Raw genomic sequence first — 56,924 nt, 5'->3', positions numbered from 1 at the left:
TGACGCGCACCCGCACGCCGATCTGCGCCCACATGCCGGCCAGCGCGATGCAGATCTCCTCGTCGTTGACGTAGCGGTTGTTCGGGCAGTCGAGCGTGACCTCGAAGCCGTTCGCGTAGCCGGCCTCGGCCATCAGCCGGCGCGCCAGCGCGACGTCGTACGGCAGGCGCTTCTCGATGTCGGCGTCGTTGTAGCTGCCCAGCGGCGACGGCGTCAGCCCGCCGGTGGGGTGGCTCTGGCCGTTCATCAGCCGCGTGCGCATCGTCTCGATGTCGACCGCGTGGTACAGCGCGCGGCGCACGCGCACGTCCTTGAACGGGTTGCGGTCCTTGACGCTGCCGTGCAGCAGCTCGTCGCGGTGCTGGTCCATGCCGATGAAGACGATGCGGTTCTCGGGCCCGTCGATCACCTTCACGCCCGGCGTCGCGCGCAGCCGCGGCACGTCGCGAGGCGCCGGGTCGAGCACGAAGTCGATCTCGCCCGACACCAGCGCCGCCAGCCGCGTCGCGTCGTTGGCGATCGGCGTGAACACGATCTCCTGCACGTTGCCCTCGTGGCGGTCCCACCACGCGGGGTTGCGCCGGTAGGTGGTGCGGATGCCGGGCTGGCGGCTCACGAGCAGGTACGGGCCGGTGCCGTTGGCGTTCAGCGACGCGTGGCTCTCCTCCTTGTTCTTGAAGTCGAGCGGGCGCGTCACGCCGTGCTTCTCGGACCACGACTTGCTCATCATCCACAGCGCGTCGAGGTGCTGCAGGAAGATCGGGTTGACCTTGTCCAGGTGGAACTCGACGGTCAGGTCGTCGACCTTCACCGGGCGGCCGACGCCGTTGGCGTAGTTGGCGATCTGCGAGGTCGGCGCCTGCGCGCGCTGCACCGAATAGACCACGTCGTCGGCGCCGAAGGCGCTGCCGTCGTGGAACTTCACGCCGGGGCGCAGCTTGAAGCGCCACAGCAGCGGGCCGACCTGCTGCCACTCGGTGGCCAGGCCGGGCACGATGTTGAGCTGCCGGTCGCGGCGCACCAGCCGCTCGTAGACCTGGCCGTTCATCATGTTGGTCATGGACTCGTTCTGCGAGTGCGGGTCCATGGTCTGCGGGTCGCCCTGGCTGGCCCAGCGCAGCGTCTGCGCGGCGGCGGGCACCGCCCACAGGGCGGCGCACAGCGCGGCGAGCCCGAGGAGCGGGCGCAGGAACGTGAGCGTCTTCATCGCGGCCCTCGCGGGTGACATGGCAAGACGGCGAGTGTAGGCACGCGCCCGCGGCGTGCCCGCGGGGCAAACCCGACCGCGGGCGCCGGCGCGGCGCGCGCGGCCGCGACCGCTGCCGCAAGCCCCGATCACCCCGGCTCGTAGCCCTCTTCGGCCAGCGCCGCGCGGAACGGCTCGGCGGGCTGCGTGGTCTCGATGCGCACCCGGTGGGTCGGCAGGTCGATCGTCACCTGCGCCTGGGCATCGACGCGGCGGATCGTCTCGGTGACGGTCTTCACGCAGTGCCCGCAGGTCATCGTCGGCAGCGTCAGTTCGATCATCGTGGCCTCGTCGTCGCGGTTCGCGAGGCGCGATGTTGGCACAGCCGCGCCGGACAGAAACGACGAAGCCGCCCGGGGGGCGGCTTCGCGCGGATGCGGCGGGCGGTCAGCGGCGGAAGCGCGGCTGCGGCACCGTGCGCAGGTCGCCGGGCAGCGACGCCAGGTACTCGGCCATCGCCTTCAGCTCGGCGTTGCTGAACTGCTGCACCATGCCGGCCATGATCGGGTTGGCGCGCCCGACGTTGGCGTTGCCGGTGGTGCGGTACGCGCGCAGCGACGCCGCGAGGTAGTCGGCGTGCTGGCCGGCGATCTTCGGGTAGCTGCCGTCGACCGGCTTGTTGAAGTTCTCGCCGTGGCACGACACGCACGCGCCCTTGGCCAGCAGCTCGGCCACCTTCGCCGGTGCCGGCGCGGCGGTGTCGGGCACCTCGGGGTTGGCGGCACCGTGGTCGGCGTAGTACGCGGAGAGGTCGGCGATGTCCTTGTCGTTCAGCGACGCCGCGATGGCGCGCATCGTCGGGTGCCGGCGCTCGCCCTTCTTGTACGCCTGCAGCGCCGCCGCGAGGTACTTCTCGCCCTGGCCCGAGATCATCGGCACCTTGTGGATCTCGGGGAAACTCGCCTGGTAGCCGGGGATGCCGTGGCAGCCGATGCACATCGCGACCCTGCGTGCGCCGTCCTGGGCGTTGCCGGCCGCGTCCTGCGCCGTCGCGGCGGAAATCGACCCGAGCAGGGCCAGCGTCAAGAGCAGTGCGCGCTTCATCGTCTCTCGTGTGCGGGAAGGGATGGCGAACCGTGCGCAGCGGCACGGGGGCTGAAACGGCGGCGATTATAGGGGGCGCCTATATACTGGCCCGACCCATTCGTACCCTTGCCGCAGATCATGAAGTTCACCGGTTCCGAGCAGTACGTCGCCACGCCCGACCTGATGCTGGCGGTCAACGCGGCGATCACGCTCAAGCGCCCGCTGCTGGTCAAGGGCGAGCCGGGCACCGGCAAGACGATGCTCGCCGAGGAGGTGGCCACCGCGCTGGGGATGCCGCTGCTGCAGTGGCACATCAAGAGCACGACCAAGGCCCAGCAGGGGCTGTACGAGTACGACGCGGTCAGCCGCCTGCGCGACAGCCAGCTCGGCGACGAGCGGGTCAAGGACATCCACAACTACATCGTCAAGGGTGTGCTGTGGCAGGCCTTCACCGCCGAACAGCCGGTGGCGCTGCTGATCGACGAGATCGACAAGGCCGACATCGAGTTCCCGAACGACCTGCTGCGCGAGCTCGACCGGATGGAGTTCTTCGTCTACGAGACGCACCAGCTGATCCGGGCCCGCCACCGCCCGGTGGTGATCATCACGTCGAACAACGAGAAGGAGCTGCCCGACGCCTTCCTGCGCCGCTGCTTCTTCCACTACATCAAGTTCCCCGACGCCGAGACGATGCAGCGCATCGTCGACGTGCACTTCCCCGGACTGAAGCGCGAGCTGCTCGCCGCGGCGATGAAGAGCTTCTACGACGTGCGCGGCCTGCCCGGGCTGAAGAAGAAGCCCAGCACCTCGGAGCTGCTCGACTGGCTCAAGCTGCTGGTGGCCGAGGACATCCCCGCCGAGGCGCTGCACAGCAAGGACGAGAAGGTCGCGGTGCCGCCGCTGGTGGGCGCGCTGCTGAAGAACGAGCAGGACGTCTCGCTGTTCGAGAAGCTGGTGTTCATGCAGCGGCACAACCGGTGAGCACGCCGCCGACCGGGCGCTGAGCGCGGGACGCGTTCCCGATGACCTGGCCTGCACCCGTGATCCTGCAGGGGCGCCACGCGGCGTTGCTGCCGCTGGACGCGTCGCACCGCGACGCGCTGGCCGACGCGGTGCGCGACGGCGAGCTGTGGCGGCTGTGGTACACGTCGATCCCCTCGCCCGAGGGCATGGCCGCCGAGATCGAACGCCGTCTGGCGCAGCACGCCGCGGGCCGCATGCTGCCGTTCACGGTGCTCGACGCCGGCGGCACGCCGGTGGGCATGACCACCTACATGAACGTCGACGCGGTGCACCGCCGCGTCGAGATCGGCAGCACCTGGTACGCGCGCCGCGTGCAGCGCACGCCGCTGAACACCGAGTGCAAGCTGCTGCTGCTCGCGCACGCGTTCGACACGCTCGACTGCATTGCCGTCGAGTTCCGCACGCACCGCTTCAACACCGCCAGCCGGCGCGCGATCGAACGCCTGGGCGCGCAGCTCGACGGCATCCTGCGCAGCCACCAGCGCGCCGCCGACGGCACGCTGCGCGACACCGCGGTGTACAGCATCACCGCCGCCGAGTGGCCCACCGTGCGTTCGCACCTGCGCTGGCAGCTCGAACGCCCCCGCGATGCCTGAGGCTGCGCCGCGCTTCGACGACGACCCCGACGGCGACGCGGTCGCCGCCGTCGACCACGGGCTCGACGAGGCGAACCGCCGCGCCGCGCCGCAGCTGGCCGACGTGCGCGCGCTGGCCTGCGTGGCGCGCGACGCCGACGGCGCAGTGATCGGCGGCGCCGTCGGCCGCACCTGGGGCGAGTGCGCCGAGCTGCAGCAGCTGTGGGTCGACGCGCGGCATCGCGGCCGCGGGCTGGGCACCGCGCTGCTGCGCCGCTTCGAGGCGCGCGCCGCCGGGCGCGGCTGCACGCTGGTGTACTGCAGCACCTTCAGCTTCCAGGCGCCGGCGTTCTACCGCCGTCTGGGATACGAGGAGACGCACCGCATCGCGGGCTTCGCCTGCGGCATCGAGAAGTTCCACTGCCAGCGGCGCCTGCCGCCCGCCGGCGGCTGAAGCCGCCCCCCCTCCACCGCGAGGCCACCCGATGAGCGACAAACGCAAGCCCCCCGCGAAGCGCCGCACGATGGACGTCGAGCTGCTGTGGCGCGTCGAGCGCGTCGGCGCGCCGAGCCTGTCGCCCGACGGCGCGCAGGCCGTCGTCGCGGTGACGCGGCACTCGATGGACGACAACAAGGCGACGTCGAACCTGTGGCTGCTGTCGACGCTGGGCGGGCGGCCGCGCGCGCTGACGCAGTGCGGCGACAAGGACGGCGCGCCGCGCTTCGGCCCCGACGGCCACCGCATCGCGTTCGTCGCCCGGCGCGATCAGCAGGGGCGCAGCGACGACGAGAACCAGCTGTACGTGATCGACGCCGACGGCGGCGAGGCGCGCCGCGTGGCCGAGGTCGCCACCGGCGTCGAGGCCTTCAGGTGGCTGCCCGACGGCCGGCGCGTCGCCTTCGTCTCGTGGGTCTGGCCCGACACGAAGGGGCCCAGGGCGCAGGCGCGACGGCTGAAGGCATTCAAGCAGCGCAAGGAAAGCGGCTACGCCACCGGCGAGGCGCTGTACCGCTACTGGGACCACCACGTGCCGATGGGCCGCGTGCCGCGCCTGCACCTGATCGACGTCGACGCCAGGCAGCCGACGCCGCGCGACTTGTTCGAGGGCACGCCGTACGAGCTCAGCCGCGCCGAGCCCGACGCCGACGCGTTCGACGTCTCGCCCGACGGACGGCGCATCGCCTTCGCGTTCGACCCGGTGCCCGAGAAGCGGCTCGACAACCGCTTCGCGATCGGCGAGATCGACCTGTCCGGCGGCGCCGTGCGCGTGCTCGCGCAGCACGCCGACTGGGACTTCGCCGCGCCGCGCTACGCGCCCGACGGCGACCGCATCGCGTTCCTCGCCAGCCACCAGGGCCGCAAGCACACGATGCCGGCGCAGCTGGCGCTGTGGCAGCGAGACGGCGGCACGTGGGAGGTGGTCAGCGCCGAGTGGGACCACGCGGTGAACGCGCCGCTGCACTGGGAGGACGACGGCCAGGCGCTGCTGTTCACCGCCGAGCAGAAGGGCCGCCGCCACCTGTGGCGTTTCGACCTGCCCGACCGCCGTGCCGAGGTGCTGGTCGCCGGCGGCTGGGTGCAGCACTTCGACAAGGCCGCCGGCGTGCTCGTCACCGCCGCCGACGCGATGCTGCACCCGGTGCGCGTGCACGCGCACCTGCCCGGCCGGCCGGCGCGGCGCATCGAACGTTTCAACGACGCCCTGCTCGCCGGCGTGGACCTCGGCCGCGTCGAGGAGGTGTGGTTCGACGGCGCCAGCGCCGAAGGCCGCACGCCCGACCCGGTGCAGATGTGGCTGGTCCACCCGCCGGGACTCGGGCGCGGCGGCCGCGGCGCGCGCAAGCACCCGGTGCTGCACGTGATCCACGGCGGCCCGCACACCGCCGCCGGCGACACCTGGCACTACCGCTGGAGCAACCCGGTGTTTGCCGCGCAGGGCTACGTCGTCGCCGCGGTCAACTACCACGGCTCGTCGGGCTTCGGCTACGCCTTCCTCGACAGCATCACGCACCGCTGGGGCCAGCTCGAGCTGGCCGACCTCGAGGCCGCCACCGACTGGCTGCGGCACCAGCCCTGGGTCGACCGCGACCGGATCTACGCCAGCGGCGGCAGCTACGGCGGCTACCTGGTCGCGTGGATGAACGGCCACGTGCCGCCGGGGCGCTACGCCGCCTACGTGTGCCACGCCGGCTGCTTCGACTGGGTCGGCATGTTCGCCGAGGACGCGTACACCTGGTTCCCGCAGGAGCTGGGCGCGAACTACTGGGACGACATGGCGCGCGTGCACGCGCAGAGCCCGCACGCCTTCGCCGCGGCGATGGCCACGCCGACGCTGGTGATCCACGGCGCGCTCGACTACCGCGTGCCCGACGCGCAGGGGCTGGCGTACTACAACACGCTCAAGGCCAGGGGCGTCGACGCACGGCTGCTGTGGTTCCCCGACGAGAACCACTGGGTGCTCAAGCCGCGCAACAGCCGCATGTGGTACGGCGAGTTCTTCGCCTGGCTCGAGCGGCACGCGCGGTCGAGCGCGGCGCGGCGCTCAGGCCGCGAGCGGCTGCGGCGCTGAGGCGCCGGCCGCCGCCAGCACCGCGCGGTCGCGCCCGCCGTCCTTCGCGGCGTACAGCGCGCGGTCGACACGGCGCCACAGCGCGTCCGGCGACTCGTCGCGGTCGTCGGCGACGACCACGCCGAGGCTGACCGTCACGCGCAGGCTGCCGTCGGCGACGTCGAAGCGGCGCGCCCGCACCTCGCCGAGCAGCCGGCGCGCGGCGCGCTCGGCGGCGCCGAGGTCCGCCTCGGGCAGCAGCACGCAGAACTCCTCGCCGCCGGTGCGTGCGACGCGGTCCAGCTCGCGGCAGCTGCCGCGCAGCGTGTCGGCCAGACCCGCGAGCACCGCGTCGCCGGCCGCGTGGCCGTGCGTGTCGTTGATGCGCTTGAAGCTGTCGATGTCGACGGCCACCAGCGCGTAGGGCCGGCCGTAGCGGCGCAGCCGCTCGTGCTCGACCTGCAGCGCCAGCTCGAGCCCGCGGCGGTTCAGCACGCCGGTCAGCGCGTCGTGCCGCGACAGGTGCTGCAGGCGGCGCACCAGGCGCAGCACGACCATCGCGCACAGGCCGGCGTTGAGCATCATGCCCAGCGCGATGAAGGCGAACATCAGTGCGACGTTGACCCCGGTGTCGACGGTCAGCGGCAGCCCGGCCCGGTGACCGCTCCACAGCGGGCTGGCCCCGCGCAGCGCGAGCAGCGCGGCGATCAGCCACAGCGGCACCGAGCAGGCCCACGCGGCCAGCGCGCCGAACTCGCGCCGCAGCCCACGCACCAACTCGGCGCCGCCGCGCAGCAGGCTCCAGGCCATGCCCGCGGTGCCCGCGACCCGCGCGACGGCCGGGTCGACGACGCCGGCCACCGACGCGACGACCGCCGCCGCCGTGAGCGCGACCACACCGGCGTGCTCGGCATCGGTCACGCGCAGCCGGGCGAACCGCTGGATGCCGCGGCGGGCCACGGCGAACGCCAGCACGTTGACCACGTACGGCAGCGCGCGGCCGGCCCAGGGCCCGATGGCGTCGCGCTCGATCAGCAGCGCCATGCCCGCGGCCAGCAGCAGCGTCGTCGCGCCCCAGTGCAGCGCGGGCCGGCGCGCCAGCCGCAGCCAGGCCGCGCCCAGCCACACCAGGCCGAAAAAACCCTGCTGCAGCAGCACGATGGCGATCAGGACCTGGACGTTCGTCATGGGCGCACGCGGCGACCGGGAGGGTCGCGTGCCCTCGGCATATCGGCCAATCCGCGCCGAAGTGAAGCCCGCCGGCGCGCCGGGCCGCCTTGGTCCACAATCGCCCAGCGGGTCCGATGGACCCCGTTGCGGACCGAAGCGCCATGCTGATCGACTTCTTCTACACGCTGCGCGCGGCCAAGCTGCCGGTGTCGGTGAAGGAATACCTGACGCTGCTCGAGGCGCTGCGCGCGCAGGTCATCGGCCCGTCGGTCGACGACTTCTACTACCTCGCGCGCACCGCGCTGGTCAAGGACGAGGCGCACTACGACCGCTTCGACCGTGCGTTCGGCGCCTACTTCAAGGGCGTCGAGATGCTCGTCGACTTCAGCAAGGAGGTGCCGCTGGAGTGGCTGCGCAAGACGCTCGAGCTCGAGCTGTCGCCCGAGGAGAAGGCGGCCATCGAGAAGATGGGCTGGGACGAGCTGATGGAAGCGCTGAAGAAGCGCTTCGAGGAGCAGAAGGAGCGCCACGCCGGCGGCAGCAAGTGGATCGGCACCGGCGGCACCAGCCCGTTCGGTGCCTACGGCTACAACCCGCAGGGCATCCGCATCGGCCAGGACAAGGGGCGCAACCGAAGCGCGGTCAAGGTCTGGGACCAGCGCGCCTACAAGGACTACGACGACACCAAGGAACTGGGCACGCGCAACATCAAGGTCGCGCTGCGCCGGCTGCGCCGCTTCGCGCGCGAGGGCGCCGAGGAGGAACTCGACCTCGACGACACGATCCACTCCACCGCGGCGAACGCCGGCATGCTCGACATCAAGATGGTGCCCGAGCGCCACAACAAGGTGAAGGTGCTGCTGCTGATGGACGTCGGCGGCACGATGGACGAGCACATCCACCGCGTCGAGGAACTGTTCAGCGCCGCCAAGACCGAGTTCAAGCACCTCGAGTTCTACTACTTCCACAACTGCGTCTACGACTTCATGTGGAAGAACAACCGGCGCCGCTTCGCCGAGAAGTTCCCGACCTGGGACATCATCCGCAAGTACAACAAGGACTACAAGCTGGTCTTCGTCGGCGACGCGACGATGAGCCCGTACGAGATCCTGCAGGCCGGCGGCAGCGTCGAGTACAACAACGAGGAGCCGGGCGCCGAGTGGCTGCAGCGGCTGACGCACGCGTTCCCGAAGTTCGCCTGGATCAACCCCGAGCCGCAGGGCGTGTGGCAGTACCGGCAGAGCATCGCGATCGTGCAGCAGCTGATGAACCAGCGCATGTTCCCGCTGACGCTGGCCGGACTCGAACAGGCGATGCGGCTGCTGAGCAAATGACGCTCGCGCGCGCCGCGGCCGCGGCGCTGCTGGCGGCGCTGGCGCTGCTGGCCGCCGGTTGCGGCTCGACCGAGGCGCTGCGACTGCAGCCGCCACCCGAGCCCCCCCCGCCGCCGGCGGTGCGCCTGGAGGTGCGCGCCCCGGCACCGCTGCGCGAGCTGCTCGAGGCGCACCTCGACCTGGCGCGGCTGCACGTGCTCGCGCCCGGCGAGCCGGTCGGCGCCGACGAGCTCGACCGCCTGCTCGCGGCGACGCCGGCGCAGGCGCGCGCGCTGCTCGAGACCGAGGGCTACTTCGAGCCGACGATCGAGCTGTCGCGCGACGGCGGCGCGGCCGACGGCATCCCGAACGTCGCGCTGCGCATCGACCCCGGCGAGCGCGTGCGCGTCGGCACGGTCACGGTCGAGGTGCAGGGCGAGCTCGACGCGCTGGCGCGGGGCGGCGACGCGCGCGCGCGCGAGCTGACCCGCGCGCTCGTCGACGACTGGCGGCTGAGCGCCGGTGCGCCGTTTCGCAACGCCGAGTGGAGCGCCGCCAAGGCCGCGGTGCTGAACCGGCTGCGCGCCGAGGGCTACCTCACGGCGCAGTGGAGCGGCACCGCGGCGCAGGTCGACGTCGCCGACGGCCGCGCGCGGCTGTTCGTCGTCGCCGACAGCGGGCCGCTGTTTCGCACCGGCGAGCTGGTCATCGAGGGGCTCGAGCGCTACGTCGACGACCCGGTGCGCCACCTCGCCGGGTTCGCGCCGGGCACGCCGGCCGGCGAGAAGCTGCTGATCGACTACCAGGAGCGGCTGATCGCGTCGCGCCTGTTCGACGGCGCGACGGTGTCGGTCGACCCCGACGTGACCCGCGCCGCGGCCACGCCGGTGACGGTGCGCGTGCGCGAGAAGCCGCTGCAGGAGGTCACCGCCGGCGTCGGCTACAGCACCAACGTCGGGCCGCGCACGTCGCTGACGCACACGCACCGCAAGCCGTTCGGCTGGGCGGCGATCGTGCGCAACCGCGTCGAGCTCGGCCGCAAGCTGCAGTCGTGGGACGGCGAGCTCGCCGGCTACCCCGGCCCGGGCTACTGGCGCCGGCTGGTCGGCAGCGCGTACCAGCGCGAGGTGGCCGACGACGACGTCACCACGTCCTGGCGCGCGCGCGTCGGCCTGACGCAGGACACGGTGCGCATCGACCGCGCGCTGTTCGCCGAGGTCGAGCAGGCCACGGTGCGCGGACGCGACGCCGCGCTCACGCGCGACGAGCTGGTCAGCCGCACCGCCACCGCGTACTCGGGCAACTACCACTGGGTCTGGCGCGACCTCGACGACGTGATCCTGCCCACGCGCGGCGTGTCGGTGTCGCTGCAGGGCGCGCTCGGCTGGGCCACCAGCGACTACGCCGACAGTGGCGCGTTCTCGCGGCTGTACGGGCGCGTCACGGCGTACCGGCCGCTGGGCGGCTGGTACGCCCAGGCGCGCGTCGAGCTGGGCCAGGTGCTGCGCCCCGAGGGCGTGCAGGTGCCCGACACGCTGAAGTTCCGCGCCGGCGGTGACCACTCGGTGCGCGGCTACGACTACCGCTCGCTCGGCACCGTGATCGACGGTGTGGTCACCGCCGGCAACGTGCTGTTCACCGGCAGCGTCGAGGTCGCGCGGCCGCTGACGCGGCGCATGCCGTCGCTGTGGTGGGCGGCGTTCGTCGACGTCGGCCAGGCCGCCGACCGCTGGACCGACCTCGAGCCGGTGACCGGCGCCGGCCTGGGGCTGCGCTGGCGCAGCCCGGTGGGGCCGCTGTCGATCGACGTCGCGTACGGCGAAGCGATCCGCAGCTGGCGCACGCACCTCAGCGTGGGCGTGGTGTTCTGAACCGCACGGCGATGCGACGCTTCGCCAGGCCCGACGCGCGAGGCATGTCGCTGCCGCGCCTGCTGCTCGTGCTCGCGCTGGGGTTGCCGCTGGCGCTGGCGGTGCTGCTGGCCTGGGCGCTGGGCACCACCGCCGGCAGCGCCTGGCTGCTGGCGCAGGCGGGGTTGCAGGTCAGCGCGCCGCGCGGCGCGCTGGCCGGCGGCGCGTTCGAGGCGGCGCGCGTGCACTGGAGCGACGGCCGCTCGCGGCTGGTCGTCGACGACCTGCGATGGAGCGACCTCGTCTGGCGCTGGGCGCCGCCGGGCGCGTGGATCGGCGTCGACCTGGTCGACGCGCGCGCGCTGCGCGTCGAGTGGCAAGGCGGCGCGCCGTCGTCGAGCGACCGCGCCCCGGCGCCGACGCAACTGCGGCTGCCACTGCACGCGCGGCTGGTCGACCTGCGTGTCGAGCAGCTGCAGGTCGACGCGCTGCCGCCCGTCGAGGCGCTGCGGCTCGACGCCGAGGTCGGCGCCGACGGCGGGCGGGCGCACCGCGTGTCGCGGCTGGCGCTGCGCGTCGACGGCGTGGCGCTGCGCGCGCACGGCGAGATCGGCACCGCGGGCGACCTGCCGCTGCGGCTGCAGCTCGACGCGCAATCGGCGCCCGGGCGCGCGCCCTGGATCGGGCAGCTGCGCGTCGACGGCCCGCTGCAGCGGCTGCAGGCGAGCGCGCGCGTCGACAGCCGCGACCCGGCGGCGACGCTCGACGCCCGCGCGACGCTAGAGCCGTTCGCCGCCTGGCCGCTGCAGGCGCTGCAGCTCGAGGTGCGCGACTTCGACCTCGCGTCGCTGTCGGCACAGGCGCCCGCGACCCGGCTGAGCGGGCGCGCCGACGTGCGCAGCAGCGCGATCGACGCGCCGATCGAGGCTGACATCGACATCGTCAACGCGCTGCCCGGTCGCTGGGACCGCGCGCGGCTGCCGCTGCAGCGGCTGCAGCTGACGTTGCGCGGCCGCGCCGACGCGCGCGACACGCTCGAGCTGCTGCGGCTCGACGCCCGGCTGGGCCACGAGCGCGGCGTTGCCGGACGCGCCAGCGGCAGCGGGCGCTGGCAAGGCGACACGCTGCAGCTCGACCTGCGCGTCGAAGCGCTGCGCCCCGACGCGCTCGACGCCCGCGCGCCGGCGATGACCATCGACGGGCCGCTGACGCTGAACGCACGCGGCCTGCCCTCGCCCGATCCGGCCGCGGCGCGCGACGCTGCGGCGGCCGTCGTCGCCGAGCTGTCGGCACGGCTCGGCGGGCGCTTCGGCGCGCGGCCCGACGCGCCGCCGCTGCGCGTCGAACTCGCCGCGACGCTGCGCTCGGCCGGCCGCGCGCTCGACCTGACCGTGCCCCGGCTCGAGGCCGACGCCGGCGCCGCACGGCTGCGCCTCGACGCACGCGCGGCGCGCAGCGCCGCCGGCGCCTGGTCGCTGGCCACGCGCGGGCGCATCGAGCGCTTCGACCCGCAGCCGTGGCTCGCCGGTGTCGACGCGCCGGCGTGGCAGGGCCCGCACCGGCTCGACGCGCAGTGGGACGCCGACCTGCGCCTGCCCGCCGGCGCGGCGCCGGACGCGCTGCGCGGGCGCGCGCGCGTCGAGATCGGCGAGGCCAGCGTGGTCGCCGCGCTGCCGCTGGCCGGGCGCCTCGACTGGGCCCGCGCCGACGCCGCCGCGGCGCAGGGCAGCGCCGACCTGCGCCTGGCGGGCAATGTGCTGGCGCTGCGCGGCGACGCGGCCACCGGCGGGCGCTGGCAGGCGCAGCTCGACGCGCCGCAGCTGGCGCGGCTGGCGCCGCTGGCGCGCGCCTTTCCGGCCGCCGCGCGCTGGCTGCCTCGCGCCGGCACGCTGACCGGCAGCGCGCGCGCCGAGGGCCGCTGGCCGGCGCTGCGCACCGAAGGCGAACTGCGCGTCGCCGGGCTGCGCAGCGAGGCGCTGGGCGTCGACCGCGCGACGCTGCATTGGTCGCTGCCCGTCGACGCGCTGACGCGCCGCGACGCGCCGCTGCGCCTGGCCGTCGACGCCGAGGCGCTGGTGGTCGAGGCGCAGCGCGTGCAGCGGCTGCGCGCGCAGGTCGACGGCAGCGCCGCGGCCCACCGCTTCGAGGTCGACGCCGCGAGCCCGCTGCGACCGCCGGCGTGGACCGACGCGTGGCTGCCGCGCGGCGCCGCGGCCACCGGCACGCGGCTGCGCGTGGCGGGCGACGGAGGCGTCGAGCCGGTCGCCGACGGCCACCGCTGGCGCGCGCGCGTGGCCGACGCGCAGGCCGGCCCGCACGACGCACGCGGCGAGCCGATCGCTGTGGACTGGCTGCGCGCGCGATCGCTGGCACTCGCAGTGGAGCTCGGCGCCGGCGGCGTGCCGCGCGCCGCCCGTGCCGACCCCGGTCAGCTGCAGCTGCTCGACGCGACGCTGCGCTGGCGCGAACTGCAGTGGCGTGCCGCGCCGCAGGGCGGTCGGCCGACGCTGGAGGTCGACGCCGAGATCGAACCCACCGCGGTGGCCGCCTGGCTGCAACGCCTGCAACCCGATTTCGGCTGGGACGGCGACCTGCGCCTGGGCGCGACGCTGCGCCTGCGCGCCGCCGAACGCTTCGACGCCGACCTCGTCGTCGAACGCCGCGGCGGCGACCTGGCACTGGTCGAGGCCGGCAGCCGGCAGCCCTTCGGCCTGACCGACCTGCGCTTCGCGCTGGCGGCGCACGACGGCGTTTGGCACTTTACGCAGGCGCTGGCCGGCGCGCAGGTCGGGGTGCTGGCCGGTGCGCAGAGCCTGCGCCCGGGCGCCGCCGCGACCTGGCCGGCCGCCGACACGCCGCTGGAGGGCGTCGCCGAGCTGACGGTGGCCCACGTCGGCGTGTGGGCCCCGTGGCTGCCGCCGGGCTGGCGGCTGGGCGGCGCGCTGCACTCGAGCGCGACGCTGGGCGGGCGCTTCGGTGCGCCCGAGTACACCGGTGCGCTGACCGGCACCGGCCTGGCGGTGCGCCACGTGCTGCACGGTGTCGACGTGCGCGACGGCGAGCTGGCGCTGACGCTGGCCGGCGCGCAGGCGCGCATCGAACGATTCCGCTTCCGCGGCGGCGACGGCACGCTCGAGCTCAGCGGCGGCGCGACGTTCGGCGCCACGCCGCGCGCGCAACTGCGGCTGCTCGCGCAGCAGATGCAGGTGATCGGCCGCGTCGACCGCCGGCTGGTGGTCAGCGGCCACGCCGACGCGACGCTCGACGCGCAGGCGATCCGCGTCGAAGGCCGGCTCGCGGTCGACCGCGGGCTGTTCGACTTCAGCCGCGCCGACGCCCCCGCGCTCGACGCCGACGTCACCGTGGTGCGCCGCGGCGCATCGCCGCCCGGGCCGGCGCCCGTGCGCGAGCGTGCGGCGCAGCGCACGGTCGACGTGCGGATGGACATCGACCTGGGCCGCGCGCTGCGCCTGCGCGGGCGCGGGCTCGAGACCACGCTGCGCGGCCAGCTGGCGCTGACCACGCCGGGCGGGCGGCCGGCGCTGCACGGCACAGTGCGCGCCGAGGACGGCGGCTACAACGCCTACGGTCAGCGGCTGCAGATCGACCGTGGCGAAGTGGTATTCACCGGCGCCGTCGACAACCCGCGGCTCGACATCCTCGCCGTGCGGCCGAACCTGGACGTCGAGGTCGGCGTGGAGATCGGCGGCACCGCGCAGAGCCCGCGCGTGCGCCTGTACAGCGACCCGCCGATGCCCGACGTCGACAAGCTGTCGTGGCTGCTGCTCGGCCGCGAGCCCGACGGGCTCGGCCGTGCCGACGCGGCCCTGCTGCAAAGCGCCGCGCTGGCGCTGCTGGCCGGCGAGGACGGCGGCGTCAACGTGCTGCAGCGCCTGGGTATCGACGAGCTGTCGGTGGCGCAGACCGAAGACGGCGACTTGCGCGACACCGTGGTCACCGTCGGCAAGCAGCTCAGCCGCCGCTGGTACGTGGCCTACGAACGCGGCGTCAACGCCACCGCGGGCAGCTGGCAGCTGATCTACCGCGCCGCGCGGCGCCTGACGATCCGCGCACAGACCGGCGACGACACCGCGCTCGACGTGATCTGGACCTGGCGCTGGGACTGAGGGCCGCGGCTCCAAGGCCGCCTGCGCGGCCTTGGACAGCCCGAAGGCCGCGAGCTCCGTGAGCGGCAGGGCCGCGGCTCCAAGGCCGCCTGCGCGGCCTTGGACAGCCCGAAGGCGGCGAGCTCCGCGAGCGGCAGGGGCCGCGCGACTCCAAGGCCGCGCGCTCAGCGAGCGGCAGGAGCCGGCGGCTCCACGCCCGCCCGCGCGGGCGTGTGCACCGCGCCGCGCCCGCGCCACCCCCGGTATCGGCGCACCGGCGACGAGGGCATTCGCGGCCCGATCTGGACGCGCCTGCGCGCAGGCCGCACCATCGACGTTCCGCGTTCGCGCACCGCCAGAGGAGACCTCCATGGCCACCCGTTACAGGATCGGCTACTTCGTCGGCAGCCTGTCGTCCACGTCGATCAACCGCCTGCTGGCCAAGGCACTGGTGCGGCTGGCGCCGCCGGCACTGCAGATGGAGGAGATCGCGATCAAGGATCTGCCGCTGTACAGCCCCGACTACGACGCCGACTACCCCCCGGTGGCTCGTGCCTTCAAGCAGGCCATCGCCGAGTGCGACGGCGTGCTGTTCGTCTCGCCCGAGTACAACCGCTCGATCCCCGGCGGGCTGAAGAACGCCATCGACTGGGCCAGCCGCCCCTGGGGGCAGAACGCCTTCTCGCGCAAGCCGTCGGGCGTGATCGGCACCTCGCCCGGCGCGATCGGCACCGCGGTAGCGCAGCAGAGCCTGCGCAGCGTGCTGTGCTTCTGCAACTCGCCGCTGATGAACACCGTCGAGGCCTACATCCAGTTCAAGCCCGGACTGATCACCGCCGACGGCGAGGTCACCGACGAAGGCACCGAGAAGTTCCTGCGCAACTACATGGACGAACTGCACCTGTTCGTCCAGCGCGTGCTCACCGTGCTGCCGCGAGAAGCCTGAGTGCCTGCCTCCGGTCATCGGCGCTGACGCGGGTCGTCGATCCGGAGCCGTTCCCGTGAAATCCAGCAAGACCTCGTCGCCATGCTGCTGGCGGCCGGCTTGGGCGCCGCCCACGGTACCGACGGCGCACCGGACCTGCGCCAGCACGTGTTGCAGCCGCTCGAGCTCCAGCCGGTGCGCTTCGGCGCCGAGGTGAAGGACTCGATCGGCATGTTCACCGACATCGCCGACACCGTCTCCAAGCCGGCGGGCGACGGACCACTCCCGGCCACGGTGCTGATGCACACCTGCGGCGGGCTCGAGGGCGCGCCATGGGCGCACATGAAGCCGCACGCGCAGGCCTTGCTGGCGGGCGGCCACGTGGTGCTCATGGTCGACAGCTTCGGGCCGCGCGGCTCGGACAGCTGCGCCACCCGCCCGCTCAGCCACTCCGCCGGCATCGGGGACGCCTGCGCCGCGCTGGCCTTGCTCGCGGCCAAGCCTTTCGTCGACAAGTCGCGCATCTACCAGGCGGGCTTCAGCTGGGGCGCGTTCGTGTCGGCCCACCTCGCGTCGCCGCAAAGCGCCCGCCTGGTGGACTCGGGTCTGCGGTTCGCTGCCACGGTGGCCAACTACGGCAGCTGTGCGTTCGGTCAGTACCAGCTGGTGCTGCCGGACATCGACCGGCCGCTGCTGTTGCTGATGGGCGGCCGCGACGAGGAAGTGCCTGCAGCACCGTGTTTCCCGATGCTCGAGCAGATGAAGGTGGCGGGCAAGCCGGTCGACTGGCACGTCTATCCCGAAGCCTCCCATGCCTGGGACACACAGGGCCTGCGCGCCCGCGGCTACGTCTACAGCGCGCAGGTCACGCAGGACGCCACCGCGCGCATGCTGGCGTTCTTCGCGACCGCCCGCTGACTCCTGGACCGCGGTCGTCGCCGTGAGCGGCGGGGCACACCGTGGGCCGCCGGGGTCGGTCGCCGCGGGGACGACCGGGCGACCGTGCTCGGGATCACGCGGCCCGCGTTGCGAGGACGACGCTCACCGGGCCGCGGCGCGCGCCCGACGACCACAGCGTCGCCGCTGCCGCCGGACCCGCTGGCCCGTGCTGCCCACGGGTTCGCGCGGGTTCGGTCCCCGCCCCGCGACGTCAGGCGGCCGGGCCGAGCGGGCGCCGCGGCCCGCACGACGGCAGCCGCGCGACGGCAGGCACAATGCGCACCCTCTCGCCGTAGTTCAATGGATAGAACGGCCGCCTCCTAAGCGGCAGATACAGGTTCGATTCCTGTCGGCGGGACCACCCGTCGAGGGCTGGTGCAGCCCTTGGCGCAAAGAACACATCCGCCTGGATCGACGCCGACGGGCCGCACGAGGGATGGACGACGCGACCGACGCCGAGCAGTTCATCGACCGCTGGGCCGCCGCATCGGGCTGCGAGCGCGCCAACTGCCAGCTGTTCGTCGCCGACCGCTGCCGGCTGCGCGGCGTGCCCCCACCCGGCCCGGCGGCGACAGCCGCGCCGGCCGGCAAGCGTCCGTGGCCTGCCGGCCTGCCCGAGCAGATCAAGGTCGTGGCCGAAGTGCTGGCCACCAGCGCCCGGCCGCTGTCGACCGACGACCTCGCCGCGCGCTTCACCGCCCGCGGCCGCTGGCGCGACCGCGTGCCCACGATCGTCGCGACGCTCGAGGCCATCGGCCGCGCGCGACACACCGACACGGCCGGCGCGCCGGCCTGGGTCGCGATGTAGGGCCATGCCGCCCGAGCGCTCCGCCGGCGGCGCGCCCACCCCGCGGTCCGTGCCGTCCGCGGCCGGGCGACACGACAGCGGCCACGACGCAGCGGGTGCCGCGGGCGTGCCGGCGTGGCTGTCGCACCGCGGGTGGACCATCGCGCTGGCGCTGCTCGCGCTGGCCCCGTGCATCGCCGGGCTGTACCGGCTCGACGCCTTCGGCCGCGCGCGCGAGGCGGCGCTCGCCACCGAGTTCTGGGTGACGGCCTTCGCGCCGCCGACCTGGCTGGTGTTGCTGCTGATCGCCGCGCTGTCGGCGCTGGCGCTGGCGCTGGCGTGGCGCGTGTCGCACAACGTGGCGGCGCGCTGGCTGGCGCTGTTCAGCGCGCTGCTCGCCAGCGGCTACGGCGTGATGACGACCATCGAGCACAGCGCGCTGGTCGACGGCTTCGTGCGCGCCGTGCCGCTGCTGCGCGGCTGGGGCGTCGGCGCCGAGGCCCTGCGCGCCTTCGGGCACGCCGTCGCGGCGCTCGAACGCGTGCTGTGGATCGGCGCGTGGCCGCTGGCGGCCACGGTGTCGGTGTTCTTCGTTCGCGCGGTGCTCGGCATCGGCGCGTCGCCGCGCGGCGGGCGCAGCGCCGCCGCGCTGCTGGTGCTTTGGTCGTTCGCGCTGGTGTCGACGAGCCTGCCGCACACGCCGATGGTGCCGGTCACCGCCGGCGTGCTGGCGCTGCTGGGCCTGGTCGTGTGGTGGCGCGCGCGCGCCGACGGTCATGAACTGCCGCCGTGGCTGCTGGCTCCGGGCCTCGTGCTGGCGTTGGGCGTGGCGTTGCCGCAGCGCTACCCGGTCGTGCCGATGCACGTGGTGGCGGCCATGACGATCCTGCCGGCGCTGCTGCGCGTCGCCGAGGCGCGCCCCGCCCTGCTGCTGGTGTTCCCGATGCTGCTGGGCCTGGCGGCGGCTCTGCACGTCGCGGGCGCCGACCTGACCGTGGGGCTGATGATGCCGTGGGTGGGGCTGTGCATGGTGGTGCTGCTGCGCACGGTCGTCGCGCGCGCCGACAAGCTCGGCGGACGCGGACGCCGGCAGGCACTGTGGTTCCTCAGCGGCTGGGCCGGCGCGGCGCTCGCCGTGCTGACGTGGCAGGCCGCGGTGTGGGGCGGCCGGCTGGCGGCATGCACCGTGGCCGGCCCGTCGGCGACCTGCTGGCTGCACCGGCACCAGGACTGGTTCCTGGTGGCGCCGCTGCCGATCCTGCTGCTGTCGTTCGTCGTCGCGCTGCTCTACCGCGGCCCCATCGACGCGGCGCGGTTGTTCAGGCGCACGGTGGTGTACGGTTCGATGCTCATGCTCACGCTGTTCGTGCTCGGTGTCAGCGAGGCGCTGCTGGGCGAGTTCGTGAGCCGCGGCCTGCCCTGGGAGACGCCGCCGATGCTGGCCACCGGCATCCTGGCGATCGTGCTGTACCCGGCCAAGCGCGCCTGCGAGCGCGGCGCCGAGCGGCTGCTGGCGCGCATCCTGCGCTGGTCGGAACGCGACGCACCGGACGGCGACGCGGCAGCCTGACGGCGCCGGGCCGACGGGCGCTGACAGTCCTGGTGCCCGACACGCACGCGCCGCCGGGGCGGCTGGGCGCCGCGGATCGGCCCGGCCCGGCGGCGCGCAAGGCGCTGCGACGCGCCAGCGCGGAGCACCCGGTGCTGGCATCGACCGTCAGCGTGTTCGAGCGTTGCACGACGACCCGGGCGACCGGCTGATCCCGGCCGCGGCATGGCACCCGGCGTTGCCGCCGATCACCGCCGACGTCGCGTCGCGGGCGCGGCCCGGCCCGAAGACCCTCGGGTCGGCCCGCCGCAACGCCGGCCGGCCGGGGCCGCGCGTGCCTCAGCGCTGCCGCATCGCGCGCGACAGCAGCACCACCGGGATCAGCCCGACGGCGACGATCGCCAGCGACGGCAGCGCGGCCTCGCCGAGGCGTTCGTCGCGCGCGAAGTTGTAGGCCACCACCGCCAGCGTGTCGGCGCCGAACGGGCGCAGCACCAGCGTGGCGGGCAGTTCCTTCATCACGTCGACGAACACCAGCAGCGCGGCGGCCAGCGCCGAGCGTTTCAGCAGCGGCGCGTGCAGTTCGGCCAGCAGCCGCCAGCGGCCGGCGCCGAGCATGCGCGCGCTGTCGTCGATCGAGCGCGGCACGCGCGCGTAGCCCGCCTCGACCGACTGCAGCGCCACCGCCGAGAAGCGCACCAGGTACGCGTAGAGCAGCCCGAGCAGCGTGCCGGTGACCAGCGCCGGCAGCTGCGCCGCCGGCCAGTGCTGCTGCACCCAGCCCACCGGCAGCAGGATGCCCACCGCGATCACCGCGCCGGGCACCGCGTAACCCAGCGACACGGTGCGCGCGGCCACCGCCAGCGCCTGCCCGGCCACGCCGCTGCCCCGCTGGCGCACGCGCAGCACGAAGCCCAGCGCCAGCGCCAGCACCACCGCGGCAGCGGCCGCCAGCGCTGCCAGCTCGAAGCTGACCCACGCCCACTGCACGAAACGCGCGAGCGGCAGCCCGAACTCGGCGTGCCGCGCCTCGAGCCACAGCATGCGCAGCAGGATCGCCACCGGCAGCACGAAGCCCAGCGCCACCGGCAGCGCGCACAGCAGCCAGGCGGCCACCGCGCCGCGCCCGCGCAGCGCCACCGGGCGCGCCTCGCCGGCCTGCGCCGAGCCGGGGCGGCTGGTGGCGAAGCGCAGCCGCCCCTGCGCGCGCCGCTCGACCCACAGCAGCAGCGCCACCAGCGCCAGCAGCAGCGACGCCAGCTGCGCCGCGGCGATGCGGTCGTTCATCACCAGCCAGGCCTTGTAGATGCCGGTGGAGAACGTCGTCAGCCCGAAGTACGCGCCGACGCCGTAGTCGGCCAGCGTCTCCATCAGCGCCAGCGCGACGCCGGCGGCGATGGCCGGGCGCGCCAGCGGCAGCGCCACCTCGACGATGCGCCGGCGCAGCCCGGCGCCCAGCAGGCGCGCGGCCTCCATCATCTGCACGCCGCGCTCGCCCAGCGCGGTGCGCGTGAGCAGGTAGACGTAGGGGTACAGGCACAGCACGAACAGCACCACCGCACCGGGCAGGCTGCGCACGTCGGGCCACAGGGCGCCCTGTGCGCCTGTAGCGGCGCGCAGCGCGGTCTGCAGCGCGCCGCTGAACTGCAGAAAGTCGGTGTACGCGTAGGCCAGCACGTAGGCCGGCATCGCCAGCGGCAGCAGCAGCGCCCACTCGAACACGCGCCGGCCGGGGAAGTCGAACAGCGTCACAGCCGCCGCGGTGGCGCCGCCGAGCAGCGCGACGCCGACGCCGACGCTGGCGGCCAGCAGCAGCGACTGCCCGGCGTAGCCGGGCAGCACGGTGTCGAACTGGTGCGCCAGCGTGGCCAGCGCCTGCGCGTCGAGCGCAAACCACGCGCCGAGCACGCCCAGCACCGGCAGCGCGAGCAGCGCGGCCAGCGCGGTCAGCAGCGCGGCCATGCGAGTCGACGCAGCAAGCGCGACCGGTGAATAAGAACGATGCGCATTCGGCGCGCGAGGCTATCATAGGCAGATGTTCCTCGAGTTGCTCCAGGTCGGCGTGCGCTACGCCGGCGCGGCCGCTCGGCCGGCGGTCGAGGGGGTGTCGCTGGGGCTGACCGCCGGGCAGATCGGCGTGCTGATCGGTCCGTCGGGCTGCGGCAAGACCTCGCTGCTGCGTGCGGTGGCCGGGCTCGAGCCGGTGGCCGAGGGGCGCATCTCGATCGGCGGCGAGACGGTGGCCGACGCCGTGCGCGGCGTGCACGCAGCGCCCGAGGCGCGGCGCATCGGCATGGTGTTCCAGGACTACGCGCTGTTCCCGCACCTGAGCGTGGCCGAGAACATCGCGTTCGGCATCCGCCACCTGCCGCGCGGCGAGCAGCGCGAGCGCATCGCGCGCATGCTCGACCTGGTCGGGCTCGCGCACGCGGCCAGGCGCGCGCCGCACCAGCTGTCGGGCGGGCAGCAGCAGCGCATCGCGCTGGCGCGCGCGCTGGCCCCGGCGCCGCGGCTGCTGCTGCTCGACGAACCGTTCTCCAGCCTCGACGTCGACCTGCGCGAGCGGCTGGCGCACGACATCCGCGGCATCCTCAAGCACACCGGCACGACGGCGCTGTTCGTGACGCACGACCAGCTCGAGGCCTTCGCGGTGGGCGACGTGATCGGCGTGATGCACCACGGCCGGCTCGAGCAGTGGGACGAGGCGTACGCGCTGTACCACCGGCCGGCGACGCGCTTCGTCGCCGACTTCATCGGCCACGGCGTGTTCGCGCCGGCGCGCATCGTCGAGTGCGCGCACGGCCACTGCGTGATGACGCCGCTGGGCGAGCTGCACGACATGGCCGAGTGCCCGCTGCCCGACGCTTTCCCCGGCGGCGAGTGCGAGGTGCTGCTGCGCGCCGACGACGTCGTGCACGACGACGCCAGCCCGGTGAAGGCGCGCATCGAGCGCAAGGCGTTCCGCGGCTCGGAGTTCCTGTACACGCTGCGCCTGGCCAGCGGCGAGTGCGTGATGGCGCACGTGCCCAGCCACCACGACCACCAGGTCGGCGAGTGGATCGGCATCCGCGTCGAGGCCGACCACGTGGTGACCTTCGCGCGCGAGGGCGACGCGCCGGCCGCCGCCCGTGCCGCCGCCTGACGCGCCGGCAGCCGGCGACGCGCGGCGGATTCGACGCAGCTCCCCACCGCGTGACGCAACTTTCGCGCCCGCTCGCTGCTCGAAAACCAGCCGGGTCTTATACTGGGATCGCGGTCGGGCGGTGCGTGGCCGCGTCCTCTTTCGCCTGAAGGCTGTCTGAAGATGGGTGCGAAACTGAGAGTTGCCGGGCTGGTCGCCGTGGGCGCCATCGCGGGTGCGCTGACCACGATGCAGTTCCAGGCGATCGCACGCAGTTCGCTGGCACCGCTGCCGCTCGAGGAACTGCAGCAACTCGCCGCGGTGTTCGGCATGATCAAGACCGACTATGTCGAGCCGGTCGACGAGAAGAAGCTGATCACCGACGCGATTTCCGGCATGGTCTCGGGGCTCGACCCACACTCTCAGTATTTCGACCGCAAGACCTTCAAGGAATTCCGCGAGGGCACCAGCGGACGCTTCGTCGGCGTGGGCATCGAGATCGGCATGGAGGACGGGCTGGTCAAGGTGGTCTCGCCGATCGAGGGGTCGCCAGCGTTCAAGGCCGGCATCAAGACCGGTGACCTGATCACCCGCATCGACGACGCGCCGGTCAAGGGCATGACGATGGACCAGGCCGTCAAGCGCATGCGCGGCGAGCCGAACACCAAGGTCGTGCTGACGATCTTCCGCAAGGCGGAGAACCGCGCCTTTCCGGTGACGATCACGCGCGCCGAGATCCGCACGCAGAGCGTGCGCGCGAAGGTCGTCGAGCCCGGCTACGGCTGGATCCGGCTCAGCCAGTTCCAGGACAACTCGGTCGAGGACTTCGTCCGCAAGGTCGACGAACTGTACAAGCAGGACCCGAACCTCAAGGGCCTGGTGCTCGACCTGCGCAACAACGGCGGCGGCCTGCTCGACGGCGCGATCGCGATCTCGGCGGCGTTTCTGCCGCGCGAGGCGGTGGTTGTCAGCACCAACGGCCAGGTCGCCGACTCGAAGGCCGTGTACCGCGCCACCCCCGAGCACTACGTGCGCCGCAGCGCCGGCGACCCGCTTCGCCGCCTGCCGGCGCAGGTCAAGGACGTGCCGCTGGTGGTGCTGGTCAACGAAGGCTCGGCGTCGGGCAGCGAGATCGTCGCCGGCGCGCTGCAGGACCACAAGCGCGCCACCGTGATGGGCGGCCAGACCTTCGGCAAGGGCTCGGTGCAGACGGTGCGCCCGCTGTCGGCCGACACCGCGCTGAAGATCACCACGGCGCGCTACTACACGCCCTCGGGGCGCTCGATCCAGGCCAAGGGCATCGTGCCCGACCTGTGGATCGACGAGACCGCCGAGGGCAACGTGTTCTCGGCGCTGCGCCTGCGCGAGGCCGACTACGAACGCCACCTGGCCAACGGCGGCGACGAAAAGGACCCCGCGCGCGACAAGGCGCGCGAGGAGGCGCGCAAGAAGCTCGAGGAGCAGATGGCCAAGGGCAGCGAGGCGCCCAAGCCGCTGCCCGAGTTCGGCAGCGAGAACGACTTCCCGCTGCAGCAGGCGCTGAACCAGCTCAAGGGCCAGCCGGTGGTCACCAGCAAGACCATGGTCGAGCGCAAGGCCGAGGCGCCTGCCGAGAAGTGACGGCCATCGCACCCGACGAACGGCCGGTCGCTGCGCGTCGCGTGAACCCTGACGGGGCGCCTGCGGGCGCCCCGCTTCGCTTGTCGGCGCCTGCGGGCGCCCTGCTTGCCTTGTCGGCGCCCGGGCGCGGCGTACGGTCGCGCTCGCGGGCATGCCCGCGCACCCGGCGATGAACGACGACCAGTTGCTGCGCTACTCGCGCCACATCCTGCTCGACGAGATCGGCGTCGAGGGCCAGCAGCGCCTGCTCGGGGCGCACGCGCTGGTCATCGGCGCCGGCGGGCTCGGCTCGCCGGTCGCGCTGTACCTGGGCACCGCGGGCGTCGGGCGCATCACGCTGGTCGACGACGACCGCGTCGACCTGACCAACCTGCAGCGCCAGATCGCTCACGATCTGGCGCGCGTGGGCACGCCGAAGGCGCAGTCGGCGATGCGCAGCATCCATGCGATCAACCCCGAGGTGACCGTCGTGCCGCTGGTGCAGCGCGTCGACGCCGCGGCGCTCGCCTCGCTCGCGCGTGACGCCGACGTCGTGCTCGACTGCACCGACAACTTCGCCACCCGTCACGCGGTCAACGCAGCGTGCGTGGCGCACCGCCGACCGCTGGTGTCGGGCGCGGCGATCGGCTTCGACGGCCAGATCTCCGTGTACGACACGCGCGACGCCGCCGCACCGTGTTACGCCTGCCTGTTCCCGCCCGAGGCGACTTACGAGGAGGTGCGCTGCGCGACGATGGGCGTGTTCGCGCCGCTGGTGGGCATCGTCGGCACCGTGCAGGCCGCCGAGGCGCTGAAGCTGCTGGCCGGCGTCGGCCGCTCGCTGGCCGGGCGCCTGCAGATGATCGACGTGCGCACGATGGAATGGACCGAGATCCGCGTGCAGCGCAACCCGCACTGCCCGGTGTGCGCCGGGCGCGACCGCTGAGGACCCGCGCATGGACGACAAGCGCGCCGAGCTGACCGCCCGCAACTTCCCCAGCGCCGAGCAGGATGCGCAGTCGGTGCCGGCCGTCGAGCGCTACGCCGGCCCCGGCAGCGCGTACCGGCTGGCCTTCACCGACACCGAGTTCCTGCTGCGCGAGGAACTGCGCCCGGTGCGCATGCAGCTCGAGCTGCTCAAGCCCGAGCTGGTGCAGCAGGAACAGGGCATCGAGTCGACGATCGTGATCTTCGGCAGCGCGCGCATCCTGCCGCCCGAGCAGGCCCGCGAGCGGTTCGAAGAGGCGCGCGCCGGCGGCGACGCGCGTGCGCTGGCGCGCGCCGAGACCGCGCTCGCGATGAGCCGCTACTACGACGAGGCGCGTCGCTTCGCCGCGCTGGTCACGCTGCGCTCGCGCGACCTGGACACGCCGATCTACGTGTGCACGGGCGGCGGCCCCGGGATCATGGAGGCCGGCAACCGCGGCGCCTTCGAGGTCGACGGCAAGAGCATCGGCATGAACATCGTGCTGCCGCACGAGCAGGCGCCCAATGCCTACATCACGCCGCAGCTGTGCTTCCAGTTCCACTACTTCGCGATGCGCAAGATGCACCTGCTGATGCGCAGCATCGCGCTGGTGTGCTTCCCGGGCGGCTTCGGCACGCTCGACGAGATGTTCGAGGTGATGACGCTGCAGCAGACCGGCAAGATCCGCCGACGCCCGATCCTGCTGTTCGGGCGCGACTTCTGGGAACGGCTGATCGACTTCGACCACCTGATCGACACCGGCATGATCGACGCCGACGACAAGCATCTGTACCACTACGTCGAGACCGCCGAGCAGGCCTGGGAGGTGCTGGCCGCCGAGTACGGCTTCGACGCGAACCCCACGACCACCGGCGACTACGCCGTCGACATATGACCACCCCCGAAGCGCCTCGAGGGGGCGCCGCCGGCAGAACGGTGAAGCCGCATCCGCGGCGGCAGCTCGACAGTCGGCGCCACGTGCCGGCGTGGCGCCGACGGCACCGGGGTCGCGAGTGAATGCACGCCCGGTCAGCCTCATCGGCGCGCCGACCGATGTCGGCGCCGGCGCGCGCGGCGCCAGCATGGGGCCCGAGGCGCTGCGCGTGGCCGGCATCGCGCAGGCGCTGGCGGGCCACGGCGTCGACGTCGTCGACCGCGGCAACCTCGCCGGCCCGACGAACCCCTGGCTGCCAGCGCGCGACGGCTACCGCCACCTCGACGAGGTCGTCGCGTGGAACCGCGCGGTGCACGATGCGGTGCTCGCCGAGCTGCGCCTGGAGCGCCTGCCGCTGCTGCTCGGCGGCGACCACAGCCTGGCGGTGGGCAGCATCGGCGCGGTGGCACGGCACTGCCGCGAGCGCGGACGGCGGCTGCGCGTGCTGTGGCTCGATGCGCATGCCGACTTCAACACCAGCGCGCTGACGCCCAGCGGCAACCTGCACGGCATGCCGGTGGCGGTGCTGTGCGGTCACGGGCCGGCGCCGCTGCTGGCCATCGGCGACGTGGTCCCGGCGCTGCAGCCGCGGCAGGTGCGCCAGATCGGCATCCGCAGCGTCGACCCGCTCGAAAAGCGCTTCGTGCACGAGGCAGGGCTCGAGGTGTTCGACATGCGCTATATCGACGAGCACGGCATGCGCCACGCGATGGAGCTGGCGCTGGCCACGCTCGACGCGAACACGCACCTGCACGTGAGCTTCGACGTCGACTTCCTCGACCCCGAGATCGCGCCCGGCGTGGGCACCACGGTGCCCGGCGGCCCGACCTACCGCGAGGCGCAGCTGTGCATGGAGATGATCGCCGACAGCGGCCGGCTCGCCAGCCTCGACGTGATGGAGCTGAACCCGGCGCTGGACGTGCGCAACCGCACCGCGGCGCTGGCCGTCGACCTGATCGAGAGCCTGTTCGGCAAGAGCACGCTGATGCGCCGCGGCTGAGCTACAGTGGCGCGCAGGTTCAGGCCCGCCCCGCCCATGCCCGACTCGACTCCGCTGCTGATCGGCATCTCCGCCCGCATCTACTACCCCGCCGCGCCGGTGCTCGACATCGGCGGCGTGTTCACCAAGACGCTGCACTACCTCGAGCAGTCGGTCGCGCACTGGGTGATGTCGCGCCACGTGCTGGCGGTGATGATCCCGGCGGTCGACGCCGACAGCATCGTCAAGCGCAAGGACATCAGCCTGCGCCGCTACGCCGACATGCTCGACGGCCTGGTGCTGCAGGGCGGCAACGACATCGCCCCCGAGACCTACGGCGAGACGCCGATCGACCCGCGCTGGCACGGCGACCGCGTGCGCGACCGCTACGAGATGCAGCTGGTCGAGGCCTTCATCGACGCGGGCAAGCCGGTGCTCGGGATCTGCCGCGGCCACCAGCTGATCAACGTCGCGTTCGGCGGCACGCTGTACCAGGACATCCCGACCCAGCTGCCGCAGGCCATCACGCACCTCGACACCAGCCTGTACGACCGGCGCCTGCACGCGGTGAACATCGTGCAGGGCACGCACCTGGCGCGGCTGTACTCGGGCACCACGCAGGCGGCGATCAACTCGATCCACCACCAGGCGGTGAAGGACCTGGGCCGCGACCTCGTCGTCGAGGCCCTCGCGGTGCCCGACGGGCTGGTCGAGGCGATCCGCTGGCGCGGGCCGAGCTACGTGTTCGGCATGCAGTGGCACCCCGAGTTCATGGCGCTCGAGACGCTGGACGAGGAACAGCTCGACGGCAAGCCGATCCTCGCCGACTTCCTCGACGCGGTGCGCCGTCGCAAGGTCCAGGCCACCGCCGCGCCGAAGCTGGCCGTGGCATGACGACCGCGCGTCCGCTCGCGCCGCGCGACGCGCACCGGCCCGGCTCGCGTCGCTTCGGCGCACCGGCATGGCGCCGCCGGCTCGGTGCGCTGGTGTTCGGGCTGGCCGCGCTGCTGTGCGTCGGCGCGCAGGCGCAGACGCTGCGCATCGCCAGCGCGTTCGACCCGCAGACGATGGACCCGCACGCGCTCGCGCTGCTGTACCACACGCGCGTCGTCAACCAGGTCTACGACTCGCTGATCGGCCGCAACGCCGACTTCGACCTCGAGCCGGCGCTGGCCACGGGCTGGCAGATGACCGCACCGACGCGCTGGCGGCTGCGGCTGCGCGAGGGCGTCGTGTTCCACGACGGCGCACCGTTCGGCGCCGACGACGCGGTGTTCTCGCTCGAGCGCGCGCTGGCGCCGCCGTCGCAGCGTGCGTTCCAGCTCAAGGGCGTGAAGGCGGTGCGCAAGGTCGACGCACACACGATCGACATCGAGCTCGAGGCGCCCGACGCGGCGCTGCCGCACAAGCTCACCGGGCTGCCGATGATGAGCCGCGCCTGGGCCGAGCAGCACGGCGTGCAGCGCGCGCAGGACTTCAACGGCCGCCAGGAGACGCACGCGGTGCGCCACGCCAACGGCACCGGCCCGTTCATGCTCGAGCGCTACGAGCCCGACGTGCGCACGGTGCTGAAGGCGCACCCGCGCTGGTGGGGCCGCGGCGATGCGCGCAACGGCAACCTGCAGCAGGTGCAGTTCGTTGTCGTGAAGAGCGACGCGACGCGGCTGGCGGCGCTGGCCAGCGGCGAGGTCGACCTGGTGCTCGACCCCACCCCGCAGGACGTGCAGCGGCTGCAGCGCGAGGGCCGGCTCAAGCTGCTGCAGATGCCCGACATCGGCCAGCAGTACCTGGCCTTCGACCAGGCGCGCGACGAGCTCGAGTCGAGCGACGTCAAGGGGCGCAACCCGTTCAAGGACAAGCGCGTGCGCCAGGCGGTGTACCAGGCGATCAACGTCGAGCTGATCGTCGACAAGGTGCTGCGCGGCCAGGCCACGCCCACCGGCGCGTTCCTGTCGTCGCGCGTCGACGGCTCGCCGCGCGAACTCGACCGCCGGCTGCCACACGACCCGGCCGCGGCGCGCCGGCTGCTCGCCGAGGCGGGATACCCGCAGGGCTTCGCGGTGACGCTGGACTGCGTCAACGTCGCCTGGCGCGAGGCGGTGTGCCAGGCGGTCAGCGCGATGCTCACGCAGGTGGGCATCCGCACGACGCTGCGTGCGTCGCCGACGAACCAGTTCTTCCCCAAGCTCAGCCAGGGCAGCGCGAGCTTCATCGAGTACGGCTGGACGCCGATCCCCGACGCCTGGCCGTCGCTCAACGGCCTGTTCCGCACCTTCGACCGCAGCGGGATGGGCACCTTCAATGCCGGCCGCTACAGCAACCCGAAGCTCGACGCGCTGATCGACGCGATCCGCGTCGAGCCCGACCTCGCCCGCCGCCGCGCGATGGTCGGCGACGCGCTGCGCATCGTGCACGACGAACTGCCCTACGTGCCGCTGTACCGCCGCACGCTGACCTGGGCCATGGCGCGCGACGTGCACGCGGTGCAGTGGCCGAACGACACCATCGAGCTGCGCTGGGCCGCCCGACGCTGAGCCGGGCGCGGTGCGTTCAGCGGTCGCCGATGCCGCGCGTGCGCACGCTCCACGGCGCGTCGTCGACGTCGCCGGGGTCGTCGACCTCGGCCACGTCGAGTCCCTCGATCGCAACCTGACGTGGGTGCGTCGCCGAGTGCGCGCGCAGCGCCAGCAGTTCGTCGCGCGCCGCCGCGGGGAAACCGCGGCGGCGCCCGCGGCGGTCGACGAGCAGGCTGTCGAACACCTGGCGCGTCAGCGCCGGGTCGCGCCAGCACAGCGCGAGGCGGTTGACGATGCGCGGGTACTGCGCCGCCAGCGCCGCAGGCCGCACCCCGGCCGGCAGCGTGTCCATCCAGGCGTGCGCCAGCTCGGTCAGCGACAGGTCCTGCGGGCGCAACGGTGCGCGCATCGCGCCGTAGTCGCCGATGCGCGAGTCGGCCGCGCGCTGCCGCGCCCGGGCGCGTGCCTCGCGTGCCGATGTCGACTCGTTGATGCGGCGAAGAAAGCCCAGGATCATCGGTGCTACGGCGTGGTGCGTCGGCCGGCCGAGCCGCCGATGGCCCCGCGCGGAGCGCGTCGGCGGCACGGCCGTTGACGCATTGTCGCCACGAAGCCGGCGCCGGCCGGCGCGCGGGCGACCCTTCGGTCGCAGCGGCGCCGACTAGTTCACGCCGCGCCGACCCCGGGATCGCGGGGGTCGCGGCAGACGCCCGTGCCGCTCAGCGGCCGCACCACCGACGCTCGCAGGGCACGCCGTCGCCGTCGCCGTCCATCTGCGTGTCGGGGCAGTGGCGCAGGAAGAAGGTCGCCTCTTCGCACGAACGCATCTGCCAGCACTGCGTGCGCCCGTCGCAGCGACGATCGACCTGCGTCGCCGGCACCGGCGCGCTGGCGGCGCCCGACGGTGGCGCGCCCGCGCCGAAGTCGCAGGGGCCGTGACGGCGGCGGAACTCGCGCGGCATCAGCGCGGTGCCGTCGGCGTGCAGGCCGCGCTTGAGCGCGCGCGCCATGCGCTCCTGCGCGACGAACGGCCCGCGGTCGTGCTTGTAGCGGTGGCTCCATGCGTGGCCGTCGCGCACCAGGCGCTCGCCGAGGTCGACGCCGCCGTGGCGCAGGCGGCCGAGCGTGCGGCCGTGATCGTCGCGGCCGAGCACGCGCAGCGTCAGCGTGCGGTCGCGCACCAGCTCGTCGAGCGCGTCGCGCGCCTGCGCGCCCCAGGGCTGGCAGCTCTCGGGGGCGTCAATCCCCTCGAGGCGCACCGTCAGCGGACGGCCGCCGTCGACCGGTGCGAAGCTCAGCGTGTCGCCGTCGACCACCCGCGTGACCGTGCCGACGACCTCGACCGCACCGCGCGCCGCGGCCGCCGGCGCGGCGAGCAGCGCCCACGGCACCGTCGCGAGCAGCAGCCACGCCGCCGCGCGCCCAAGCCACCCGGTGCCCGGCGTGCGCGTCACCCGCGCTTGGCCACCAGCGTGAGGATGTCGTAGCTCGCCACCAGCTCGCCGTGCTGGTTGGTGACCTCGACGTCCCAGGCGACGACGCCCTGCCCGACGCCCTTCGCGTCGGCGCGGCCACGGTCGGTCTTGCGCCTGCAGGTCAGTCGCGCCCGGATCGTGTCGCCGATGCCCACCGGCTTGACGAAGCGCAGCGTGTCGAGCCCGTAGTTGGCCAGCACCGGCCCCGGCGCCGGCGAGACGAACAGCCCGGCGGCCGCCGACAGCACGAAGTAGCCGTGCGCGATGCGCTGGCCGAAGGCGCTGTCCTTCGCCGCGATCTCGTCGAAGTGCATGTAGAAGTAGTCGCCGGAGATGCCGCCGAAGGCGACGATGTCGGCTTCGGTGACGGTGCGCCGGTGCGTCAGCAGCGAGTCGCCGATGCGCAGGTCCTCGAAGTGCTTGCGAAACGGGTGCACGTCGCTGTCGAGGACCTGCGCGCCGCGCACGTGCTCGCCGGTGACGGCGCGCAGCATCGAGGGCGACCCCTGCACCGCCGCACGCTGCAGGTAGTGCTTGACCGCACGCAGCCCGCCGAGCTCCTCGCCGCCGCCGGCGCGCCCGGGTCCGCCGTGCTTGAGCGGCGGCAGCGGCGAGCCGTGGCCGGTCGACTCGGCGGCGGCCTCGCGGTCGAGCACCAGCAACCGCCCGTGCGTGGCGGCGGCGCGCGGGATCGCGTGCGCGGCGACGGCCGCATCGCGCGTGACCAGCGTGCCGACCAGGCTGCCCTGCCCGCGCGCGGCCAGCACCAGCGCCTCGTCGAGGTCGTCGTAGGGCATCAGCGTGCTCACCGGGCCGAAGGCCTCGACCTCGTGCACCGCGTCGACCTCCAGCGGCCTCGCGCACGCCAGCAGCGTCGGCGCGAAGAACGCACCGTTGCGCGTGCCGTCGCCGACCGGCGCGAAGCCGCTGCCGCCGTCGTAGACCACCTCGGCGCCGGCGCGCAGTTGCGCGACGCGCGCGGCGACGTCGACCACCTGCGCGTGTGACGCCAGCGCGCCCATGCGCACGCCCTCGACCGCCGGGTCGCCGACCACGGTCTTCGCCAGCCGCGCGGCCAGCGCCTGCGCCACCGCGTCGAGCCGGTCACGCGGCACGATGGCGCGGCGGATCGCGGTGCACTTCTGTCCCGCCTTGACCGTCATCTCGCGCGCGACCTCCTTGACGAACAGGTCGAACTCCTCGTCGCCGGGGGCCACGTCGGGCGCGAGGATCGCGCAGTTCAGGCTGTCGGCCTCGGCGTTGAACGGCACGCTCGCGCGTACCAGGTTCGGGTGCGTGCGCAGCTTCGCCGCGGTGTCGGCCGATCCGGTGAAGGTCACCACGTCCTGGCCGTCGAGGCGGTCGAGCAGGTCGCCGGTGCCGCCGATGATCAGCTGCAGGCTGCCCTCGGGCAGCAGCTTCGACTCGACCACCAGCCGCACCAGCGCCTCGGTGAGGTAGCTCGTCGCGGTGGCCGGCTTGGCGATGCACGGCATGCCGGCGAGGAAGCTCGGCGCGAACTTCTCGAGCAGCCCCCACACCGGGAAGTTGAACGCGTTGATGTGCACCGCGACGCCGCCGCGCGGCACCAGGATGTGCGTCCCGGCGAACGCGCCGTGCTTGCCCAGCGGCACCACCGGCCCCTCGTGCACGAGGTTGCCCGACGGCAGCTCGTTGCCGCCGATGCCCGCGTACGCGAACAGCGTGCCGGTGCCGCCTTCGATGTCGATCCAGCCGTCGGCGCGCGTCGCGCCGGTGTGCGCCGACACCGCGTACAGCTGCTCCTTGCGCTCGGCCAGGTACTTGGCCAGCGCCTTCAGCCGCGCGGCGCGCTGCTGGAAATCCAGCGCCAGCAGCGCCGGCACGCCGACGCGGCGCGCGTGCTGCACCGCCTCGGCGAAGTCGATCGCCTCGGCGTGCGTCGCGGCCACCGGCGCACCGTTGACGGCGCTGCGCAGCGTCTGCGCGGCGTCGCGGCCGAACCAGCGTCCGGCGATGTGGGACTGCAACACGGGGGTCGTGGTCATCGAACGATTCCTCTGGCACTCGCCGCGGCGTGCGCGGCGTCTTGGTGAACGGGCCGCCGCGCGGCCCGTGTGTCGGTGAACGGGCCGCCGCGCGGCCCGTGTGTCGGTGAACGGGCCGCCGCGCGGCCCGCGTCGGGGGTCGGACAGCGCGAAGTGTGCCGCGGTTGCCGCCCTCGCGTGCAACCTGCGGGCTGGCTGCGTCACCGACCCCGGTGTGCGCCGGCCGCGTCGCACGCTCGCGCGAGCTTCAGACCGCGCACACCGCCGCCCGCGGCCCGGTCTCAGGCGGCACGCGCCCCACCGAGACCGAGGTAGGTCTCGATGATGCGCGGGTCGCCCGCCAGTTCCCTCGCCCCGCCCGACAGCGCGACGGCGCCCATCTCGAGCACGTAGGCGCGGTCGGCGATCTGCAGCGCGGCACGCGCGTTCTGCTCGACCAGCAGCACCGCGACGCCCATGCCGCGCAGCCGCGCGACGGTCTGCAGCACCTCGCGAACAATCAGGGGCGCCAGCCCCAGCGATGGCTCGTCGAGCATCAGCAGGCGCGGGCGCGCCATCAGCGCGCGACCGATCGCCAGCATCTGCCGCTCGCCCCCCGACAGCGTGGCGGCCAGCTGCGCGCGCCGCTCCTGCAGCCGCGGGAACACCGCGAACACCTCGCGCATGCGCTCGCGCTGGTCGCGCTGGCCGCGCCGCCAGCGGGCGAAGCCGCCGAGCAGCAGGTTGTCCTCGACGCTCATCTCGGCGAACAGCTCGCGCTTCTCGGGCACGAGGCCCACGCCGCGCGCGACCATCGCCTCGACGCTGGGCCGGGCCAGCCGCTCACCGCCGAAGTGCAGATCGCCGCGGCTGGGCAGCAGTCCCATCGCCGCCGACAGCAGCGTCGTCTTGCCCGCGCCGTTGGGACCGATCACCGTGACGATCTCGCCCTCGTGCACCTCGAGGTCGACGCTGTGCAGCGCCTCGACCGGGCCGTAAGAAACGCAGAACCCGTGCAGCGACAGCAGCGCGCTCATGTCGACCCCCTGGCGCCTGCGGCGCCGCCCCCCGAGGGGGTTCGCGCGCTGGGGGCGGCCCGGCGCGCGCTCATGTCGACCCCCTGGCGCCTGCGGCGCCGCCCCCCGAGGGGGTTCGCGCGCTGGGGGCGGCCCGGCGCGCGCTCATGTCGTCGCCCCCACCAGCACCGCGCCGCCGACCACGTCGTCGACCGCGCTGCCCAGGTACGCCTCGAGCACGCGCGGATCGCTCTGCACCTCGGCGGGCGTGCCGCGCGCGATGACCTGGCCGAAGTCGAGGACGGTCACGCGGTCGGCAAGGTTCATCACGAACTCCATGTCGTGTTCGACGACGAGGATCGCCAACCCCTGCTCGCGCAGCTGGCGCAGCAGCTGTGCGAGTTCCTGCTTCTCGCGGTGACGCAGACCGGCGGCCGGCTCGTCGAGCAGCAGCACCGCCGGCGCGCCGGCCAGCGCGCGCGCGATCTCGACGATGCGCTGCGCCCCCAGCGGCAGCGCGCCGGCGGCCTCGTCGGCGTACGCGCCCAGCCCGCAGCGTTCGATCTGTCGGCGCGCCTCGGCGAGCAGCGCGGCCTCCTCGCCGCGGTCCAGGCGCAGCATCGCCGCCAGCCAGCCGCGCCGTCCGCGCAGGTGCGCGCCGAGCGCGACGTTGTCGAGCACGCTGCGCTCGCGCAGCAGCCGCACGTGCTGGAACGTGCGCCCCAGCCCGAGCGCGGCGAAGGCGCGCGACGGCTGCTTGACCATCTCGCGGCCCAGCAGCGTGACCTGGCCCTCGGTCGGGTCGTCGACGCCGGAGATCATGTTGAAGAAGGTGCTCTTGCCGGCGCCGTTCGGGCCGATCAGCGCGTGCACCTCGCCGGCGTGCAGGTCGAGGTCGACGCGATCGTTGGCCACCAGGCCGCCGAAGCGCTTGCTGACCTGTCGCGCGGTCAGCACCACGTCACCGCGCTGCGGCAGCGCGCGTGGCGCGAGCGCCCCGCCGCCCGCGCCGCGCGCCGCGGTGCCGGCGCGAACCCAGCGCCGCGACAGCCGCGCCAGCGTCGGCCACAGGCCGTCGGCGTAGCGCTGCAGCACCAGCATCATCAGCAGGCCGAACACGATCACCTCGAACGAGCCGCTGGCGCCCAGCAGCTGCGGCAGCACGTCCTGCAGCTCCTGCTTGAGCAGCGTCAGCAGCGCGGCGCCGAGCAGCGCGCCCCACAGGTGGCCGGCGCCGCCGACCACGGCCATGAACAGGTACTCGATGCCGATGTTCAGGTTGAACGGCGTCGGGTTCAGGAAGCGCTGCTGGTGCGCGTAGAGCCAGCCCGACAGGCCGGCCAGCAGCGCCGCGAGCACGAACACCTTGAGCCGGTAGCGGCCGGTATCCACGCCCATCGACTCGGCCATCACGCGACCGCTCTTGAGCGCGCGGATCGCCCGGCCCTCGCGCGAGTCGAGCAGGTTGGACATCGCCCACAGCGCGGCGAACACCACCAGCCACACCAGCACGCCCAGCGCGCGCGGCGACGCCAGCGACAGCCCCGGCAGCTCGATCGACGGGATGCCGCCCATGCCGGTGTGGCCGCCGAGCACGTCGAGATTGCCGAACACGAAGTACAGGCTCAGGCCCCAGGCGATCGTGCCCAGCGGCAGGAAGTGGCCCGACAGGCGCAGCGTCACCACGCCGAGCAGCCAGGCCACCAGCGCGGTCAGCGCCAGCCCCACCGCGAGCCCCAGCCACGGCAGCAGCGTCGATCCGCCCAGCCCCAGCGCCTGCGCGCCGGCGGTGCCGACCAGCGCGGTGCCGTAGGCGCCGAGCCCGACGAAGGCCGCCTGCCCGAACGAGGTCATCCCGGCCACGCCGGTGAGCATGACCAGCCCGATGGCCACCAGCGCGTACTGGCCGATGTTCGACAGCAGCGAGACCTGGAAGTCCGACAGCGTCGCGAAGCCGGCGAACACCGCCAGCGCGAAGGCCACCGACAGCACGCGCGGACTCATCGGCGCACCCCTGCGGCAGCGGCGCGCGCGCTCATTCGTCCTCCTCGACGTGGTGCGTGTGCAGCGAGCGCCACCACAGCACCGGGATGATCAGCGTGAACACGATGACTTCCTTGAACGCGCTGGCCCAGAACGACGAGAACGCCTCGAGCAGCCCGACGAGCAGTGCGCCGGCCACCGCCAGCGGGTAGCTGGCCAGCGCGCCGATGATCGCGGCGACGAAACCCTTCAGGCCGATCAGGAAGCCGGTGTCGAAGTAGATCGTCGTGATCGGCGCGATCAGCAGCCCCGAGACGGCGCCGATCAGCGCCGCCAGCGCGAAGCTCAGGTCGCCGGCCAGCTCGGTGGGGATGCCCATCAGCCGCGCGCCGGTGCGGTTCATCGCGGTGGCACGCAGCGCCTTGCCGACGATCGAGCGCTCGAAGAACAGGAACATCAGCGCCATCAGCGCGGCGGTCACGCCCATCACCACCAGCGCCTGTCCGGTGAACGGGATCCCGGCCAGGTCGAAGCGCGCGTCGGAGAACGCCGGCGTGCGCGAGCCCTCGGCGCCGAAGAACCACAGCCCCAGCCCCATCATCACGCCGTGCAGCGCCACCGAGACGATGAGCAGCATCAGCACCGTCGCGTGCGCCAGCGGCCGGTACGCCAGCCGGTACAGAAGCGGGCCGATCGGCGTGCAGATCAGCAGCGTCAGCGCCACCTGCGCCGGCATCGACGTCGGCGGCGCGAGCAGCGCCCAGCCCAGCGCAGCCAGCGGCAGCACCGCGCACCACAGCAGCGTGCCGCCCCAGTCGACGGTGCGCCCGCGCGCGCCGCGCCAGACCTCGGCGGCGATCGCCACCGCGCCCAGCGCCAGCGCGAGCCACAGCGTGGGCGGCGTCTTGCCCAGTTGCATCGCGGCGAGCGTCAGCGCCCCGAAGGCGACCAGTTCGCCCTGCGGGATGAAGATCACGCGCGTGACCGAGAACACCAGCACCAGGGTCAGCGCGAGCAATGCGTAGATGGCACCGTTGACGATGCCGTCCTGCCCCAGCAGCAGGGCGATCTGAAGGTCCATGCGGGATCCGTCGCGCGGGGGCCGCAGCCCCCGCTCGGGTGATTACGTCCGGGACGCCGCGCGCGGCGGCGCCCGGGCGATGCGCCAGCGGCCGCTTACTGGCCGAGGTACTTCCAGGCGCCGTTCTGGATCGTGACCATCACGCTGCCGCGCTGGTCGAGGCCGTTGTGGTCGTTCGGCGACATATTGAAGATGCCGTGCGCCCCGGGCAGGTTGGTGACGCCCTCGAGCGCGTCGCGCAGCGCGCTGCGGAACGCCGGCGTGCCGGGCTGCGCCTTCTTCAGTGCCTCGGCGGCGGCGCGCTGCATCAGCAGCCCGGCGTCCCAGGCGTGGCCGCCGAAGGTCGACGCGGACCCCTTGCCGTGCACCGCCTCGTACTTGGTCACGTACTCGAGCGCGCTCTTCTTCGCCGGGTGGCTGTCGGGCAGCTGCGCGGCCACCAGCATCGGGCCCGACGGCAGGATCGTGCCCTCGACGTCCTTGCCGCCGACGCGCAGGAAGTCGTTGTTCGCCACGCCGTGCGTCTGGTAGATCTTGCCCGCGTAGCCGCGCTCCTTGAGCGCCTTCTGCGGCAGCGCCGCCGGCGTGCCCGAGCCGGCGATCAGCACCGCGTCGGGCTTGGCCGCGATGAGCTTGAGCACCTGGCCGGTGACCGAGGTGTCGTTGCGGTTGTAGCGCTCGCTGGCCACCAGCTGCAGCGACTTCAGCGCCCCGGCCTTCTGGAACTCCTGCCACCAGCCTTCGCCGTAGGCGTCGGCGAAGCCGATGAAGCCCACCGACTTGACGCCATTGGCCGCCATGTGCGTGGCGATCGCCAGCGCCATCATGATGTCGTTCTGCGGCGTCTTGAAGACCCAGCGCTTCTTCGCGTCGACCGGTTCGACGATGCGCGCCGAGGCGGCCATCGAGATCATCGGCGTCTGCGCCTCGGCGACGACGTCGACCATCGCCAGCGACGCCGGCGTGATCGTCGAGCCGATGACCACGTCGACCTTGTGCTCGGTGATCAGCTTGCGCGTGTTGTTGACCGCGGTCGTGGTGTCGGACGCGTCGTCGAGCAGGATGTAGTTGACCTTCTGGCCGCCGATCTCCTTGGGCATCAGCTCGAGCGTGTTCTTCTCGGGGATGCCCAGCGACGCCGCCGGCCCGGTGGCCGACACCGTGACGCCGACCGTGATGTCGGCCACGGCGGCGAAGCTCGCTGCCGCCACCGCGGTGGCCAGCAGGGTCTTGATCCATCTCATCGTCTGTCTCCTTGTGACGTGGGGGTGGAAAAGCACGCGATTGTCAGGCACGCAGCGCCCGCATCTCTTGAAACGCGTCAAGTTCAGGGGCGGGCGCGTGCGTGGCCCGCAGCCCGCCGACGAACAGGTCGGCGACGATCGGCGCGAACGTCTCGTGGTCGAGCGTGCCGCCGGCGCGGAACCAGGTGAACATCCAGTTGACCATGCCGAACAGCAGCATCGTCAGCGGCTTGGCCAGCGCGGCGTCGGCCAGGTCGGGGCGCATCGCCGCCACCGTGCGCGCCACGGCGGCGACCAGCGCACGTTCGGTGCCCAGCACGCGCTCGCGGTCGTCGGCGTCGAGGAAGCGCACGTCGTCGGTGAGCACGCGGTGCGCGTGCTGCGCACCGGTGTAGGCGGCCACGATGCGGTGGATCAGCGCGCGCAGCTTCGGCTCGGGGTCGAGCTGCTGCGCGCCGATCTCGTCGGCCAGCGCGCGCAGCGTCAGCACGTGGCCCTCGCAGATCGACACCAGCAGCGCATGCTTGTCGCGGAAGTAGTGGTACAGCGTGGCCTTCGACAGCCCGCAGGCGTCGGCGATGTCGTTCATCGTCGTGCCCGCGTAGCCGCGGTGCGCGAACAGCTCGGCCGCGTGCGCGAGGATCGCCTCGCGCTGGTCGTCGTATCCGGCGGCGCGCCCGCGGGCCATCAGCGTTCGTCGAAGCTCAGCACCACCCGCTCGGTCAGCGGGTGCGACTGGCAGGTCAGCACGAAGCCGGCGGCGAGGTCGGCCTTGTCGAGCGCGAAGTTGCGGTCCATGCGCACCTCGCCCTCGATCAGCTTGGCGCGGCAGGTACCGCACACGCCCGAGGTGCACGAGAACGGCACCTCGAGCCCGGCGGCGGCCGCCGCGTCGAGGATGCTCGGCTGCTCGCGCCGGAACTCGATCTCGCGTCTCAGTCCGTCGCGCACGATGACCACGCGCGAGCGCTCGGCGTCGCCGGGCCGCGCCTCGTGCACGACGGCGTCGACCCGGCCGGCTTCGGTGGGGGCGACGCCGAAGCGCTCGACGTGCACGCGCTGTTCGGGCACCCCGGCGGCGAGCAGCGCCGCCTGCGCCTCGTCGTTCATCTGGAACGGGCCGCAGACGTAAGCGTGGTCGATCTCGGCCGGCGGCACCAGCGTGCGCAGGAACTCGCCGACCTTGTCGCGGTCGAGAAGGCCGTGGCTGATCGGCGCGTCGGTCGGCTCGTCGGAGAACACGTGCTGCAGCGACAGCCGCGCCATGTACGCGTTCTTCAGGTCCTCGAGCTCCTCCTTGAACATCGTCGAGGCCAGCGACCGGTTGCCGTAGATCAGCGTGAAGCGCGACTTCGGCTCGCGCGCCAGCACGGTCTTCATGATCGACAGGATCGGCGTGATGCCGCTGCCGCCGGCGACGCCCAGGTGGTGGCGCTTCGCGTGGGGCTCGATCGGCACGAAGAAGCGCCCCTGCGGCGCCATCACCTGCACGCTGTCGCCGGGGCGCAGCTGGCTGTTGATCCAGTTCGAGAAGACGCCGCCGCGCACCTTGCGCACGCCCACGCGCAGTTCGGCGTCGTCGACGCCGGCGCAGATCGAGTACGAGCGCCGCAGGTCCTGCCCGTCGACGGTGGCGCGCAGCGTCAGGTACTGGCCCTGCGTGAAGCCGAACACCTCGCGCAGGTCGGGCGGCACCTCGAACGTGACGATCACCGCCTCGGGCGTGTCGGGCTCGATGCGCTTGACGCGGAGGGAATGAAACAGAGGTGTGCTCATGTCGTGGGTTCCACCGGGCTGAACGCGATCCGCGCCGCAGGCCACGAGGTGCTCAGGCCGCCGCCGCCGACCCGGCTTCGCCGGCCGGCTGGCGCGGCCAAAGGCGCTTCTGGGGGTGGCTCATATCGGCTTGAAGTGCTCGAAGGGTTCGCGGCAGTCGAGACAGCGCCACAGCGCCTTGCACGCGGTCGAGCCGAAGGCCGACAGGCGTTCGGTGTGCGTGCTGCCGCAGCGCGGGCACTCAAGCGCGGTCACGGCGTCGCGGCGCACGACGCGGATCGGCGCCTCGCCGGCGACCGCGGCGGTGCCGGTGGGCGGCGCGATGCCGTACTCGCGCAGCTTGCGCCGCCCGGCCTCGCTGATCCAGTCGGTGGTCCACGCCGGCGCACGTCGCGTCGTCGCGCGCACCGGGCCGAGGCCCGCCGCGACCAGCGCGTCGACGACGCTCTTCTCGATGACCTCGGTGGCCGGACAGCCCGAGTACGTCGGCGTCAGCACCACCTCGAGCGAGTCGCCGTGGTCGACGACGTCGCGCACGATGCCGAGGTCGCGCACCGACAGCGCCGGCACCTCGGGGTCGGGCACGCCGTCGAGCGTGCGCCACGCGGCGTCGACGCGGTCGAGCGCCGCCTGCGCCATCACCAGGCCCCGCCCGGGTAGGCGCGCTGCAGGTACTGCAGGTCGGCCAGGATGTAGCCCATGTGTTCGCTGTGCACGCCGCGGCGGCCGGTGCTGACGAACTTGCTGTCGGGTGGCATCGCCAGCGTCGCCTCGTCGAGCAGCGCGCGCACCTCGGCCAGCCACGGCGCCTTCAGCTCGGCCACGCTCGGACCCAGGCCGCTGGCCTGCGCTGCGGCGTCGACCTCGTCGGCGTCGAACAACTCGGCGTGGTACGGCCACAGCTTCGCCAGTGCCGCCTCGGTGCGCCGGCGCGACTCGTCGGTGCCGTCGCCCAGCCGCGCGAGCCAGTCGCCGGCGTGCTGCTGGTGGTAACGCGCCTCCTTGAGCGCCTTGCCGGCGATCGCGGCCAGCTCGGGTTCGCTCGAATCGGCGAGCCGCTGCCACCACAGCTTCAGGTACGTCGACACCATCGCGCTGCGCACGATGGTCAGCGCGAAGTCGCCCGGCTTGCCCGTACCATTCGGCAGCTCGACCAGCGTCGGGTTCAGGTAGTCGCGCTCGTCGCGCAGGAACGCGAGTTGGTCCTCGTCGAAGACCCGGTCGCGGCCACGGCCCTCGACCTGGCCGGCCAGCGTCAGCAGCGCGCGCGACTGACCCACCAGGTCGAGCGCCATGTTGGTCAGCGCGATGTCTTCCTCGAGCACCGGCGCGTGGCCGCACCACTCGGCCAGACGCTGGCCCGAGATCAGGCAGGTGTCCGCCAGGCGCAGCAGGTAGCGCACCGCGGGGGTCCAGTGGATCGAGATCGACGCGCTCATGCCCGGTGCCTCACATGTGGTCGACTTCAGTCGGCAGCTTGTAGAAGGTCGGGTGGCGGTAGACCTTGTCCTCCATCGGGTCGAAGAACATGTCCTTGTCGCCGGGGTCGCTGGCGATGATCTGGTCGCTCTTCACGACCCAGATGCTCGATCCCTCCTGCCGGCGCGTGTACACGTCGCGCGCGAGCTGGATCGCCTGGCGTGCGTCGGCAGCGTGCAGGCTGCCGCAGTGCTTGTGGTCCAGCCCCGCGCGGGTGCGCACGAAGACTTCCCACAGCGGCCATTCATTGGGTGTGGCTTGCTCGCTCATCTCGGCCTCCTCGGCTCACGCGGCCCGGCGCTCGCGCGCGGCCCGCTTCGCGGCGTGCGCCAGCGCCGCCTCGCGCACCCAGGCGCCGTCGTCCCAGGCCTTGACGCGGTCGGCCAGGCGCTCGCGGTTGCAGGGCCCGTCGCCGCCGACGACGCGCCAGAACTCGTCCCAGTCGATCGCGCCGAAGTCCCAGTGCCCGCGCTGCTCGTTCCACTTCAGCGCTGGGTCGGGCAGCGTGACGCCGAGCACCTGCGCCTGCTGCACCGTCGCGTCGACGAACTTCTGCCGCAGGTCGTCGTTGCTGATGCGCTTGATGCCCCAGCGCATGCTCTGCGCGCTGTGCACGCTCTCGCTGTCGGGTGGGCCGAACATCATCAGGCTGGGCCACCACCAGCGGTTCACGGCGTCCTGCACCATCGCCCTCTGCGCGTCGGTGCCCTGCTGCATCATCACGAGCAGCGCGTCGTAGCCCTGGCGCTGGTGGAAGCTCTCCTCGCGGCAGATGCGGATCATCGCGCGCGCATAGGGCGCGTACGAGCAGCGGCACAGTGGCACCTGGTTCATGATCGCCGCGCCGTCGACCAGCCAGCCGATCACGCCGACGTCGGCCCAGGTCAGCGTCGGGTAGTTGAAGATGCTGCTGTACTTGGCCTTGCCGGTGTGCAGCGCGTCGAGCAACTGGTCGCGGCTGGTGCCCAGCGTCTCGGCGGCGGCGTAGAGGTACAGGCCGTGGCCGCCCTCGTCCTGCACCTTGGCCAGCAGGATCGCCTTGCGCTTGAGCGTGGGGGCGCGCGTGATCCAGTTGCCCTCGGGCAGCATGCCGACGATCTCGCTGTGCGCGTGCTGGCTGATCTGGCGCACCAGCGTCTTGCGGTAGTGCTCGGGCATCCAGTCCTTGGCCTCGATGAAGCCGCCGTCGTCGATGCGCGCGTCGAAGCGCTGCATCAGCTCGGCCTCCTCGAGCGTCGTGACCGCCTTGGCCTTCTCGGCACCTTCGACATCCATGGCTTGGGTGTACATGCAGCCTCCTGCAATGCGGACGGTTCAAGCGGCCGCCGCGGATCCGGCTTTGCCGGTCCGCTGGCGGCTCCCCACGGGGGCCGACAGGGCCCCTGCATGGCCTGAGCGGGAAGCGCCGAAGGCGCTACGGGGGTGGGTCATCTCGGCCTCTTGTCGATCACCCGCCGCGCCTTGCCGACCAGCGTGCGCTCGATCGAGTCGGGTGCGCCGACGCTGACGGTGGCGGTCACGCCGATCAGCGTCTTGATGCGGTGCTGCAGTTCGCGGCCGATCGCGTCGCGCTCGGCGTTCAGGTGCTGCGGCAGCAGCTCGACGAGCACCTGCAGCTCGTCGAGCAGGCCGGAGCGGGTGACGACGAGCTGGTACTGCCCCGACAGCGCGCCGTGCTGCAGCACCAGTTCCTCGATCTGCGTCGGGAACACGTTGACGCCGCGGATGATCAGCATGTCGTCGCTGCGCCCGACGATCTTGCCCATGCGACGCATGCTGCGCGCGGTCGGCGGCAGCAGCCGCGTGAGGTCGCGCGTGCGGTAGCGGATCACCGGCAGCGCCTCCTTGGTCAGCGTCGTGAAGACGAGCTCGCCCTCCTCGCCGTCGCTCAGCACGCGGCCGGTGTCGGGGTCGATGATCTCGGGGTAGAAGTGGTCCTCCCAGATCACCGGGCCGTCCTTGGCCTCGATGCACTCGTTGGCCACGCCCGGGCCCATGACCTCGGACAGACCGTAGATGTCGACCGCGTCGATGCCCGCGCGCACCTCGATGTCGTGGCGCATCGCCTCGGTCCAGGGCTCGGCGCCGAAAATGCCGACCTTGAGCGACGACGCGCGCGGGTCGAGGCCCTGGCGCTCCATCTCCTCGATGATCACCTGCATGTAGCTGGGCGTGACCATGATGATGTCGGGGCGGAAGTCGGCGATCAGCTGCACCTGCTTCTCGGTCTGGCCGCCGGACATCGGGATCACGGTGCAGCCCAGCCGCTCGGCGCCGTAGTGTGCGCCCAGCCCGCCGGTGAACAGCCCGTAGCCGTACGCGACATGGACGATGTCGCCCCGTCGCCCGCCGCTGGCGCGGATCGAGCGCGCGACCAGGTCGGCCCAGGTGTCGATGTCGCGCTGCGTGTAACCCACGACCGTGGGCTTGCCGGTGGTGCCGCTGCTGGCGTGCACGCGCACCACCTGCTCGCGCGGCACCGCGAACATGCCGAACGGGTAGTGGTCGCGCAGGTCCTTCTTCGTGGTGAACGGGAACTGCGCCAGGTCGGCGAGCGACTTGCAGTCCGACGGGTGCACGCCCCGCGCGTCGAACGCGGCCTTGTAGTGCGGCACGTTCTCGTAGGCGCGCTGCAGCGTGCGCTGCAGGCGCTGCAACTGCACGGCCTGCAGTTCGTCGCGGCTGGCGGTCTCGATCGGCTCGAGGTCGCCGGGGGCGGGCTGCTTGACGGGCATCGGCGGCTCTCCTCGGTGGTGGGCGATCGCGCTCAGCGCGCCGCGGGGACGGCAGGACGACCCTTCGCGGTGTACGAGCGGCCGCGGAACATCGCGACGCGCTCGCCGCGCTGGTTGCGCACCTCGGCGTCGTACAGCCCGGTGCGCCCGCTGCGCGAGACCTCCACGCAGGTGGCGGTCAGCACGTCGCCCGGGCGCCCGGGGGCGAGCAGGTCGATCGCGAAGCCCGAAGCGACCGTCAGCTCGTCGTACGAGTTGCAGGCGTAGGCGAACGACGAGTCGGCCAGCGTGGCGATCAGCCCGCCGTGGCAGATGTCGTGCCCGTTGAGCATGTCGTCGCGCACCGTCATGCGCAGCACCGCGCGGCCGGGGCCGACCTCGAGCACCTCCATGCCGAGCGCCTTCGTCGCGCGGTCGTTGGCCAGCATGCCTTCGCGCACGCGGTCGGCGATCTGCTGCGGGCTGGGCGGGGGCATCGGCTCCTCGGAGGGGGTGCAGGGGGCGGTCACAGGTCTCGCGGCGAGCGCGACCGGACACATCCGGGTGCGGGCTCATCGCACGCCGTCGTGTTTCGAATTGATTCGACCAAACGGTCGGTAGATGATATTCGGCACGGGCGTCTTGACGCAAGGCAGTTCGATCGGGACTTGCCCGGATGCGCGGCCCTCTGCCCACGCTACCGGCCCGGCCGCACGGCCCCCCGAAGGCGCGCGGCGCTGCCGCCGGACTGGAGCGGTGGCTCCAATCCGGCGCCCCGGCGCCGACTACGATGCGCGCATGAACATCGTCGATGCCCCCACCGGCTTGGTCCAGCGCTTCGAGGCCCAGCGCAGCGCGTTCACCGTCGAGCCCTACCCCGACTGGCCGACGCGCGCGCAGCGCCTGCGCAAGCTGCAGCGCATGGTGGCACGCCACGAGGCCGAGTTCGCGAAGGCGATCGACGCCGACTTCGCCGGCCGCCCGCGCTTCGAGACCGACCTGGCCGAGCTGTGGCCCAGCCTCGAGGAGGTCAAGGTCGCGCTGCGCGAGGGCCGCGGCTGGATGAAACCGCAGCGCGCCCCGGTGGCCAAGTGGTTCCTGCCCGCCGGCGCGCAGGTGCTGCCGCAACCGCTGGGCGTGGTCGGCATCATCGTGCCGTGGAACTACCCGCTGTTCCTCGCGGTCGCGCCGATGGTCGCGGCGATCGCCGCCGGCAACCGCGTGATGGTGAAGATGAGCGAGTACACCCCGCGCTTCTCCGAACTGTTCGCGGCGCTGTGCGCGCAGGCCTACGCGCCGGACGAGGTCGACGTGGTCACCGGCGCGGCCGACGTGGCGGCGCAGTTCGCCGCGCTGCCCTTCGACCACCTGCTGTTCACCGGCTCGACCGCGGTCGGGCGCAAGGTGATGGCCGCGGCCGCGCAGAACCTGACGCCGGTGACGCTGGAACTGGGCGGCAAGTCGCCCACCGTCGTCGCGCCGGGCTACCCGCTGGCCAAGGCCGCCGAACGCATCCTGGTGGGCAAGCTGCTCAACGCGGGCCAGACCTGCATCGCCCCCGACTACGTGCTGCTGCCGCGCGAGGCGGTCGAGCCGTTCGTCGCCGCCGCGCGCGAGACGGCGCAACGCCTGTACCCGCAGGGGCTGGCCGACGCGCACTACTGCAGCGTCGTCGACATGCGCCAGTACCGGCGGCTGACGCAGGGGCTCGACGACGCGCTGGCGCGCGGCGCACGCGCCGACGTCCTGTTCGCCGGCGCCGCACGCGACGACGCCGGCCACCGGCTGGCGCCGGTGCTGCTGCACGGCGCACCGGCCGACAACGCGCTGATGACCGACGAGATCTTCGGCCCGGTGCTGCCGGTGCTGGCGTACGACGAGGTCGACGAGGCCATCGCCCACGTCAACGCCGGGCCGCGCCCGCTGGCGCTGTACTGGTTCGACGACGACCGCGCACGCACGCGCCGTGCGCTCGAGCGCACGCATGCCGGCGGCGTCACCGTCAACGACACGCTGCTGCACGTCGCACAGTACGAACTGCCGTTCGGCGGCGTCGGCCACTCGGGCATGGGCCACTACCACGGGCGCTGGGGCTTCGAGACCTTCAGCAAGCTCAAGCCGGTGGTCTGGCAGGCCAAGCTCAACGCGATGTCGCTGTTCCTGCCGCCGTACCGCCCGCTGGCGCACAAGATGCTGCGCCTGATGAAGCGGGTGTAGTGCCCCGGTGCGCAGGGCTCGCGCGGCCCGCCGGCGCCGCGACAGGTGCACGGCGCCGCGCGGCTCGGCGAGCCCCCCTGAAGCGATGCCCCGACCCGCGGAAGGTCCGGCGCGACGGTGCTAACCTGAGCGTCAACCCACGCGGCGGCTGCGCCAGCGCGCGCACCGCCCGCATCCTGCGGAGATCCCCATGCCCGGCCTGCTGCCCGACGTCGACCCCGACGGACTGCTCGAGTATTCGGTCGTCTACACCGACCGCGCGCTGAACCACATGTCGCGCCGCTTCGGCGGCGTGATGCGCGACATCGCCGAGGTGCTCGAGCAGGTCTACGGTGCGCACGCCTGCGCCGTGGTGCCCGGCAGCGGCACGTTCGGCATGGAGGCGGTGGCGCGCCAGTTCGCCACCGGCCGCAAGTGCCTGGTGATCCGCAACGGCTGGTTCAGCTACCGCTGGACGCAGATCTTCGAGATGGGGGCGATCCCGTCGCAGGAGATCGTGCTCAAGGCGCGCCGCGTCGAGCCCGGTGCGCGGGCGCCGTGGGCGCCGGCGCCCGTCGACGAGGTCGTCGCGACGATCGCGCGCGAGCGCCCGGCGCTGGTGTTCGCGCCGCACGTCGAGACCGCGGCCGGCATGATCCTGCCCGACGACTACCTGCGCGCCGTCGCCGACGCGGTGCACGCCGCGGGCGGGCTGTTCGTGCTCGACTGCATCGCCTCGGGCGCGATGTGGGTCGACTTGCGCGCCACCGGCGTCGACGTGCTGGTCAGCGCCCCGCAGAAGGGCTGGACCGGCTCGCCCGGCTGCGCCTTCGTGATGCTGTCCGAACGCGCGCGCGCCGCGATCGACGGCACCACCAGCACCAGCTTCGCGTGCGACCTGAAGAAGTGGTTGCAGATCATGGACACCTACAAGTCCGGCAGCCACGCTTACCACACGACGATGCCCACCGACGCGCTGGCGCGCACGCGCGACGTGATGCACGAGACGCGCGCGATCGGCTTCGAGACGCTGCGCCGCCAGCAGGCCACGCTGGGCCAGCGCGTGCGCACGGTGCTCGAGAACCGCGGGCTGCCCAGCGTCGCTGCGCCGGGTTTCCAGGCGCCGGGCGTGGTCGTCAGCTACACCGACGACCTGGGCTTCGCCAGCGCGCAGGCCTTCGCGGCGCTGGGCCTGCAGACCGCCTCGGGCGTGCCGCTGCAATGCGACGAGGGGCCCGACTTCCGCAGCTTCCGCATCGGATTGTTCGGCCTGGACAAGCTGCAGCACGTCGAGCGCACGGTGGCCACGCTGGAGGCCGCCGTGACGCAGGCGCTGGCCGCGCGTGCACGCCGGGCGGCGTAGCGTCGCGCGGCGCGGCCGCGGCCGTGCCGACGCAGCCCGGGCAACCGGACCACGTCGTGCCTGAGCCGCCCGGGGCGCGGACCGGGCGCGGGGGCGCTCAGGTGCACAGCGCCTTGATGTCTTCGGGGATCGGGATCGCGCGGATGCGGTCCGCGTCGTCGGGGTCGCGCATCACGAAGGCGCGCACCTCGGCGCCCTCGCACAGCACGTCGGCGCCGCGGCGCACGACGTGGCGGTGACGGAAGGTCTTGGCCGCCCACGACTCGATCGAGGTGTGCACCTCGATCGTCTGGCCGTAGGTCGCCGGCTTGAAGAAGCGCGTGTGGATCTCGAGCAGCGGCGTGCCGACGATGCCACGCGTCTTGTTCAGCTCGCGCCACGGCGGCACGCCGCAGGCCATGAAGAACGCCAGCGACGCCTCGTCCATCCAGCGCGAGAAGTTCGGGAAGAACACGATGCCGGCGGGGTCGCAGTCGCCGAAGTGCACGTCGACCCGGTGGATGTGCGTCTTGCTCATGGGCAGCGGTGGGACGAAGTGCGCGATTGTCGGGCCTGCCCGGACTCTGCGGCACGGCCGGCCCGCGGTGCGTCGCGCAGTGGCCGCGCGCGGCTGCGCACGATGCGGCGTCACCACGCCCCCGGAAGCCGTCGATGCCCCGGCTGCCCGCCACACCGCACCGGGCGAACCTCAGCCGCGGCGTGCGCGGCGCGCGTTCAGCGCGGCGACGGCGCCGGCAGCGGCGCGAGTGCCCCGCCGCCGAGCACGCGGTACAGCAGCAGTGCGTTCTGCCGCTCGGCCAGCAGCGCCTGCACCACCGCCTGCCGCGCCGCCAGCGTCGCGCGCTCGGCGTCGAGCCGCTCGAGCGCGCTGGCCGCGCCGTGCGACAGCAGCATCTCGGTCAGCGCCAGGCGCTGCGCCTCGGCGCGCGCCTGATCCTGCAGCGCCTCGCGCTGCGCGCCCAGCGTCGCGCGCGCGGCCAGCGCGTCGGCGACCTCGCGGAACGCGGTCTGGATCGCGCTGTCGTACTGCGCCAGCGCGATCTCGCGCGCGGCCCGCGTCGCCGCCAGGGTCGCCTCGTTGCGCCCGGCGTCGAACAGCGGCTGCAGCAGTTGCCCGCCGAAGCTCCATGCGGTGTTGCCGAACAGCCCCGACAGCTCGGTGCTCGCGGTGCCGACGCTGCCGGTGAGCGTGATGCGCGGGAAGAAGGCCGCGCGCGCGGCACCGATGTCGGCGTGCGCGGCGATCAGCTGCTGCTCGGCGGCGCGCACGTCGGGGCGCTGCAGCAGCACCTGCGACGGCAGCCCGGCCGGCAGGTCGGCAAAGCGGTGCTCGGCCAGCGACCGCGGCGCCGGCAGATCGTCGGGCAGCGGCCGGCCGACGAGCAGCACCAGCGCGTTGAGGTCCTGTGCGCGCTGGCGCCGCAGCGCCTGCAGGTTGGCGCGCGCCGCGGCGACCAGCGACTCGGCACCGCGCAGCTCGGGCTCGGCGGCGACGCCACCGTCGAAACGCGTGCGCACCAGCGACAGCGACGCCTCGCGCGACGCGAGCACCGCCTCGGTGACGGCGAGCAGCTCGTCGTCGGCGCGCAGCGCGAGTTCGGCCGACGCGACCCCCGCGACCAGGCTCAGCTGCGCCGCGCGGCGGCCCTCGTCGCTGGCCAGCAGCCGCGACGCGGCGGCGTCGGTGAGGCTGCGCACGCGGCCGAACAGGTCGAGCTCGAAGCTGGCGAGCGCGAAGCCGACGGTGTAGCGGCTCGCGTCGGCGCTGCGGTCGACCGTGCCACCGACGCCGACGCTGGGCAGGCGGTCGGCCTGCTGCACGCCCAACAGCGCACGCGCGCGCTCGACGTTGAGCACCGCGACGCGCAGGTCGCGGTTGTTCTCCAGCGCCAGCTGGACCAGCGCGCGCGTGCGCGCATCGTGCAGGTAGTCCTGCCAGGCGATCTCGGCGGCGGGGGTGGCCGCCGGTGCGGCCGGCGGCGCCGGATCGGGGAACGCCGCGGCCACCGGTGGGCTCGGGCGCTCGTAGGCCGGTGCCAGCGCACAGCCGGCCAGCACCAGCGCCAGCGCGCCGGCCAGCGCGGTCCGCGACCGCGCAACGGCCGCACCGCGCTCGCTTCGGGCGGGTCTGATCATCGGTCCTCCCGCGGCGCGTGCAGGTTGAGGTTCTCGCTTTCGTGGCGGTACGCGCGCAGCTGCCGCTCGCTGGGCTTGAACAGCCGTCGCACGACCACGAAGAACACCGGCACGAAGATCACGGCCAGCAGCGTGCCGCTGATCATGCCGCCGACGACGCCGGTGCCGATCGCGCGCTGGCTCGCCGATCCCGCGCCGGTGGCCAGGAACAGCGGCAGCACGCCCAGCGTGAACGCCATCGAGGTCATCACGATCGGGCGGAATCGCAGCTTCGCCGCGGCCAGCGCCGCCTCGAGCGCGCTCTTGCCCTGCGCCTGCAGGTCCTTCGCGAACTCGATGATCAGGATCGCGTTCTTTGCCGACAGCCCGATGATCGTCACCAGCCCGACCTGGAAGTACACGTCGTTGGCCAGGCCGCGGCCCAGTGTCGCGAGCACCACGCCGAGCACGCCCAGCGGCACCACCAGGATCACCGCCAGCGGAATGGCCCAGCTCTCGTACAGCGCGGCCAGGCACAGGAACACCGCCAGGATCGCGAAGCCGTACAGCACGAAGGCCTGCGCACCGGCGATCTTCTCCTCGCGGCTGATGCCGGTCCACTCGTAGCCGAAGCCCGGCGGCAGCTGCGCGGCCAGCCGCTCCATCTCGGCCATCGCGTCGCCGGTGCTGTAGCCCGGCGCGGCGCTGCCGCCGATGCGCATCGCCGGGTAGCCGTTGTAGCGCACCGTCTGCATCGCGCCGGTGACCCAGCGCGTGGTCGCGAACGCCGACAGTGGCACCGGCTGGCCGCGCGCGTTGACCGCGTTCAGACGCAGCAGGTCCTCGGGCTGCATGCGCGCCGGCGCGTCGGCCTGCACGACGACGCGCTGCAGCCGGCCGCGGTTCGGGAAGTCGTTGACGTAGGCCGAGCCGAGCGCGGTGGCGATCGTCGCGTTGACCGCGTCGAATCCCACGCCCAGCGCGGCGGCCTTGTCGCGGTCGACGTCGATCTGCAGCTGCGGCGCGTCCTCGAGGCCGTCGGGGCGCACCTGCGTCAGCACCGGGCTCTGCGACGCCATGCCCAGCAGCTGGTTGCGCGCCCCCACCAGCGCGTCGTGGCCGAGACCGCCGCGGTCCTGCAGCCGGAAGTTGAAGCCCGACGCGGTGCCCAGCTCGGGGATCGGCGGTGGGCTCAACGGGAAGATGAACGCGTCGCGCACGCCCATCAGCGCGCCGAAGGCGCGGCCGGCCAGCGCCTGCGCCGAGTTCGCGGGATCGGCGCGCTCGGCCCAGTCCTTCAGCGTGACGAAGGCGAGCGCCGCGTTCTGCCCTTGCCCCGAGAAGCTGAAGCCGAGCACGCCGACCATGCTCTGCACCTCGGGCTGCTCGAGCATGAAGGCCTCGACCTGCTCCATCGCCACGCGCGTGCGCTCCTGCGTCGCGCCCGGCGGCAGCTGCACGCTGACGATCAGGTTGCCCTGGTCCTCGGCCGGCAGGAAGGCGTTGGGCAGGCGCAGGTAGACCCAGCCGAGCACGCCGACGATGACCGCATAGATCACCAGCATGCGCCCGGCGCGCGGCAGGATGCGTTCGACCAGCGCCCCGTAGCCGCCGGCGGTGCGGCGGAAGCCGCGGTTGAACCAGCCGAACGGCGCGCGCGTGGCGTGCGCGTGCGAGGGGTCGACCGGCTTGAGCAGCGTCGCGCACAGCGCCGGCGTCAGCGACAGCGCCATGAACGCCGAGAACGAGATCGAGGCCACCATCACCGCGGCGAACTGGCGGTAGATGTTGCCCACCGAGCCGGCGAAGAAGGCCAGCGGCACGAACACCGAGATCAGCACCACGGTGATGCCGATGATCGCGCCCTGGATCTGCCCCATCGCCTTGCGCGTGGCCTCGCGCGGCGGCAGGCCCTCCTCGTTCATGATGCGCTCGACGTTCTCGACGACGACGATGGCGTCGTCGACGACGATGCCGATCACCAGCACCATGCCGAACATCGTCAGCACGTTGATCGAGAAGCCCAGCGCCAGCAGCACCGCGAAGGTGCCCAGCAGCGCCACCGGCACGACGATCGTCGGGATGATCGTGTAGCGGATCTTCTGCAGGAACAGCAGCATCACCAGGAACACCAGCCCCACGGCCTCGAGCAGCGTGATCGCCACCTGACTGATCGAGATGCGCACGAAACGCGAGCTGTCGTACGGGATCGCGTACGTCATGCCCGGCGGGAAGTAGCGCTGCAGTTCGTCCATCTTCGCGCGGACCGCGTCGGCGGTGGCCAGCGCATTGCCGGTGGGCGACAGCTGCACGCCGATGCCGGTCGACGGCTGGCCGTTCAGGCGCGCGGTGGTGGCGTAGAACTGCGCGCCGAGCTCGACGCGCGCGACGTCCTTCAGCCGCACGCTCGAGCCGTCGGCGTTGGCGCGCAGCAGCACGTTGCCGAACTGCTCGACGCTGGCGAGCTGCCCGTCGACGACCACCGTCGCGGTGATCGCCTGCCCGGCGACGTTGGGCAGCTCGCCGATGCTGCCCGCCGAGACCTGCGCGTTCTGCGCGCGGATCGCCGCGACCACGTCGGCGCTCGACAGGCCGAAGCCGAGCAGGCGCGCCGGGTCGATCCAGATGCGCATCGCCTGCTCGGTGCCGAACAGCTGGGCCTGCCCGACGCCGGGCACGCGCTGCAGCTCAGGCAGCACGTTGCGCGACGCGTAGTCGCCCAGGCGCACCGGGTTCCACGCGGGGTCGCTCGAACTGAGGATCGTGAACAGCAGGAAGTTCGCGCGCGCCTTGTCGACGCGCACCCCCTGCTGCGTCACCACCGAGGGCAGCCGCGGCGTCGCGCGCGACAGCCGGTTCTGCACCTCGACCTGCGCCAGGTCGGCGTTGGTGCCCGACTCGAAGGTCAGCGTGATGCTGCCGCTGCCGTTGGCCTGCGCCACCGACTCCATGTAGATCAGCCCCGGTGCGCCGTTCATCTCGCGCTCGATGACCGAGAGCACGCTGTCCTCGAGCGTCTGCGCCGACGCGCCCGGGTAGGTGGCCGAAACGATGATCGACGGCGGCGCCACCGGCGGGTACTGCGACACCGGCAGCTGCGTGATCGCCACGCCGCCGAGCACCATCACGAACAGCGCGATGACCCACGCGAAGATGGGCCGGTCGATGAAGAAGCTGGCCATGCGCCGCTCCCGCTCAGCGGCTGGCCGCCGCGGCCGGGGCGCTCGCCGCCGCCGAAGCCGACGCCGCCGGCTGCCACGGCACCGGCGTCACCGGGGCGCCCGGCACGAACATCTTCTGGAAACCGTCGACGACGACGCGGTCGCCGGCCTTCAGCCCCGCGGTGACGATCCAGCGACCGTCGTGCGCGCCGGCGACCGTCACCTGGCGCGGTTGCGGCTTGTTGTCGTCGCCGACGACGAGCACGGTGTCGCCCTGCTGCGATCGCGTCACCGCCTGCTGCGGCACCAGCATGCCGTCGGGCAGCGCGGCCTGCGACAGGCGAACGCGCACGTACTGGCCCGGCAGCAGCAGGCCGTCGGCGTTGGGCACCTCGGCGCGCAGCGTGACCTGCCCTGAGGTCGCGTCGACGGACAGGTCGCTGAACAGCAGCCGCCCGGGGCGCGGCAGCTCGCTGCCGTCGTCGAGCACCACGCGCACCGCCACCGCGTCGCCGGACAGGCGCTGCAGCCGGCCCGCCGCCTGCGCCTGCCGCAGCCGCAGCAGCTCGGCGCTGGACTGCGTGAAGTTCACGTACACCGTGCCCACCTGCTGGATCAGCGCCAGTTGCGTCGCCTCGGCGGCGCTGACCAGCGCGCCCTCGGTGACCAGCGCGCGGCCGATGCGTCCGGCGATCGGCGCGGTGACACGCGCGTAGTCGAGGTTGATGCGCGCCGTCTGCACCGCGGCGCGCGCCGCGGCGACGTCGGCCTCGGCGGTCTGGCGCGCCGCCATCGCGTCGGCGTACAGCTGCTCGCTGACCGCCTTGGCCTGCGCCAGCGGCTGGTAGCGCTGCGCCGTGGCGCTGGCCTGGGCCAGCGCCGCCTGCGCGCGCGCCAGCGTGGCCTGGGCGCTGTCGAGCGCCGCCTGGTACGGCGCGGGGTCGATCTGGAACAGTGGCTGCCCGGCCCTGACCTCGCTGCCTTCGGTGAACAGGCGACGCTGCACGATGCCGGTGACACGTGCACGCACCTGCGCCACGCGCACCGGCTCGACGCGCCCGGGCAGCTCGGTGGTCAGCGGCACCGACTGCGGCTGCACCGTGATCACGCCGACCGGCGGCGGGGGCGGCGCGGCCGGTGCCCCACCCCCCGGCGGGCCGCCCGACGTGCCACCGCCACAGGCGGCCAGCAGCAGCACCAGCAGCAGCGCAGATCGACGCGGGGCGACGGGCGGCACGGGATGGTTCACGGCGAGGACCTCGATGGTCGTGAGCACACACGGCGGGCGCCCGCGCTGAACGCGGGCGCCGGGGGCGGAAGTCGGGGGTCGGGCAACGGCTTGACGCCGCACAAACGAGATCGTGCCAGCGCTTGACGTGCATTTTATACATACGAGAATGTATGTTTGTTGACGGCTCCCTCCAACCGCAGCGCCGATGGCCCGCCGCACCAAGCAGGAAGCCCAGGCCACCCGGGCTGCGATCCTCGACGCCGCCGAGCGGCTGTTCCACGAGCGCGGCGTCGCGCGCACGACGCTGCAGCACGTCGCGCAGGCCGCCGGCGTCACCCGCGGCGCGATCTACTGGCACTTCGCCGACAAGGCCGACCTGTTCAACGCGATGATGGAGCGCGTCTACCTGCCGCTCGAACAGACCTCGGCGATGCACCACCCGGTGCCCGGCGAGCCGCCGCTGGAGGCGCTGCGCCGCGACCTGCTCGACCTGTTCGCGCGCACCGTGACCGACGCGCAGCTGCGCCGCGTGTTCGAGATCGCGCTGCAGCGCATCGAGCACGGCGAGGCGATGGCGCCGGTGCGCGAACGCCTGCAGCAGGCGGTAGCCCCGCCCGTTGGGCCGGGCGGGGGGGGCCCGCGCGGGGGCCGCGCCGCCGGGGGGGGAGGGCGGGGGCCGGCGCGCGGGGTGCCCGCGCCGGGCGACGGGGGGGGGCGGTCCGCCAATTCCGGCACCGGCCAGTCGCTGGTCGCGCTCCCCGCCTATGTCGCCGCCGAGTACCTGATCTCGCACGTCCTGCCGTTGGACATCGGCATCGACCCGTATGGCAACCAGCTGACCGGGACGCTGGTCTACGGCACAAGCCTGGTCAACGCGCTGTTCGGTGGCGCGACAGTCGCATTGCTCTTCCTGCTGGCGGTCGAGCTCGGCTACCGGCAGCGGACGGCGCTGGTCTTGGCCGGGCTGCTGGCGTTCGGCACGCTGCTGGCCCACTACGCGGCCTCGTTCCTCAGCGAGCCGCTGACCGCGTTGTGCCTGACGGCGGTCGTCTACGGGCTGGTGCGTGCCAGGTCGGCGGGGATGGCCCCTGCCTGGCTGGCGCTCTCCGGCTTCGCGGCCGGCCTGGCGCTGGCGACGAAGCTCGCGATCGGGGTCGCGCTGGTCGCGCCGGGGCTGTGGCTGCTCTGGCTGGTCTGGCAGCGCGAGCGCGGGTTGACCCGCGGCGCGGCGCGGGCGTTGCTGGCCTGGGGGGCGCCGGTGGCGCTCTGGCTGGCCGGGATCGGCGCCTACAACTGGGCGCGCTTCGGCAGCCCGCTCGACAGCGGTTACGGGGAGGAGGCGAGCGCCTACACGACGCCGCTGCTGACAGGGCTGGAGGGGCTGCTGCTCTCACCCGGGCGCGGGGTGTTCTGGTACGACGCGCCGCTCATGCTGGCGCTGGCCGGCGCGGTCTGGTTCGGCCGGCGGCATCCGGGGCCGGCCCTGGTGATTCTCGGCATGCTGGCCGGGACGCTGCTGCTCTATGGCCGCTACTACGTCTGGTGGGGCGGGGGCGTCTGGGGACCGCGCTTCCTGGCGCCGCTGCTGCCGCTGCTCCTCTTGCCGGCCGCCGAGGTGGTCGAACGCGCTTGGGCGGGGCGGTATGCGGCGGTGGCGGGTGTTGCGGCCGTCGCGGTCGCCGAAATCGCCGTGACGCTGCTGCCGTTGCTGGCGCCGTTCGACCGCTACGTCGTCGAGTACGCCGCCTCGCCAGAGACGTTGCGCGACGCGCTCTGGAACATCGCCGACTCGCCGATCGTCGTCGCGGCCGGGGACGTACTGGACGGAGAGGTGACGCTCGACGTCGCGGCGATGCGATACGGGGAGGGGCGGCTCGTCGTGATCTCGCTGCTGAGCGGGGCTCTCGGGCTGGCGCTATTGGCCGCGGCAGCGGTGCGTGTCAGTCGGGCCGCACCCGCAAGCGGACGGCCTTCCCCATCGACGCCAGATAGCCGAGCAGCGTCGAGATGAAGAGGATGATGCCGGCCATCTCGAGCGTCTCCTCGACGCCGACCATCAGCCGGTAGGGCATGTTCTCGACCCCGTGCTGGGTGTCGTAGCGCCCCTCGATCGCCGCCAGCAGCAGCGCGCCGGCCAGGAAGAGGGCTGCGGCGATAACGAATTGGCGGCGCACCGGCGACGGCAGGTGCAGGAGGAAGCGCAGGTAGGCCAGCCCGACCAGCGCGACCAGCGCCGCGGCCGGGATGATCCAGGCGTAGGCGAGGAAGCCGCTGGTGTCGAACACCTCACGCAGGGTGTACGAGGTGTGGCCGTGGACGTCGGCGGCGTCGTCGATCGACAGCGTCAGGAAGATGACCGCCAGCGCCGTCCAGTGGCGCGCGTACGGGTCGCTGGCCGCGCGTGTGCCGCTGGCGATGATTGTCAGCACGCCGGCCGCGACGAGCAACAGCGCGACTGAGTACCAACTCGGGATCGAGACTTCCTCCCACATATCGAACAGGACGTAGAGGTTGTCGGCCGCGAAGAAGGTCAGGCCGAAGACGTAGCGATTGAGCGAGACGAGCAGGTGGGCGACGAGCAGCAGCCCGGCGACGACTGAGAGCAGCCGCGCCAGCCCCTCTCGTGGGATGGTCAGCTCGACCTCCCGCACTACTTGCCGCGTTGTGATCGCCATGCGTCTCCCCTCCGGCCGGCCGTGATCCTATCAGGGTGAGGGATGAGGCAAAAGGGATGAGTGGGGCGCGGATGCCTCGCGCGACGGCTCGGTGCAGGATGTCCCGCGTCCCGTCAATCGTCGGGCAAGGTGATGCTGAAGTGTTCGCGGAGGGCGGTGTGGATGGCGGCATGGTTGGGGAGTACGCGTTCTTCGCGGCCGGCCGGAGTCGTGATGATGAGGCGGTCGCCAGCGA

At 73.1% G+C, this 56,924-nt stretch carries 46 protein-coding genes, 1 tRNA gene and 1 pseudogene (1 of these 48 running past the window's edge); 23 read left to right on the top strand and 25 right to left on the bottom strand.

Translation table 11 applies throughout. The annotated features are described in order from the left end of the window. From PKC53_RS00240 to PKC53_RS00230, 3 genes are all read right to left on the bottom strand, one after another. Positions 1-1,207, bottom strand: the 5' portion of a protein-coding gene (locus PKC53_RS00240; RefSeq protein WP_324425070.1) for an ABC transporter substrate-binding protein. Its footprint begins 389 nt before the window's first position; only the first 1,207 of its 1,596 coding nucleotides appear in the window; its start codon is at positions 1,205-1,207; its stop codon lies beyond the left edge, outside the window. A 128-nt stretch (positions 1,208-1,335) separates the two neighbouring features. Further along, positions 1,336-1,527: a heavy-metal-associated domain-containing protein gene (locus tag PKC53_RS00235; RefSeq protein WP_324425068.1), complete on the bottom strand. Its 192-nt coding sequence runs from the start codon at positions 1,525-1,527 to the stop codon at positions 1,336-1,338. 106 nt (positions 1,528-1,633) lie between these two features. Next, complete coding sequence (locus PKC53_RS00230) at positions 1,634-2,290, bottom strand: c-type cytochrome (protein WP_324425066.1); 657 nt, start codon at positions 2,288-2,290, stop codon at positions 1,634-1,636. A gap of 120 nt (positions 2,291-2,410) precedes the next feature. Between PKC53_RS00230 and PKC53_RS00225 the strand changes: the two genes are divergently transcribed. From PKC53_RS00225 to PKC53_RS00210, 4 genes are read left to right on the top strand one after another with little or no spacing between them, the layout of a single operon-like run. Continuing rightward, positions 2,411-3,253, top strand: coding sequence for a MoxR family ATPase (locus PKC53_RS00225; RefSeq protein WP_324425376.1), 843 nt, complete (start codon positions 2,411-2,413; stop codon positions 3,251-3,253). A 41-nt stretch (positions 3,254-3,294) separates the two neighbouring features. Then, positions 3,295-3,891 carry a GNAT family protein gene (locus tag PKC53_RS00220; RefSeq protein ID WP_324425064.1) on the top strand — a complete coding sequence of 199 codons (597 nt, stop codon included), beginning with the start codon at positions 3,295-3,297 and terminating at the stop codon, positions 3,889-3,891. Continuing rightward, complete coding sequence (locus PKC53_RS00215) at positions 3,884-4,324, top strand: GNAT family N-acetyltransferase (protein WP_324425062.1); 441 nt, start codon at positions 3,884-3,886, stop codon at positions 4,322-4,324. The genes PKC53_RS00220 and PKC53_RS00215 overlap by 8 nt, the downstream gene beginning before the upstream one ends. Positions 4,325-4,355: 31 nt before the next feature. Further along, positions 4,356-6,440, top strand: a complete 2,085-nt coding sequence (locus PKC53_RS00210) for a S9 family peptidase (protein ID WP_324425060.1) — start codon at positions 4,356-4,358, stop codon at positions 6,438-6,440. On the opposite strand, the gene PKC53_RS00205 is transcribed toward PKC53_RS00210, so the two are convergent. Then, positions 6,414-7,607, bottom strand: coding sequence for a GGDEF domain-containing protein (locus PKC53_RS00205; protein WP_324425058.1), 1,194 nt, complete (start codon positions 7,605-7,607; stop codon positions 6,414-6,416). The two genes, PKC53_RS00210 and PKC53_RS00205, sit on opposite strands and share 27 nt — an antisense overlap. A gap of 143 nt (positions 7,608-7,750) precedes the next feature. Here PKC53_RS00205 and PKC53_RS00200 point away from each other — a divergent pair, with 143 nt between their 5' ends. From PKC53_RS00200 to PKC53_RS00165, 8 genes are all read left to right on the top strand, one after another. Continuing rightward, positions 7,751-8,923 (top strand): VWA domain-containing protein, encoded by a 1,173-nt coding sequence (locus tag PKC53_RS00200; RefSeq protein WP_324425056.1) that lies wholly within the window; start codon positions 7,751-7,753, stop codon positions 8,921-8,923. Then, positions 8,920-10,773: a BamA/TamA family outer membrane protein gene (locus PKC53_RS00195; protein ID WP_324425054.1), complete on the top strand. Its 1,854-nt coding sequence runs from the start codon at positions 8,920-8,922 to the stop codon at positions 10,771-10,773. Before PKC53_RS00200 ends, PKC53_RS00195 begins: the two co-directional genes overlap by 4 nt. Positions 10,774-10,817: 44 nt before the next feature. Continuing rightward, positions 10,818-14,879 (top strand): translocation/assembly module TamB domain-containing protein, encoded by a 4,062-nt coding sequence (locus tag PKC53_RS00190; protein ID WP_324425052.1) that lies wholly within the window; start codon positions 10,818-10,820, stop codon positions 14,877-14,879. A gap of 349 nt (positions 14,880-15,228) precedes the next feature. Next, on the top strand, positions 15,229-15,804 hold the full coding sequence (locus PKC53_RS00185) for an NADPH-dependent FMN reductase (protein WP_324425050.1): 576 nt from the start codon (positions 15,229-15,231) through the stop codon (positions 15,802-15,804). Between the two features lie 81 nt (positions 15,805-15,885). Further along, complete coding sequence (locus PKC53_RS00180) at positions 15,886-16,701, top strand: dienelactone hydrolase family protein (RefSeq protein ID WP_324425048.1); 816 nt, start codon at positions 15,886-15,888, stop codon at positions 16,699-16,701. 307 nt (positions 16,702-17,008) lie between these two features. Beyond that, positions 17,009-17,083: transfer RNA gene (locus PKC53_RS00175), tRNA-Arg, on the top strand. 75 nt (positions 17,084-17,158) lie between these two features. Next, positions 17,159-17,530: a hypothetical protein gene (locus PKC53_RS00170; RefSeq protein WP_324425046.1), complete on the top strand. Its 372-nt coding sequence runs from the start codon at positions 17,159-17,161 to the stop codon at positions 17,528-17,530. Positions 17,531-17,579: 49 nt separating this feature from the next. Then, positions 17,580-19,079, top strand: coding sequence for a hypothetical protein (locus PKC53_RS00165; protein WP_324425044.1), 1,500 nt, complete (start codon positions 17,580-17,582; stop codon positions 19,077-19,079). Between the two features lie 318 nt (positions 19,080-19,397). Here PKC53_RS00165 and PKC53_RS00160 read toward each other — a convergent pair whose 3' ends face one another. Then, complete coding sequence (locus tag PKC53_RS00160; protein ID WP_324425042.1) at positions 19,398-21,020, bottom strand: iron ABC transporter permease; 1,623 nt, start codon at positions 21,018-21,020, stop codon at positions 19,398-19,400. 73 nt (positions 21,021-21,093) lie between these two features. On the opposite strand from PKC53_RS00160, the gene PKC53_RS00155 reads away from it, so the two are divergent. The 7 genes from PKC53_RS00155 (at position 21,094) to PKC53_RS00125 (ending at position 29,192) form a co-directional block, all read left to right on the top strand. Continuing rightward, a complete protein-coding gene (locus PKC53_RS00155) occupies positions 21,094-22,200 on the top strand; it encodes an ABC transporter ATP-binding protein (RefSeq protein WP_324425040.1) in 1,107 nt (368 codons plus the stop codon). A gap of 162 nt (positions 22,201-22,362) precedes the next feature. Then, on the top strand, positions 22,363-23,799 hold the full coding sequence (locus tag PKC53_RS00150; RefSeq protein WP_324425038.1) for a S41 family peptidase: 1,437 nt from the start codon (positions 22,363-22,365) through the stop codon (positions 23,797-23,799). A gap of 169 nt (positions 23,800-23,968) precedes the next feature. Further along, the gene (gene moeB, locus PKC53_RS00145) at positions 23,969-24,724 is read left to right on the top strand and encodes a molybdopterin-synthase adenylyltransferase MoeB (RefSeq protein WP_324425373.1); all 756 of its coding nucleotides are present in this window, start codon (positions 23,969-23,971) and stop codon (positions 24,722-24,724) included. Between the two features lie 10 nt (positions 24,725-24,734). Beyond that, on the top strand, positions 24,735-25,640 hold the full coding sequence (locus PKC53_RS00140) for a TIGR00730 family Rossman fold protein (RefSeq protein ID WP_324425036.1): 906 nt from the start codon (positions 24,735-24,737) through the stop codon (positions 25,638-25,640). 118 nt (positions 25,641-25,758) lie between these two features. Beyond that, complete coding sequence (gene rocF, locus PKC53_RS00135; RefSeq protein ID WP_324425034.1) at positions 25,759-26,679, top strand: arginase; 921 nt, start codon at positions 25,759-25,761, stop codon at positions 26,677-26,679. A gap of 36 nt (positions 26,680-26,715) precedes the next feature. Beyond that, positions 26,716-27,552: a type 1 glutamine amidotransferase gene (locus PKC53_RS00130; protein ID WP_324425032.1), complete on the top strand. Its 837-nt coding sequence runs from the start codon at positions 26,716-26,718 to the stop codon at positions 27,550-27,552. Continuing rightward, positions 27,549-29,192 (top strand): ABC transporter substrate-binding protein, encoded by a 1,644-nt coding sequence (locus PKC53_RS00125; protein WP_324425030.1) that lies wholly within the window; start codon positions 27,549-27,551, stop codon positions 29,190-29,192. Before PKC53_RS00130 ends, PKC53_RS00125 begins: the two co-directional genes overlap by 4 nt. A 16-nt stretch (positions 29,193-29,208) precedes the next feature. Here PKC53_RS00125 and PKC53_RS00120 read toward each other — a convergent pair whose 3' ends face one another. The 15 genes from PKC53_RS00120 to paaI form a co-directional block, all read right to left on the bottom strand. Next, complete coding sequence (locus tag PKC53_RS00120) at positions 29,209-29,691, bottom strand: hypothetical protein (RefSeq protein ID WP_324425028.1); 483 nt, start codon at positions 29,689-29,691, stop codon at positions 29,209-29,211. 202 nt (positions 29,692-29,893) lie between these two features. Beyond that, entirely contained in the window at positions 29,894-30,628 is a 735-nt protein-coding gene (locus PKC53_RS00115; protein ID WP_324425026.1) for a thermonuclease family protein, read from the bottom strand. After that, positions 30,625-32,676: a phenylacetic acid degradation bifunctional protein PaaZ gene (gene paaZ, locus PKC53_RS00110; protein WP_324425024.1), complete on the bottom strand. Its 2,052-nt coding sequence runs from the start codon at positions 32,674-32,676 to the stop codon at positions 30,625-30,627. Before paaZ ends, PKC53_RS00115 begins: the two co-directional genes overlap by 4 nt. A 281-nt stretch (positions 32,677-32,957) precedes the next feature. Then, complete coding sequence (locus PKC53_RS00105; protein ID WP_324425022.1) at positions 32,958-33,692, bottom strand: ABC transporter ATP-binding protein; 735 nt, start codon at positions 33,690-33,692, stop codon at positions 32,958-32,960. 144 nt (positions 33,693-33,836) lie between these two features. Beyond that, positions 33,837-35,675, bottom strand: a complete 1,839-nt coding sequence (locus tag PKC53_RS00100; protein WP_324425020.1) for a branched-chain amino acid ABC transporter ATP-binding protein/permease — start codon at positions 35,673-35,675, stop codon at positions 33,837-33,839. Between the two features lie 31 nt (positions 35,676-35,706). After that, the gene (locus PKC53_RS00095; RefSeq protein WP_324425018.1) at positions 35,707-36,735 is read right to left on the bottom strand and encodes a branched-chain amino acid ABC transporter permease; all 1,029 of its coding nucleotides are present in this window, start codon (positions 36,733-36,735) and stop codon (positions 35,707-35,709) included. 95 nt (positions 36,736-36,830) lie between these two features. After that, entirely contained in the window at positions 36,831-37,979 is a 1,149-nt protein-coding gene (locus PKC53_RS00090) for an ABC transporter substrate-binding protein (protein ID WP_324425016.1), read from the bottom strand. Positions 37,980-38,022: 43 nt separating this feature from the next. Further along, on the bottom strand, positions 38,023-38,667 hold the full coding sequence (locus PKC53_RS00085; protein ID WP_324425014.1) for a TetR/AcrR family transcriptional regulator: 645 nt from the start codon (positions 38,665-38,667) through the stop codon (positions 38,023-38,025). Beyond that, complete coding sequence (paaE, locus tag PKC53_RS00080; protein ID WP_324425012.1) at positions 38,667-39,755, bottom strand: 1,2-phenylacetyl-CoA epoxidase subunit PaaE; 1,089 nt, start codon at positions 39,753-39,755, stop codon at positions 38,667-38,669. Before paaE ends, PKC53_RS00085 begins: the two co-directional genes overlap by 1 nt. Positions 39,756-39,875: 120 nt before the next feature. Further along, positions 39,876-40,394, bottom strand: a complete 519-nt coding sequence (gene paaD / locus PKC53_RS00075) for a 1,2-phenylacetyl-CoA epoxidase subunit PaaD (protein WP_324425010.1) — start codon at positions 40,392-40,394, stop codon at positions 39,876-39,878. Beyond that, entirely contained in the window at positions 40,394-41,194 is an 801-nt protein-coding gene (gene paaC / locus PKC53_RS00070) for a 1,2-phenylacetyl-CoA epoxidase subunit PaaC (protein ID WP_324425008.1), read from the bottom strand. The genes paaD and paaC overlap by 1 nt, the downstream gene beginning before the upstream one ends. Before the next feature lie 10 nt (positions 41,195-41,204). After that, the gene (gene paaB, locus PKC53_RS00065) at positions 41,205-41,504 is read right to left on the bottom strand and encodes a 1,2-phenylacetyl-CoA epoxidase subunit PaaB (protein WP_324425006.1); all 300 of its coding nucleotides are present in this window, start codon (positions 41,502-41,504) and stop codon (positions 41,205-41,207) included. 15 nt (positions 41,505-41,519) lie between these two features. Further along, entirely contained in the window at positions 41,520-42,524 is a 1,005-nt protein-coding gene (gene paaA, locus PKC53_RS00060) for a 1,2-phenylacetyl-CoA epoxidase subunit PaaA (RefSeq protein ID WP_324425004.1), read from the bottom strand. Between the two features lie 137 nt (positions 42,525-42,661). Continuing rightward, positions 42,662-43,969, bottom strand: a complete 1,308-nt coding sequence (gene paaK / locus PKC53_RS00055; protein WP_324425002.1) for a phenylacetate--CoA ligase PaaK — start codon at positions 43,967-43,969, stop codon at positions 42,662-42,664. Between the two features lie 32 nt (positions 43,970-44,001). After that, the gene (gene paaI, locus PKC53_RS00050) at positions 44,002-44,445 is read right to left on the bottom strand and encodes a hydroxyphenylacetyl-CoA thioesterase PaaI (protein WP_324425000.1); all 444 of its coding nucleotides are present in this window, start codon (positions 44,443-44,445) and stop codon (positions 44,002-44,004) included. 301 nt (positions 44,446-44,746) lie between these two features. Here paaI and PKC53_RS00045 point away from each other — a divergent pair, with 301 nt between their 5' ends. Both PKC53_RS00045 and PKC53_RS00040 read left to right on the top strand, forming a co-directional pair. Further along, a complete protein-coding gene (locus PKC53_RS00045) occupies positions 44,747-46,165 on the top strand; it encodes a coniferyl aldehyde dehydrogenase (protein WP_324424998.1) in 1,419 nt (472 codons plus the stop codon). A 190-nt stretch (positions 46,166-46,355) separates the two neighbouring features. Then, the gene (locus PKC53_RS00040; protein WP_324424996.1) at positions 46,356-47,507 is read left to right on the top strand and encodes an aminotransferase class V-fold PLP-dependent enzyme; all 1,152 of its coding nucleotides are present in this window, start codon (positions 46,356-46,358) and stop codon (positions 47,505-47,507) included. Between the two features lie 97 nt (positions 47,508-47,604). Here the strand turns inward: PKC53_RS00040 and PKC53_RS00035 are convergent, their stop codons facing one another. From PKC53_RS00035 to PKC53_RS00020, 4 genes are all read right to left on the bottom strand, one after another. Continuing rightward, positions 47,605-48,024 (bottom strand): acyl-CoA thioesterase, encoded by a 420-nt coding sequence (locus PKC53_RS00035; protein WP_324424994.1) that lies wholly within the window; start codon positions 48,022-48,024, stop codon positions 47,605-47,607. Between the two features lie 197 nt (positions 48,025-48,221). After that, on the bottom strand, positions 48,222-49,643 hold the full coding sequence (locus PKC53_RS00030; protein ID WP_324424991.1) for an efflux transporter outer membrane subunit: 1,422 nt from the start codon (positions 49,641-49,643) through the stop codon (positions 48,222-48,224). Next, positions 49,640-52,804: an efflux RND transporter permease subunit gene (locus PKC53_RS00025; RefSeq protein ID WP_324424989.1), complete on the bottom strand. Its 3,165-nt coding sequence runs from the start codon at positions 52,802-52,804 to the stop codon at positions 49,640-49,642. The genes PKC53_RS00030 and PKC53_RS00025 overlap by 4 nt, the downstream gene beginning before the upstream one ends. A gap of 13 nt (positions 52,805-52,817) precedes the next feature. Further along, positions 52,818-54,032, bottom strand: a complete 1,215-nt coding sequence (locus tag PKC53_RS00020) for an efflux RND transporter periplasmic adaptor subunit (RefSeq protein ID WP_324424987.1) — start codon at positions 54,030-54,032, stop codon at positions 52,818-52,820. A gap of 187 nt (positions 54,033-54,219) precedes the next feature. Here PKC53_RS00020 and PKC53_RS00015 point away from each other — a divergent pair. Next, positions 54,220-54,435, top strand: a pseudogene (locus PKC53_RS00015) (TetR family transcriptional regulator); the annotation flags it as partial. A gap of 9 nt (positions 54,436-54,444) precedes the next feature. Then, positions 54,445-56,025, top strand: coding sequence for a phospholipid carrier-dependent glycosyltransferase (locus PKC53_RS00010; protein WP_324425371.1), 1,581 nt, complete (start codon positions 54,445-54,447; stop codon positions 56,023-56,025). Here the strand turns inward: PKC53_RS00010 and PKC53_RS00005 are convergent. Continuing rightward, entirely contained in the window at positions 55,955-56,689 is a 735-nt protein-coding gene (locus tag PKC53_RS00005; protein ID WP_324424985.1) for a hypothetical protein, read from the bottom strand. The two genes, PKC53_RS00010 and PKC53_RS00005, sit on opposite strands and share 71 nt — an antisense overlap. Positions 56,690-56,924 lie beyond the last annotated feature (235 nt).

Origin of the sequence: Azohydromonas sp. (assembly GCF_035325925.1) — a bacterium.
Lineage (GTDB): Bacteria > Pseudomonadota > Gammaproteobacteria > Burkholderiales > Burkholderiaceae_C > Calidifontimicrobium.
The sequence above is the reverse complement of the archived record's forward strand: the minus strand, read 5'-3'. Positions and strand labels throughout refer to the sequence as shown.

Bases quoted from the DNA above. Each gene is read 5' to 3' on its own strand.
- paaK (WP_324425002.1), bottom strand. From the start codon at position 43,969: ATGCCCGTCAAGCAGCCCGCCCCCGGCGACCTCGAGCCGATCGAGACC.
- PKC53_RS00120 (WP_324425028.1), bottom strand. From the start codon at position 29,691: ATGATCCTGGGCTTTCTTCGCCGCATCAACGAGTCGACATCGGCACGC.
- PKC53_RS00025 (WP_324424989.1), bottom strand. From the start codon at position 52,804: ATGGCCAGCTTCTTCATCGACCGGCCCATCTTCGCGTGGGTCATCGCG.
- PKC53_RS00030 (WP_324424991.1), bottom strand. From the start codon at position 49,643: ATGATCAGACCCGCCCGAAGCGAGCGCGGTGCGGCCGTTGCGCGGTCG.
- paaI (WP_324425000.1), bottom strand. From the start codon at position 44,445: ATGCCCCCGCCCAGCCCGCAGCAGATCGCCGACCGCGTGCGCGAAGGC.
- moeB (WP_324425373.1), top strand. From the start codon at position 23,969: ATGAACGACGACCAGTTGCTGCGCTACTCGCGCCACATCCTGCTCGAC.
- paaE (WP_324425012.1), bottom strand. From the start codon at position 39,755: ATGAGCACACCTCTGTTTCATTCCCTCCGCGTCAAGCGCATCGAGCCC.
- paaC (WP_324425008.1), bottom strand. From the start codon at position 41,194: ATGAGCGCGTCGATCTCGATCCACTGGACCCCCGCGGTGCGCTACCTG.
- PKC53_RS00090 (WP_324425016.1), bottom strand. From the start codon at position 37,979: ATGAGATGGATCAAGACCCTGCTGGCCACCGCGGTGGCGGCAGCGAGC.
- PKC53_RS00045 (WP_324424998.1), top strand. From the start codon at position 44,747: ATGAACATCGTCGATGCCCCCACCGGCTTGGTCCAGCGCTTCGAGGCC.
- PKC53_RS00215 (WP_324425062.1), top strand. From the start codon at position 3,884: ATGCCTGAGGCTGCGCCGCGCTTCGACGACGACCCCGACGGCGACGCG.
- PKC53_RS00180 (WP_324425048.1), top strand. From the start codon at position 15,886: ATGCTGCTGGCGGCCGGCTTGGGCGCCGCCCACGGTACCGACGGCGCA.
- PKC53_RS00130 (WP_324425032.1), top strand. From the start codon at position 26,716: ATGCCCGACTCGACTCCGCTGCTGATCGGCATCTCCGCCCGCATCTAC.
- PKC53_RS00150 (WP_324425038.1), top strand. From the start codon at position 22,363: ATGGGTGCGAAACTGAGAGTTGCCGGGCTGGTCGCCGTGGGCGCCATC.
- PKC53_RS00195 (WP_324425054.1), top strand. From the start codon at position 8,920: ATGACGCTCGCGCGCGCCGCGGCCGCGGCGCTGCTGGCGGCGCTGGCG.
- PKC53_RS00140 (WP_324425036.1), top strand. From the start codon at position 24,735: ATGGACGACAAGCGCGCCGAGCTGACCGCCCGCAACTTCCCCAGCGCC.
- PKC53_RS00220 (WP_324425064.1), top strand. From the start codon at position 3,295: ATGACCTGGCCTGCACCCGTGATCCTGCAGGGGCGCCACGCGGCGTTG.
- PKC53_RS00210 (WP_324425060.1), top strand. From the start codon at position 4,356: ATGAGCGACAAACGCAAGCCCCCCGCGAAGCGCCGCACGATGGACGTC.
- PKC53_RS00160 (WP_324425042.1), bottom strand. From the start codon at position 21,020: ATGGCCGCGCTGCTGACCGCGCTGGCCGCGCTGCTCGCGCTGCCGGTG.
- PKC53_RS00010 (WP_324425371.1), top strand. From the start codon at position 54,445: ATGCACCACCCGGTGCCCGGCGAGCCGCCGCTGGAGGCGCTGCGCCGC.
- PKC53_RS00230 (WP_324425066.1), bottom strand. From the start codon at position 2,290: ATGAAGCGCGCACTGCTCTTGACGCTGGCCCTGCTCGGGTCGATTTCC.
- PKC53_RS00040 (WP_324424996.1), top strand. From the start codon at position 46,356: ATGCCCGGCCTGCTGCCCGACGTCGACCCCGACGGACTGCTCGAGTAT.
- PKC53_RS00085 (WP_324425014.1), bottom strand. From the start codon at position 38,667: ATGGCCCGCGGGCGCGCCGCCGGATACGACGACCAGCGCGAGGCGATC.
- PKC53_RS00100 (WP_324425020.1), bottom strand. From the start codon at position 35,675: ATGAGTCCGCGCGTGCTGTCGGTGGCCTTCGCGCTGGCGGTGTTCGCC.
- PKC53_RS00005 (WP_324424985.1), bottom strand. From the start codon at position 56,689: ATGGCGATCACAACGCGGCAAGTAGTGCGGGAGGTCGAGCTGACCATC.
- PKC53_RS00190 (WP_324425052.1), top strand. From the start codon at position 10,818: ATGTCGCTGCCGCGCCTGCTGCTCGTGCTCGCGCTGGGGTTGCCGCTG.
- PKC53_RS00200 (WP_324425056.1), top strand. From the start codon at position 7,751: ATGCTGATCGACTTCTTCTACACGCTGCGCGCGGCCAAGCTGCCGGTG.
- PKC53_RS00205 (WP_324425058.1), bottom strand. From the start codon at position 7,607: ATGACGAACGTCCAGGTCCTGATCGCCATCGTGCTGCTGCAGCAGGGT.
- PKC53_RS00185 (WP_324425050.1), top strand. From the start codon at position 15,229: ATGGCCACCCGTTACAGGATCGGCTACTTCGTCGGCAGCCTGTCGTCC.
- PKC53_RS00155 (WP_324425040.1), top strand. From the start codon at position 21,094: ATGTTCCTCGAGTTGCTCCAGGTCGGCGTGCGCTACGCCGGCGCGGCC.
- PKC53_RS00170 (WP_324425046.1), top strand. From the start codon at position 17,159: ATGGACGACGCGACCGACGCCGAGCAGTTCATCGACCGCTGGGCCGCC.
- PKC53_RS00225 (WP_324425376.1), top strand. From the start codon at position 2,411: ATGAAGTTCACCGGTTCCGAGCAGTACGTCGCCACGCCCGACCTGATG.
- PKC53_RS00095 (WP_324425018.1), bottom strand. From the start codon at position 36,735: ATGGACCTTCAGATCGCCCTGCTGCTGGGGCAGGACGGCATCGTCAAC.
- PKC53_RS00125 (WP_324425030.1), top strand. From the start codon at position 27,549: ATGACGACCGCGCGTCCGCTCGCGCCGCGCGACGCGCACCGGCCCGGC.
- paaZ (WP_324425024.1), bottom strand. From the start codon at position 32,676: ATGACCACGACCCCCGTGTTGCAGTCCCACATCGCCGGACGCTGGTTC.
- PKC53_RS00035 (WP_324424994.1), bottom strand. From the start codon at position 48,024: ATGAGCAAGACGCACATCCACCGGGTCGACGTGCACTTCGGCGACTGC.
- paaB (WP_324425006.1), bottom strand. From the start codon at position 41,504: ATGAGCGAGCAAGCCACACCCAATGAATGGCCGCTGTGGGAAGTCTTC.
- PKC53_RS00235 (WP_324425068.1), bottom strand. From the start codon at position 1,527: ATGATCGAACTGACGCTGCCGACGATGACCTGCGGGCACTGCGTGAAG.
- PKC53_RS00105 (WP_324425022.1), bottom strand. From the start codon at position 33,692: ATGAGCGCGCTGCTGTCGCTGCACGGGTTCTGCGTTTCTTACGGCCCG.
- paaD (WP_324425010.1), bottom strand. From the start codon at position 40,394: ATGGCGCAGGCGGCGCTCGACCGCGTCGACGCCGCGTGGCGCACGCTC.
- paaA (WP_324425004.1), bottom strand. From the start codon at position 42,524: ATGTACACCCAAGCCATGGATGTCGAAGGTGCCGAGAAGGCCAAGGCG.